General features: G+C 45.4%; 51 protein-coding genes, 1 tRNA gene, 2 pseudogenes and 1 CRISPR repeat array (1 of these 55 cut by a window edge). Of the genes and pseudogenes, 31 read left to right on the top strand and 23 right to left on the bottom strand.

The window, feature by feature from the left end:
* Both H6H02_RS16405 and H6H02_RS16400 read left to right on the top strand, forming a co-directional pair.
* Positions 1–103: pseudogene (locus H6H02_RS16405) on the top strand (IS5/IS1182 family transposase); the annotation flags it as partial.
* Positions 104–198: 95 nt separating this feature from the next.
* Positions 199–895 (top strand): annotated as a pseudogene (locus H6H02_RS16400) (IS1 family transposase).
* A 29-nt stretch (positions 896–924) separates the two neighbouring features.
* On the opposite strand, the gene H6H02_RS16395 reads toward H6H02_RS16400, so the two are convergent.
* From H6H02_RS16395 to H6H02_RS16385, 3 genes are read right to left on the bottom strand one after another with little or no spacing between them, the layout of a single operon-like run.
* Positions 925–1,524 carry a hypothetical protein gene (locus H6H02_RS16395; RefSeq protein WP_190819612.1) on the bottom strand — a complete coding sequence of 200 codons (600 nt, stop codon included), beginning with the start codon at positions 1,522–1,524 and terminating at the stop codon, positions 925–927.
* Positions 1,515–2,348, bottom strand: coding sequence for a DUF692 domain-containing protein (locus tag H6H02_RS16390; RefSeq protein WP_190819610.1), 834 nt, complete (start codon positions 2,346–2,348; stop codon positions 1,515–1,517). Before H6H02_RS16390 ends, H6H02_RS16395 begins: the two co-directional genes overlap by 10 nt.
* 6 nt (positions 2,349–2,354) lie before the next feature.
* Entirely contained in the window at positions 2,355–3,275 is a 921-nt protein-coding gene (locus H6H02_RS16385) for a TIGR04222 domain-containing membrane protein (protein WP_190819608.1), read from the bottom strand.
* Positions 3,276–3,322: 47 nt separating this feature from the next.
* On the opposite strand from H6H02_RS16385, the gene H6H02_RS16380 reads away from it, so the two are divergent.
* Positions 3,323–3,541, top strand: a complete 219-nt coding sequence (locus tag H6H02_RS16380; protein ID WP_190819606.1) for a hypothetical protein — start codon at positions 3,323–3,325, stop codon at positions 3,539–3,541.
* Here the strand turns inward: H6H02_RS16380 and H6H02_RS16375 are convergent.
* A complete protein-coding gene (locus H6H02_RS16375; protein ID WP_190819604.1) occupies positions 3,538–4,326 on the bottom strand; it encodes an ion transporter in 789 nt (262 codons plus the stop codon). The two genes, H6H02_RS16380 and H6H02_RS16375, sit on opposite strands and share 4 nt — an antisense overlap.
* Before the next feature lie 178 nt (positions 4,327–4,504).
* Positions 4,505–5,530 carry a sodium:calcium antiporter gene (locus H6H02_RS16370; protein ID WP_190819640.1) on the bottom strand — a complete coding sequence of 342 codons (1,026 nt, stop codon included), beginning with the start codon at positions 5,528–5,530 and terminating at the stop codon, positions 4,505–4,507.
* 498 nt (positions 5,531–6,028) lie between these two features.
* Between H6H02_RS16370 and H6H02_RS16365 the strand changes: the two genes are divergently transcribed.
* Positions 6,029–6,523 (top strand): DUF427 domain-containing protein, encoded by a 495-nt coding sequence (locus H6H02_RS16365; protein WP_190819602.1) that lies wholly within the window; start codon positions 6,029–6,031, stop codon positions 6,521–6,523.
* Positions 6,524–6,581: 58 nt separating this feature from the next.
* Here H6H02_RS16365 and H6H02_RS16360 read toward each other — a convergent pair whose 3' ends face one another.
* Positions 6,582–6,878: a hypothetical protein gene (locus H6H02_RS16360; RefSeq protein ID WP_190819601.1), complete on the bottom strand. Its 297-nt coding sequence runs from the start codon at positions 6,876–6,878 to the stop codon at positions 6,582–6,584.
* A gap of 274 nt (positions 6,879–7,152) precedes the next feature.
* Between H6H02_RS16360 and dapB the strand changes: the two genes are divergently transcribed.
* Both dapB and H6H02_RS16350 read left to right on the top strand, forming a co-directional pair.
* Positions 7,153–7,983, top strand: a complete 831-nt coding sequence (gene dapB / locus H6H02_RS16355) for a 4-hydroxy-tetrahydrodipicolinate reductase (RefSeq protein ID WP_190819599.1) — start codon at positions 7,153–7,155, stop codon at positions 7,981–7,983.
* Between the two features lie 83 nt (positions 7,984–8,066).
* A complete protein-coding gene (locus tag H6H02_RS16350; RefSeq protein WP_190819597.1) occupies positions 8,067–8,771 on the top strand; it encodes a phosphate ABC transporter permease in 705 nt (234 codons plus the stop codon).
* Positions 8,772–8,818: 47 nt separating this feature from the next.
* Here H6H02_RS16350 and H6H02_RS16345 read toward each other — a convergent pair whose 3' ends face one another.
* The 7 genes from H6H02_RS16345 to H6H02_RS16315 form a co-directional block, all read right to left on the bottom strand.
* Complete coding sequence (locus tag H6H02_RS16345) at positions 8,819–9,448, bottom strand: precorrin-8X methylmutase (protein WP_190819595.1); 630 nt, start codon at positions 9,446–9,448, stop codon at positions 8,819–8,821.
* Between the two features lie 318 nt (positions 9,449–9,766).
* On the bottom strand, positions 9,767–10,570 hold the full coding sequence (locus H6H02_RS16340) for a TPM domain-containing protein (protein WP_190819593.1): 804 nt from the start codon (positions 10,568–10,570) through the stop codon (positions 9,767–9,769).
* 275 nt (positions 10,571–10,845) lie between these two features.
* Positions 10,846–11,493 (bottom strand): rhomboid family intramembrane serine protease, encoded by a 648-nt coding sequence (locus H6H02_RS16335; protein ID WP_190819592.1) that lies wholly within the window; start codon positions 11,491–11,493, stop codon positions 10,846–10,848.
* Between the two features lie 26 nt (positions 11,494–11,519).
* The gene (locus H6H02_RS16330; protein ID WP_190819590.1) at positions 11,520–12,038 is read right to left on the bottom strand and encodes a DUF948 domain-containing protein; all 519 of its coding nucleotides are present in this window, start codon (positions 12,036–12,038) and stop codon (positions 11,520–11,522) included.
* Positions 12,035–12,403, bottom strand: a complete 369-nt coding sequence (locus H6H02_RS16325) for a YtxH domain-containing protein (protein WP_190819587.1) — start codon at positions 12,401–12,403, stop codon at positions 12,035–12,037. The genes H6H02_RS16330 and H6H02_RS16325 overlap by 4 nt, the downstream gene beginning before the upstream one ends.
* 130 nt (positions 12,404–12,533) lie before the next feature.
* Positions 12,534–12,869, bottom strand: a complete 336-nt coding sequence (locus H6H02_RS16320) for a hypothetical protein (RefSeq protein WP_190429730.1) — start codon at positions 12,867–12,869, stop codon at positions 12,534–12,536.
* A 305-nt stretch (positions 12,870–13,174) separates the two neighbouring features.
* Entirely contained in the window at positions 13,175–14,443 is a 1,269-nt protein-coding gene (locus H6H02_RS16315; protein ID WP_190819585.1) for an HhoA/HhoB/HtrA family serine endopeptidase, read from the bottom strand.
* A 375-nt stretch (positions 14,444–14,818) separates the two neighbouring features.
* Between H6H02_RS16315 and H6H02_RS16310 the strand changes: the two genes are divergently transcribed.
* The 3 genes from H6H02_RS16310 (at position 14,819) to H6H02_RS16300 (ending at position 18,799) form a co-directional block, all read left to right on the top strand.
* Positions 14,819–15,280 (top strand): DUF2127 domain-containing protein, encoded by a 462-nt coding sequence (locus tag H6H02_RS16310; RefSeq protein WP_347342623.1) that lies wholly within the window; start codon positions 14,819–14,821, stop codon positions 15,278–15,280.
* Between the two features lie 219 nt (positions 15,281–15,499).
* Positions 15,500–16,225, top strand: a complete 726-nt coding sequence (locus tag H6H02_RS16305) for a hypothetical protein (protein ID WP_190819582.1) — start codon at positions 15,500–15,502, stop codon at positions 16,223–16,225.
* A 375-nt stretch (positions 16,226–16,600) separates the two neighbouring features.
* Positions 16,601–18,799, top strand: coding sequence for a fused MFS/spermidine synthase (locus tag H6H02_RS16300; RefSeq protein WP_242040742.1), 2,199 nt, complete (start codon positions 16,601–16,603; stop codon positions 18,797–18,799).
* Positions 18,800–18,830: 31 nt separating this feature from the next.
* On the opposite strand, the gene H6H02_RS16295 is transcribed toward H6H02_RS16300, so the two are convergent.
* From H6H02_RS16295 to acpP, 4 genes are all read right to left on the bottom strand, one after another.
* Positions 18,831–19,091, bottom strand: a complete 261-nt coding sequence (locus H6H02_RS16295; protein WP_190819578.1) for a hypothetical protein — start codon at positions 19,089–19,091, stop codon at positions 18,831–18,833.
* A gap of 562 nt (positions 19,092–19,653) precedes the next feature.
* The gene (tkt, locus tag H6H02_RS16290) at positions 19,654–21,666 is read right to left on the bottom strand and encodes a transketolase (protein ID WP_190819576.1); all 2,013 of its coding nucleotides are present in this window, start codon (positions 21,664–21,666) and stop codon (positions 19,654–19,656) included.
* A 288-nt stretch (positions 21,667–21,954) separates the two neighbouring features.
* Positions 21,955–23,208, bottom strand: coding sequence for a beta-ketoacyl-ACP synthase II (gene fabF, locus H6H02_RS16285; RefSeq protein ID WP_190819573.1), 1,254 nt, complete (start codon positions 23,206–23,208; stop codon positions 21,955–21,957).
* Between the two features lie 205 nt (positions 23,209–23,413).
* Positions 23,414–23,665, bottom strand: coding sequence for an acyl carrier protein (gene acpP / locus H6H02_RS16280; RefSeq protein ID WP_190819571.1), 252 nt, complete (start codon positions 23,663–23,665; stop codon positions 23,414–23,416).
* Between the two features lie 351 nt (positions 23,666–24,016).
* Here acpP and H6H02_RS16275 point away from each other — a divergent pair, with 351 nt between their 5' ends.
* The 5 genes from H6H02_RS16275 to H6H02_RS16255 all read left to right on the top strand — a co-directional run bounded on the left by H6H02_RS16275 (position 24,017) and on the right by H6H02_RS16255 (position 28,635).
* The gene (locus tag H6H02_RS16275) at positions 24,017–24,922 is read left to right on the top strand and encodes a CoB--CoM heterodisulfide reductase iron-sulfur subunit B family protein (RefSeq protein WP_190819569.1); all 906 of its coding nucleotides are present in this window, start codon (positions 24,017–24,019) and stop codon (positions 24,920–24,922) included.
* 238 nt (positions 24,923–25,160) lie between these two features.
* Positions 25,161–25,646: a hypothetical protein gene (locus H6H02_RS16270; RefSeq protein ID WP_190819567.1), complete on the top strand. Its 486-nt coding sequence runs from the start codon at positions 25,161–25,163 to the stop codon at positions 25,644–25,646.
* Between the two features lie 578 nt (positions 25,647–26,224).
* Positions 26,225–26,932: a response regulator transcription factor gene (locus H6H02_RS16265; protein ID WP_190819565.1), complete on the top strand. Its 708-nt coding sequence runs from the start codon at positions 26,225–26,227 to the stop codon at positions 26,930–26,932.
* Position 26,933: 1 nt separating this feature from the next.
* Positions 26,934–28,031, top strand: coding sequence for a HAMP domain-containing sensor histidine kinase (locus H6H02_RS16260; protein ID WP_190819563.1), 1,098 nt, complete (start codon positions 26,934–26,936; stop codon positions 28,029–28,031).
* Positions 28,032–28,434: 403 nt separating this feature from the next.
* Positions 28,435–28,635, top strand: coding sequence for a hypothetical protein (locus tag H6H02_RS16255; RefSeq protein WP_190819561.1), 201 nt, complete (start codon positions 28,435–28,437; stop codon positions 28,633–28,635).
* Between the two features lie 184 nt (positions 28,636–28,819).
* Here H6H02_RS16255 and H6H02_RS16250 read toward each other — a convergent pair whose 3' ends face one another.
* A complete protein-coding gene (locus tag H6H02_RS16250) occupies positions 28,820–29,689 on the bottom strand; it encodes a WYL domain-containing protein (protein ID WP_190819560.1) in 870 nt (289 codons plus the stop codon).
* A 96-nt stretch (positions 29,690–29,785) separates the two neighbouring features.
* Here H6H02_RS16250 and cas3 point away from each other — a divergent pair, with 96 nt between their 5' ends.
* The 11 genes from cas3 (at position 29,786) to cas2 (ending at position 41,605) form a co-directional block, all read left to right on the top strand.
* A complete protein-coding gene (gene cas3 / locus H6H02_RS16245; RefSeq protein ID WP_190819637.1) occupies positions 29,786–31,969 on the top strand; it encodes a type I-D CRISPR-associated helicase Cas3' in 2,184 nt (727 codons plus the stop codon).
* Between the two features lie 298 nt (positions 31,970–32,267).
* Positions 32,268–32,624, top strand: coding sequence for a hypothetical protein (locus H6H02_RS16240; RefSeq protein WP_190819558.1), 357 nt, complete (start codon positions 32,268–32,270; stop codon positions 32,622–32,624).
* 56 nt (positions 32,625–32,680) lie between these two features.
* Complete coding sequence (locus H6H02_RS16235; RefSeq protein ID WP_190819556.1) at positions 32,681–32,932, top strand: DUF433 domain-containing protein; 252 nt, start codon at positions 32,681–32,683, stop codon at positions 32,930–32,932.
* Positions 32,929–33,285 (top strand): DUF5615 family PIN-like protein, encoded by a 357-nt coding sequence (locus tag H6H02_RS16230; protein WP_190819554.1) that lies wholly within the window; start codon positions 32,929–32,931, stop codon positions 33,283–33,285. The genes H6H02_RS16235 and H6H02_RS16230 overlap by 4 nt, the downstream gene beginning before the upstream one ends.
* A complete protein-coding gene (gene cas10d / locus H6H02_RS16225; protein WP_242040740.1) occupies positions 33,275–36,673 on the top strand; it encodes a type I-D CRISPR-associated protein Cas10d/Csc3 in 3,399 nt (1,132 codons plus the stop codon). The genes H6H02_RS16230 and cas10d overlap by 11 nt, the downstream gene beginning before the upstream one ends.
* A gap of 62 nt (positions 36,674–36,735) precedes the next feature.
* Positions 36,736–37,776: a type I-D CRISPR-associated protein Cas7/Csc2 gene (gene cas7d, locus H6H02_RS16220; protein WP_190819552.1), complete on the top strand. Its 1,041-nt coding sequence runs from the start codon at positions 36,736–36,738 to the stop codon at positions 37,774–37,776.
* A 5-nt stretch (positions 37,777–37,781) separates the two neighbouring features.
* Positions 37,782–38,486 (top strand): type I-D CRISPR-associated protein Cas5/Csc1, encoded by a 705-nt coding sequence (cas5d, locus tag H6H02_RS16215; RefSeq protein WP_190819549.1) that lies wholly within the window; start codon positions 37,782–37,784, stop codon positions 38,484–38,486.
* Between the two features lie 42 nt (positions 38,487–38,528).
* Positions 38,529–39,398 carry a CRISPR-associated endoribonuclease Cas6 gene (cas6, locus tag H6H02_RS16210; protein ID WP_190819547.1) on the top strand — a complete coding sequence of 290 codons (870 nt, stop codon included), beginning with the start codon at positions 38,529–38,531 and terminating at the stop codon, positions 39,396–39,398.
* Positions 39,399–39,556: 158 nt separating this feature from the next.
* The gene (gene cas4, locus H6H02_RS16205) at positions 39,557–40,150 is read left to right on the top strand and encodes a CRISPR-associated protein Cas4 (protein WP_190819545.1); all 594 of its coding nucleotides are present in this window, start codon (positions 39,557–39,559) and stop codon (positions 40,148–40,150) included.
* Between the two features lie 138 nt (positions 40,151–40,288).
* Positions 40,289–41,293, top strand: a complete 1,005-nt coding sequence (cas1d, locus tag H6H02_RS16200) for a type I-D CRISPR-associated endonuclease Cas1d (RefSeq protein ID WP_190819543.1) — start codon at positions 40,289–40,291, stop codon at positions 41,291–41,293.
* Positions 41,294–41,317: 24 nt separating this feature from the next.
* Positions 41,318–41,605, top strand: coding sequence for a CRISPR-associated endonuclease Cas2 (cas2, locus tag H6H02_RS16195; protein ID WP_190819541.1), 288 nt, complete (start codon positions 41,318–41,320; stop codon positions 41,603–41,605).
* 236 nt (positions 41,606–41,841) lie between these two features.
* Positions 41,842–47,170: a CRISPR direct-repeat array (repeat unit 37 nt; unit sequence GTTCCAATTAATCTAAATCCCTATCAGGGATTGAAAC).
* A 107-nt stretch (positions 47,171–47,277) separates the two neighbouring features.
* Here the strand turns inward: cas2 and H6H02_RS16190 are convergent.
* A tRNA-Phe gene (locus H6H02_RS16190) sits at positions 47,278–47,350 on the bottom strand.
* Between the two features lie 208 nt (positions 47,351–47,558).
* On the opposite strand from H6H02_RS16190, the gene H6H02_RS16185 reads away from it, so the two are divergent.
* Positions 47,559–47,723 (top strand): metallothionein, encoded by a 165-nt coding sequence (locus H6H02_RS16185; protein WP_190819530.1) that lies wholly within the window; start codon positions 47,559–47,561, stop codon positions 47,721–47,723.
* A 107-nt stretch (positions 47,724–47,830) separates the two neighbouring features.
* Here H6H02_RS16185 and H6H02_RS16180 read toward each other — a convergent pair whose 3' ends face one another.
* Positions 47,831–48,709: a metal ABC transporter permease gene (locus tag H6H02_RS16180; protein WP_190819528.1), complete on the bottom strand. Its 879-nt coding sequence runs from the start codon at positions 48,707–48,709 to the stop codon at positions 47,831–47,833.
* A 59-nt stretch (positions 48,710–48,768) separates the two neighbouring features.
* On the opposite strand from H6H02_RS16180, the gene H6H02_RS16175 reads away from it, so the two are divergent.
* The gene (locus H6H02_RS16175) at positions 48,769–49,179 is read left to right on the top strand and encodes a metalloregulator ArsR/SmtB family transcription factor (protein ID WP_190819526.1); all 411 of its coding nucleotides are present in this window, start codon (positions 48,769–48,771) and stop codon (positions 49,177–49,179) included.
* A gap of 46 nt (positions 49,180–49,225) precedes the next feature.
* Here the strand turns inward: H6H02_RS16175 and H6H02_RS16170 are convergent, their stop codons facing one another.
* Both H6H02_RS16170 and H6H02_RS16165 read right to left on the bottom strand, forming a co-directional pair.
* Positions 49,226–50,032, bottom strand: a complete 807-nt coding sequence (locus H6H02_RS16170) for an ATP-binding cassette domain-containing protein (RefSeq protein ID WP_190819524.1) — start codon at positions 50,030–50,032, stop codon at positions 49,226–49,228.
* A 2-nt stretch (positions 50,033–50,034) separates the two neighbouring features.
* Positions 50,035–51,084 (bottom strand): zinc ABC transporter substrate-binding protein, encoded by a 1,050-nt coding sequence (locus tag H6H02_RS16165; RefSeq protein WP_347342622.1) that lies wholly within the window; start codon positions 51,082–51,084, stop codon positions 50,035–50,037.
* A gap of 334 nt (positions 51,085–51,418) precedes the next feature.
* On the opposite strand from H6H02_RS16165, the gene H6H02_RS16160 reads away from it, so the two are divergent.
* Positions 51,419–53,428, top strand: a complete 2,010-nt coding sequence (locus tag H6H02_RS16160; protein WP_190819521.1) for an iron uptake porin — start codon at positions 51,419–51,421, stop codon at positions 53,426–53,428.
* A gap of 372 nt (positions 53,429–53,800) precedes the next feature.
* On the opposite strand, the gene H6H02_RS16155 is transcribed toward H6H02_RS16160, so the two are convergent.
* A complete protein-coding gene (locus H6H02_RS16155) occupies positions 53,801–55,621 on the bottom strand; it encodes an NFACT RNA binding domain-containing protein (protein WP_190819519.1) in 1,821 nt (606 codons plus the stop codon).
* A 411-nt stretch (positions 55,622–56,032) separates the two neighbouring features.
* On the opposite strand from H6H02_RS16155, the gene H6H02_RS16150 reads away from it, so the two are divergent.
* The 3 genes from H6H02_RS16150 to H6H02_RS16140 all read left to right on the top strand — a co-directional run.
* On the top strand, positions 56,033–56,299 hold the full coding sequence (locus H6H02_RS16150) for a DUF370 domain-containing protein (protein WP_190819516.1): 267 nt from the start codon (positions 56,033–56,035) through the stop codon (positions 56,297–56,299).
* 49 nt (positions 56,300–56,348) lie between these two features.
* Entirely contained in the window at positions 56,349–56,912 is a 564-nt protein-coding gene (gene gmk, locus H6H02_RS16145; RefSeq protein ID WP_190819514.1) for a guanylate kinase, read from the top strand.
* 255 nt (positions 56,913–57,167) lie between these two features.
* On the top strand, positions 57,168–57,555 hold the 5' portion of the coding sequence (locus H6H02_RS16140; protein WP_190819512.1) for an SH3 domain-containing protein. Its footprint extends 308 nt past the window's final position; the window shows 388 of its 696 coding nt (coding positions 1–388); its start codon is at positions 57,168–57,170; the stop codon falls past the right edge of the window.

Raw genomic sequence — 57,555 nt, 5'->3', positions numbered from 1 at the left:
GATTTTATCCAGTCGTTATCGCAATAGAAGGAAGCGATTTGGACTGCGTCAACTGATTGCAGGTATCTATAACTATGAACTGAGATTAGCTAACAAATTTTAATTCCGCAAGAGGTCTATTGAGCAAGTTTTCGTGAGAGACATCGTAAAAAAAGGGCGTTGCTGAAGGGGTAATGTTTAATTGGGTAAAATAGAGGGATGAAATGTCCTCAATGTCACTCAACCCAAACAGCTAAAAACGGGCATCGTCGAGGTAGACAATGCTACAAGTGCAAGCAGTGTGGTCGTCAGTTCCTTGAATTCTACCGCCCTTGGCGTTACTCAGGCGAGGTCAAGCAGTTGTGCATCAAGATGTATCTCTCTTGTCTTGGGTCTGCGCGGCATCGAACGAGTTACCGAGATTCACCACACCACGGTTATGCACGCTCATTCGAGCGATCGGGACATCAACTGGAAGATGCTCCAGAGGCGGACGAAATCCCCAAAGTCACTGACCTAGATGAACTGCTTTCCTTTTGTTGGCAGCAAACGCCAAAAATTCTGGCTGTGGACAGCCGTTAATCACAAGCAACCTGGGATCTTGGCATGGGTCATCGGTGATCTCCGTGCAGAAACGTTCAAGCCATTATGGCTAATTGTTAAAAGCTGGCAATGCTTCTTTTATGTCACTGATGGCTGGAAAGTTTACCCAATGTTCACCCTCGCAGGGCGATCAGATTGTGAGCAAAACCTATATGACTCGGGTGGAGGGAGAAAACACCCGCCTTCGGCACTACTTGGCTCGGTTGCACCGCAAGACCTTGTGCTACCCATGCGTCAGCCCTTGATGTTGAAATGTTCACTCCGTTTACTGCTTCACTACTTGAAATATCGGACAGTTCCTCTTCCCGCTTGAATCATTACTGTTTCAGCAACGCCATCGACCTATTGCCAATTAGGCAACGAAATCACAATATGTCGCAATTGCGATCGCGCAGATAGACGAAACCAGAAAACAATTGTAGGCTGCAACAACAATAACGGCTCGACTTCCTGTTGAGTCATTCGCGCCAGCTTGTCAATAGCATAACGAAATCGGCACATTGTCAAGCGGAAAGTCGGTTCTGCGGCTAAAAGCCATGATTTTTCGTAGCGGGCTAAGTCCACCACCCAAGGCGGCTCGATCTCTTTTAACTGAGCATTATTTTCGATGAAAGTAGCGAAAGCGATCGCATCTTCTAAATGTTTTTTAATTCCTCCCGGTACATGGGTTTCCGCGTATCGCCAAAACAACTCGGCAAAGCTTTTACCTAAAACACGCTGCGTCAAAGGTAGCAATTCGCGGACTTCGCCTAGCCGCTTGCGCTTCAGCGAACTAGCGAAGAGATTAACCTGTTGAGCAGACAATTTAGCGAGATGCTGTGATTCGTCGGAACTCAGCCCGAACTCCTCACCAACGGCTTGCGGATTGGCAAAGAAACGCTCTCTTAAGAGAGTATTGGTATAAAGCTTGGCTAAAATTTGCTGCGTTTGTGCTAATCCCATTTTCCATGACGCCTGCCAATCTTGCGTGCCCCTTCTAGTTCGGCAGAAAGTTCTGCAAAAGGAGGCAAATTTTCATCCCGTTCTAAAACAATTCCTTTGACTGGAATTCGGGCGACAACTTCTTCCATAAGTGTCCATACTTCCGGATGGGTTGAGTGGGAATGACTGTCAATGAGGACGCCGTTATGCCAATGTCCGCCGACAAAATGTAGCTGGACGACTCGCTCTAGGGGCAATTGCGCCAAAAAAGCATAGATGTCATAGTTGTGGTTAACTGCATTGATATATAAATTCGTCACATCCAGCAGTAACCCACAATCTGAACGCTCTACTACTTCTGCGAGAAACTGAGCTTCAGTCATTTCCGCACCTGGGACTGTTAATAGATAAGAAATATTCTCCAAAATCAGCGGCACATCAATGTAGCGACGTACTTGAGCAATGTTGCGGCAAAGCACTTCTACCGCTTCGTGTGTATAAGGCAGGGGCGACAGATGCCCGATATCGACTCCGCCTGCTTTCGTAAAGCAGATGTGTTCGCTCCACCAAGGCGGATTCAGTCGTTTAATGAGTTCTGCCAGTTTGCGTAAGTAATCTGCGTCTAAACCTTCTGCACTCCCTAGCGACAGATTAATCGCGTGGGGAATTAACGGGAAATGGTCAGCCAGCAATTCTAACTCTTGCTGCTTGTAGGGCGGCACATCTAGGTAGTGTTCGGCAACAATTTCCAGAAAGTCAACCGCTTGCCGATGCAAAAACAAGTCACTGCGGAACGGTTCCCGAAAACCCAGTCCGACGCCTAATGTTGGTAAATGAGAAACCATTCCTGACTATCCTCCTCCACACCCACCACATCCGCCACCGCAACTACTACCGCAACTACTACCGCAACTACTACCGCAGGAACTACCATCGGAACTACCGCAGGAACTACTGGACGACCGTTTTAGAAGAAATGCGTCTTGATAAGAGTAGTAGGGAGTTCCAGCAAGCGCCTCTACGCCAAAAACTGCTACCAGCAAGTTGTAGTTGAGTTCATCAGGAATACTCGTTGTTGCCTTCTGCTTTAGCTGAGCGAAGGTTCCTTGAAGTCGTCTCAGATATCTTTGCCCGCGATCGCTCAAGCGTGGCGGCTGGCTCATCAACCAAAGCAGCATGATGATTGAGAAGACGCCCATGATAATGAGAAAACCCACGTTATGGCGTCCTTTTGCTAAGGCTACCAGAAGCTTATAGCTACCTAAGCTAAAGATGATCGTAGCTCCGATTAAGCCAATATTTATATTCCAGGCTTGCCACTCGTCTGCATACAGCAGTTGTTCATTTTGCAGATGCTGTTCGTAAACTGTATATTTCTGGGTCAAGCTAGCGGGTAATGACCAAGAGAATTTCATTTCGCTTGCTTTTCGCGAAGAAGAGAACCAATCAAACACTTCGCGTTCTATCGGCTCCAATTGACTCAAGTCCGGATGTTCTGACGCTTGCTTAAGGTACTGTCCGTTAACTTGTAAGTAACCGCGCTGGATTAAGTCAAAGACTACTAGCTTCGTTAGTTCAGATTCTCCGCCGCGCAAGAAAGCAATTGCGTAAGGGTCGGGTTCGGTAGGAATTAACGGCAGAGGTTGGTTCGTGCTTGGATCTTGCACGTTCCGCAAACATACTAGCAACGTTGTCACGATAACACAGGCGTAAAACAATAGAAAATGCGGCCCATACATATCCCCAATTGGGTTGTGCAGCAACATATCCATTGCCAATCCTCCTTGTTTTAGTGATGGCTCAAAAGCAGCGACATTGAGTGTTTCAATGGTTGCAGCCTTGTTTTAAAAGATTTGGCGATCGCCTAACACTTGACTTCGCTAAGTTAACAGATAAAAATCTCACCCGCCACCGTAGCTATCATCCTGATTCTTCACAGCCATATCTTCTACTGCTATTCGGCTTACCTTTTTTGGGATGCAGTCCCGTAGCTTCTAAGGAATGGGTAAAACGCGCGATCGCTTTCCCGCACTACTAGCTATCCGCTAATTTTTCCAACTTAGTTCCGCAAATTTTGCAAAACCGAGCATCTGTATCATGGGATGATAAACTGCAAGTCGGACAAAGGGTTTCTACCTGATTAGCTGTTTTAACCAATCGCTTGATCAAGTCGCCCAATTGCCAAGGAATCAGAGCAATTCCGGTCAAAATCATTAAGACGGTCATAAAGCGACCTCCTTGTGAAATCGGTGTCACATCGCCAAATCCAACTGTTGTCATTGTGACGATAGAGAAATAAACGGCATCCAAAAAAGTAGCAAATACTTTAGGATTTACTGGATGCTCAACTTGATAAATTAAACCTGAATAAACAAATATAATTGCAAATAAAGTAAATAATATCCTAGCTGAAATCTCTCCATCTTCATTAATGGTGAGACCAAACAATCTTTTTCCTTCTATAAAGCGAAGAAATCTTAAAATTCTAAACCATCGAAATACTCGGATAAAGCTGATGTCTACCACTCCCAATAAAAATGGCAATATTGCAACTAAATCTATAATTGAATAAATGCTTATCAAATATTTAATTTTATTGTCAGCACACCATAAACGAAGCAAATATTCCCAAGCAAAAAGCAGTAAAATTGAAAAGTCGATAGTATTAAGATTAATTCGGACATAATCGGGAAGTGGATAGGTTTCAATCACGAAAATTGCTGAAGACAGCAAAATCATTCCTGTGATTACAAAATTGAATATTTTTCCGGTTGGTGTTTCAATGTCTTCTAAGTAAAAAGCAATTTTTTGTCGCAGAAACATAAAGGCACGAAACTAAAAGTGTCAGATTGACATGAAATGTGAGGAATTTGGGTAATCGGTAATTGGTGAAATTCTTTAAAGAGAGACCCGATAAATCACGTCGAGATTTTGAATTATGTTCTTAATAACTCAAAACTCTGATTACTCCTTTAGCCGACTAAACCTCACTTGTTGTTGCTCAACCTCCAAAAAACAGCAGCGAAAACCCACTTAAGTATAGGAGCAGAATCAGAAAACTCTCGAAGCTAATATTTCCAATTCCATGTGTTTCCCGCCGCAACAAGCCCAAAACTAGAATGACGGTCATCAGGATCGTCAACGCGATCGCAAAAATCTGAGGCTGTGCCAAAGCATGATAAATCGAACCCTGGCGATAAGCAAAGTCAGAGAACGCTACCAGCATCACATCAAAGCTATTCCCCCCAATAACGCCACTAACCGCAAGTGTCAGCGCCCCTCGTCGCACCGCCGCGATGGTTGTTACCAGTTCCGGTAGGGCAGTTGAAAAAGCGGTAAAAATCCCTCCTACCATCGTTTCGGAAAGCCCGCTGTGCATAGAGATGGAGATTCCAGCTTCTGCCACAAAATAACCGGCACCAGCAAGCAGCGCCGCCAGCAAAGCGAACCTTAACCACAACACGGTCAATCTGGTACCATCGGACTTCTCTGCATCTGGTTCGTCAACTTGCGTTTCCGCAGTACGCCGAGGCCACCACATGGGTGTAGTTTGAGCCTCAGCCGCCAAACGCAAGCCGAAGATATAAGCAGCTGGGATGAGGAACGAGGCGGGATGAATCCCAAAAATACTGATATCTGGCCCAGACATTGCCATCAGAGGAATTGCCAATAACGCGACCAGGAGTGTTGCCTGCATCAGATTTGGCATGGAGGCAGCTGCGTGTGTCAGGTTGGCTTTCCCATAGGCAAGATCGGCAATACTGAGAAATGCTGTTTGGGCGGCAATCCCTCCCAAAGCACTACTGATGGCAAGTTCGGCGTGACCTCCAGCAGCGGCGGTGACAGAGGTAACAATCCCGGCTAAAGAGGTACTACCACCGAGAAATAAGGCACCCATCAGTGCTTCCCCAAGACCCGTTTCATCCGCTAAGCGATCTGCTGTGCTTGCCATCATCGTTCCCACAACGGCAATGACCGCAGCGGCGATTAAAAAAACACTAATACTCAGGGTTAAGGATTCAAACACATCCACCCACTACAGTTCGGTTAATTTTTTCAAGGCAAATTTAATGCCCCAATCAGAGGTTTTTAAGGGAAAAATTTCTCCTTTGCCTTTTTTTAAAGGAGGGAAAATCGCTCATAGCAAGGTTTTCCCGTGGGTTGCGGGATTTCCCCATCCGGTTAAGCAGATCGTATTTTGTTTCGGGATATGTCCTCTAGGATTTGGTTTTTTTGGGTATTTAACCCGAACTGTATTGGTATATCCACTGCTTTCATCTGCTATTTCCTGTCAAAGTAAGCACCCTGAGAATGGCTCCCTCAACTTTATTATTCCTTGCACAGCTTGTCTGGTGCCTGTACTAGAAGTCAGATTCAGCAAAAATTTCTCGTGGAGCGATCGCTCTTTTTGTATGCTCCTATACACGGCTTCTCGCGTTTCTTACCGCTAGCTACAACAATCCGCGAAGCGACAGCGCGGCACATCTAAAATAGCGAGTGTGATTTTACAACAGAAGAAGCCAGCATGAAACGCGATCGCATTGCACCCGGCCCCGGTCAAGAGTCAGTATGGGATTACCCTCGTCCTCCGCGTCTTGAGGAATCATCCAAGCACATCCAGATTGTCTTCAACGGCGTCACAATTGTCGATACTCAGCGGGCAAAGCGCGTACTGGAAACCAGTCACCCACCTGTCTACTACATTCCTCCCCTAGATATCAAAATGGAATACCTGGTGCGAACCATTCAGGAATCGTTTTGCGAATGGAAGGGAGGCGCTTTCTACTACACAGTCGTTGTTGGTGACAAGCAGGCACCGAATGCTGCTTGGGGTTATCCCAATCCCACACCAAGCTTCGCCAGTATCAAGGACTATCTCGCTTTCTATCCCCAGATAATGGATGTTTGTTCGGTCGATGGAGAACAAGTGCAGCCGCAACCTGGAGGTTTCTACGGCGGCTGGATCACTAGCGATATAGTTGGCCCATTCAAGGGTGAGCCAGGAACTTGGGGCTGGTAGTGTTTGCCAGGGGTGTACTCTACAGCAGATGTACACCCCTACTCCGCCTAAAACTTATTTAAGAAAATCCGGTCAATCCTTGGCATTGCCGTCTCTTCCACCATCGTTCTGGCGTGCGTTCCGGGTCTTCATCTTCAAAATAAATTGGGACGCAACGCTCCGTAACTGGGAAGTTTTGATTTTCAACCGTGGAAGGCTCTGCTGACCCGTTTCTGTCGAGGTTAAACAAGAGTGGCGAGTCGAGAGAGACAGCGTCAGTCTTATCTTGTTTGTTCTCTATTTTTTCAGTCGGGGCATCGGCTTTACTGCCCAAATTTCTTAGATGGTAGGTAGGCAACTTGTTAGGGAATGGCATTGTTTTATAACCGCTGAATAAACTAAATTTGAAGCTTTTGAACAGAAAGATGTTCTACCTTGGAGTATAACTTATTGAAAATTACTCTCAATAAGTTTTGTGACTTAAAGCTAGAGAAAGCCGCTGCTATATCCCTAGTCGTTCTAGCGAGCAGTGTTTGAGACAGAAAGAGAAATTACAAAGAAGATATTCTGTGAGCGATCGCGCAATTCAGTTATCGTGGGAAGCCCTTCTTGGTCTAGAATGCGCTTGTCGAGAAGGGTATTCTTAAATCATGGTAAATCAACAGTATCCGATTCCCGTTGTCGTCAACGGTGCGGCTGGAAAAATGGGTCGCGAAGTCGTCAAAGCCGTTGCTCAAGCAGATGATATGACTTTGCTGGGGGCAATCGATCGCACTTTGGAATACCAGGGTCAAGACGTTGGAGAAGTGGCGGGTTGCGAACCCCTGGAAGTTCCCATTGTCAGTGACTTACAAGGGATGCTGGTGCTAGCAACCCAGGAAAAACAACAGGGCGTCATGGTGGATTTTACTCATCCTGACTCAGTTTATGAAAATGTGCGGACTGCGATCGCTTACGGCATCCGGCCTGTCGTTGGCACAACCGGACTTAGCCCACAGCAAATCCAAGAGCTTGCTGAATTTGCCGACAAAGCCAGCACGGGTGCCCTGATTATCCCTAACTTTTCCATTGGCATGGTGTTACTACAGCAGGCAGCTGTCCAGGCGTCCCAATACTTTGACCATGTGGAAATTATCGAGTTACACCACAACCAGAAAGCCGACGCCCCTAGCGGTACCGCCCTTCAAACTGCCCAGATGTTAGGCGAACTGGGTAAAACCTACAATCCACCGACCGTGAAAGAAACCGAAAAACTACCTGGTGCCAGAGGTAGCCAAGCCGATGAGGGGATTCGCATCCATAGCGTTCGCTTACCCGGTCTTATCGCTCACCAAGAAGTAATGTTTGGGGCACCGGGTCAAATTTATACCCTGCGCCACGATACTTCAGATAGGTCTTGCTATATGCCTGGTGTTCTTCTCGCCATCCGCAAAGTTCTCCAGCTCAAATCCCTAGTCTATGGGTTAGAAAAGATACTATAAATGGCTAATCCCGAATCGAAGGAGCGAAGGATTGCTCTTAAATCATTAGCTGTCCTTCAATTAGCAATTCGCTTTTGAACAATATGTTAGTCCCATTAACGCGCAAGAAATTTGAAGACTTGATTCCCCAGATTGCCACTGGTCCGCAGTATGCGTACTGCTGGGGCAAATTCCCAGACTTTTTAAAGCGATTGCTAATTTCTGTAGTAGCTGTGGTGGTAGTTTTACTCGTCGGCAAGTTTTTGCTGGGCGAGGATTTGAGCGCGATCACCTTTTTTCTGGGAATTATTACGGGTCTTTACTGGTTGTGGGCACCCGTTTATTGGGCGAGTCTGCGGAATGCTTCTTATCGCCGCTACGCCTACAGTGGATTCTGGCGGGGTGAAGTCGTGGATATCTTTGTTTCTGAAGAGTTGATTGGCGAAGAGCAAACCGTCAACAATCGCGGACAGCTGGTAATTGTTGAAAACCGAGAGCGTCGGTTGAACATCGAAGTTGGGGATGAAACCGGATTTACAACCCAGATGCAAGTACCCCTGCGCCGCATCCATAAAGCAGTTAAACCCGGTCAAGTTGCTGAGATGGTCGTGCTGTCCAATCAGAAAGACCTGGGTCGGATTGCCAAGGTGACAGACATTTATATTCCCAGTCAGAATCTCTGGGTGAGTGACTATCCTTATCTGCGGCGGGACTTTTTTGAGGATGTCAGCCGTCAGTTAGGAGACACTGACGATGTTTCCTATCCTGAAGACCGTACTCCTAAGCGTAGGCGATCGCGTCGTCCTTGACTTGAGAACCGGCTAATGGCTAATGGTTAACTTCCCGCCTCCCTGCCTTAGCCGACACCATTCGTATCCTGTCCATAAGCTTGCCATGCCAAGTCCACTAAACCATTGACAATCGCCGATGCCACCACCGCACTACCCTTACGTCCATCAATTCGGATGTGAGAAACTAGGGAATCGTTCAGTCGTTCTTTGGCGACATCCACATCCACAAATCCCGAAGGCGTGCCAATCACCAATGCCGGTCGAATTTCTTCTGCCTCAATTAGCTCGACTAGGGCAATGAGAGCCGTCTGAGCTTGACCTACAACAAAGATTCCTTCTGGATAGCGTCTGGCGAGGGTTTCAATTCCCCAAGCAGCGCGGCTTTTATCTTTTTGGGGTCGCGTCAGGGCTTCCATACTGCAATACACCGGATTCGCAAAAGTATTTTGGATCGTGGGGCTAATCCCGACTTGCACCATTGGTACATCTACCACAATGGTGCTACGAGCTGCCAAAGCAGCTGCGCCAGCTTGGAGTGCCCTCTCAGAAAAGCGAATTAAAGACCGATATTCAAAGTCAGCGGTTGCGTAAATGACTCGACGCACAATCTCAAATTCCGCTGGTGAGAAGATGTGGTCGCCAATTTCTCGGTCAATGATTGCCAAACTTTGGGCATCCGTTACGTGCCATTCCATAGCGATTCGCTTTCAGCTTTTAGCTATCAGCTTACCAGCTAGAAGTCCGAAATGATTTGTGAAAATAAAAAGAGTGTTATTAAACCACTAAAGAAAAAAATAAGAGAAATAAGAGAAAAAGATTTAATAAAATTTTCTGCTTCTTTTATGCAGGTATGTTTGCAGTTTGTAAAAAATACCTGACAAATTAAATAGGATTGCAATCTCCGCTTTTTCCAGGCTAGAGGTTTGAGGCTAGAGGTGCGAGGGGATACCTCTTGCCTCTTGCCCTGATTCTCAGACAAAGCCTGGAAATGCTCTAGCTACTGACGGATTTTTTCAAGTTTCCGGAGCAGAAGACTGGATGATCATCGGTGACAGGTAAGCAACTAAAGCACCGATCAAAAAACCGGCGAAGTTGCGAAACACGGGCAACCACTCCGAGGTACGAGTGACAACGGGACCGAGACCAAAAGCAATAAATAAAATTCCCCACAAGGGAGAGAATATTAAAGCCCACTGCCATGCAAAAATTTGTCCTTCTTTGCGGGGTACAGCGGCAAAGCCACAGATAATTCCGCCCACAATGGAGGTAATTAGGGTGAGAATCCACTGTTCTTTGGGCAGTCCGGGTACAACCCGGCAACCGCTCTGACGCAGACAGGTTTGAATGGTTTCTAATGATTGAATGATGGCTTGGTCTTCGCCATTTTCGCGCACGAAGTACAGATTTCCGAAGCGCGTTTGCAACTCAATCCAAAAGGTACGGGGCATGAGTTTATAAGCGTCATCGCCTACATTAAAGTTGAGAATATTGCCGCCGCGTTGGTCGGCAACCACTAACACGCTTTTATTATCCAAGCTCCAATAATCTTTCAAGGCAAGACCGGGGGTGCGGTCGTATTGAGTTAATACCCGCAGCTTCCAACCCGTTTCTGCTTCAAAACTCTCTATGTTTTTGACCAATGCCTCTTCCTGAATATTTGTCAAGGCTTTGGCTAAGTCAATGATTGGGGTAGGAGTCTCCGGCAGTAAGTCGGGATTGTTATAGGCGTGAGCACCGGGAGCGATCGCCCAAATGGACAAAGCCAGGAAAAATGCGACGAGGGATGCCACAATTCGTTGTTTAGAAAGATGCTTCATTGGCAGTTCGGTTTCTTTAAAAGCGAATGGGTTAGGTAAACTAATATTTCTTTACACTTGTTTACCATATTTTAATACAAGGAGTCTCTAGGGGCATCCATTCAGGAGGACTGAGGATTGACGACTGAGGGGAGAGGGCTGAGGACTCAGGACTGGGGGAGAGGAGAATGGGGAGAGGGAAGATGTAAAAGAGGGGTGACTCCAATGCCAGCTTTGGTATGGCATAGAATCACCCCTGACTCTTGTGCTGCTCTGTGCGATGTCTACAGCACTAACTAAGTTTTCCGAAACCGGGTGGGGTCAAGCCGCATCAAACCCATAATCAGCGCTACTCCTACAACAGCGCCTCCTATGTGAGCAAAATGGTCTACCCCGTCTTGAATCCCAGTTTGTTGAAATTCAAAGAACACTCGCTCAATCACAAACTGACCCAGAATCAGCACTTCTAAGACTTTGCGCCAATTCCAGCTCAACTTAATCAACACGCTGACGGCGAATAAGCCAAAGACGGCTCCTGAAGCCCCCAAAGAATAGATTGGCCCATGCTGGAAAAGCCAACTCATCAGACTAGCGCCCAGTCCGCAGATGATGTAGGAAGCGATAACCCCGAAGGTTCCTTCCTCTTCCTCAACTAGGCGACCAAAGATATAAAGAAAAAATAGATTTCCCGACAAGTGCGCCCAGCTGGCGTGACAAAACATCGCCGTGAAGAACTGATACAAGGCTGGGTTGGCATGATTAAGATATAAACCTTGAAGATTAAGGCTGAGAATATGGTCAGCAATAAAGATAACTAGGTTGATCAAAATCAGGGCAAAAACACCGTTGTATTGAGTGTTTCGTCTGCGGTTTGATGAACGATCCTCTAGTAGCAAGTCAGTTGCAGAATCGGTCGGTTCTGAGTTTCCCTGATTCTTTCTCATAGCTGGTATTCTCAACGGCATCTGTATTAATAATCTTCTGAGTCTGACGGCTCCCACTCCTCATAATTTTTATGAGAAGTAGAGGTATTTTCAGTGTCTTGATAAGAATCACCGTATCCACGAGGCTCAAAACCATTTCTTTGCCCTGGTGGCAAACGATCGATTGACCTGCGCCCTCCGGTGGGACGCTTGAAGGTTTTCCAAGCTGCCTTGACACCTGCAAAGACGCTGCGGGTGCCAACTTGCACGTTTTGAGCCTGCTTCTTAGCACCGCTAATGCTTTGATCGACTTGTTTAACGACTTGACTGGCGCTCTTGACGCCTTCATTGACATCATCGGTCAAGTCACTAATTTCCAAACCCGTCAGGCGAATTGATTCTAGTGTGGGGGGCATTTCTCGGTTCAGCGTATCTGCTAACTTTTCCACGCTGCGAGCCGCCCGCGCTAATTCCTGTACCGCTGGCAGCAGCGATACTAAGACGGCAGCTAAGCTAACCGCCACCAGTAAAACCGAAAATCCTAACCAAAATAAGGGTTCAGTCACTCTTGCGATCGCCTATCGTCTGTGGTTACAAGGGGGCGTGCATCAGCCTGGGCTTCTTCATCCGTGATTTGTTTGAGTGCTTCTTGTTCGCGTGCAGATGCTTCAACTCCAGCAGCGATCGCCTGTTTTAATCTCAAAAGCGTTTCATCCCAGTTTCGCAGTGCTGATTCTGAGAGGCGGTCAGCTTGCAGTTGCACGCTGGTCGATAGGTCTTCAGCTAATTCTGGTAGAGCATCGGCAGATTTTTTTAACAGCCGCCGCGTGTCTCGACCTGTACGAGGGGCAACCAATAATCCGGTAATGGTTCCAAGAGCGCTGCCCAGCAGCAGACCACCAATAAATGATCCAGCACGGTTGTTTGACATTTTCTAATCTCTATGTCTTAATTCCAATTTTAGGCAGTTTTCCTTAATCCGTCGTCGGTACAGGCAGCAATACGAGTACCTTTGGAAAAAGAAAATCGCCCTTATCTTAACAGCAGGGGTTTGGGTAGTTTCAACTTCTGCGCCAGAAGCGCTGCGTTATTCCTATTGACTTTGGCTTATTCCGCAGCCAGAGTTTTTGTCCTAAACCGAATAGTGCCAAAATTTTTTGCACCCGTTGTAGTTGAGGATCGAGTTGCTGATATCGCTCTGTGAGCAAATTAGCCCCAAGCTGACCTTTAGAAAGAATCTTGGGGGCACCCCGTAGCACGTTATAAGTATTCCGTTCGGCTGCGAGTACAATCTTTGTAATTTTTGCCAGACGCGATCGCAGTTTTCGGATTTTCCAGGCAACATACAACAGCATCAGCGAGAGCAGCACATTGAAAACCACAACAATTGTCACCATCTCTCATCCTGAAAGCACCCAGCCTCTCTAGTTTGCCTCATCTACCGCTTTTTGAGCGTTCATTTTCTGCTTCATCGACTCCTCAGTCACCGTGCTAGCAGGTAGCGCTTAGGGTTGGATAATTTTCTGAGTTGAGGAGACTTTAAAGATAGTGGATTTATTAATCTCCCATTCCCGACCTAGGGGGGTGTTTGTACCATGCTCTTACGGAATCTGATAATACATACAAGATACAAAAAGGATGGGTAAAATACCCATCCTCAGAAACCTTGTCTTACTGACTGATTAAGAAAGCTATTAACAGACTACTCGCTCTGAACCGGGAGAGCCGCAGTGGTTACAGGTAGGTTAATCGTTTGTCCATTCCGAAGCACCTCCATCTGTAAACTACTGCCCACCTGGCTCTTTTCTACTTGCTGTTGTATTGTGTCTGTGTCTGTGACCGATTGACCGTTGATTTTTTGGATAACATCTCCCGTGCGTAACCCTGCATTAGCAGCGGGGGAGTTTCGCATGACTCTGACGACAAGGATGCCGCGATCCGCATCGATATTCACGCGACTGTTGGAATCTTCATTGATTTGCTGTTTGACTTCAGGCGTGAGTTTCACCATCTGGATGCCCAGATAAGGATGTTGCACATTGCCAGTCGTCGCTAGCTGATTGCCAATACGTTGAGCAGTATTGATGGGAATCGCAAAGCCTAATCCTTGGGCACCCCGGATAATCGCTGTATTCATCCCAACCACTTCACCTTTGGCGTTCAGTAGTGGCCCACCTGAGTTACCCGGATTAATCGCAGCATCTGTTTGGATAAAGTTTACCCGCTTATCGGGAACGCCGACTTGAGAGCTAGAGCGTCCGGTGGCACTAATAATCCCTGTTGTGACGGTATTATCTAGACCCAAGGGGTTGCCGATTGCGATCGCCCATTCTCCAGGTCTCAGCCCATCTGAATCGCCTATCTGAACCGTCGGGAGATTATCCGCCTGAATCTTAACGATGGCGACATCTGTTACCGGGTCTGTACCCATCACCTTACCTGTAAAGGTGCGCCCATCTTTGAGAATGACGTTTACAGTGTCGGCACCAGCGACCACATGAGCATTGGTGAGAATTTGACCATCCTTATTAATAATAAAGCCCGATCCCGTACCTCGTTCGACTCGCTCTTGCGGACCAGTCGGCAACTCAGCGCCAAAGAAGCGGCGGAAGAACGGGTCATTAAAGGCGTCAGGGACTTGTTGTGTCACCGTGCGGGAAGAATTAATCCGCACCACAGCTGGTCCCACTCTTTCCACAACTTCTGTAACAAAGTTAGTGTCTGTGCTAGGCGGTAGTTGTGCCTGAGCAACCGCAACTCCTGGGGTTAGAGACACTTTAGAAGTAGACTCCTTGGAGGACATCAGGGTATTTGACCCCAGATAGCTGCCTGATAAGGTGACACCAGCTCCCAGCAGCACCAGCGATAGATAGGTGGCTGCCTTTTGCCAGGGTTTGGGTGCCGAAGCGTCAAATCCTTTCTGGTTGGGTTGCCTGGAATTATAATCGCTATCTTGCTGTTTGCTTTTCATTGTTGACACCTGCGACAAGGAAGTTAAAATTCTGTACGCTTGGCTCTGGTGAAGGCAGTTCTGTTATCCGCTGGTTCACCAGGTGCGTCCGCGTGAAAACGCTATGTAAATTTGCCCGTATAGATGCTTTGTTTAACATCTCTACATCTCTTAATCTAGACATCTCATGTGACGTGCTTATGACGTTGATGTTGCACTCTAATGAAAATTCTTAGGGCTGGAGAGGGGATATCTACTTTTAGGAATACCTCTCAAAGGAGCAGCTTTCCCCCACACGCCCGCATACGATCCAACGTAAGCGAGTGCCTAATTGTTCGGGCGTCCCTGAAGCGACTGACTCATTCACCAAAATCACGGGTAATTCATGTGAAAAATATTACTAAGCGCCCACTGGGTTTAGTGGCAATCGTTATTTACAAAATCTTCAGTGCTTTACTGCTTATGGTGATTGCGATCGCTTTAGGATTAACAGTCAAAGAACATCAGCTTTTGGTTGATTTTTCAGAATCTTGTGCTTTAGAAGGTAAATTAGACATTATTAAATGGACTTTGGATAAAATTTTGAATTTAAACCCTAAAACTTTGCAGTTTACCAGCATAGCTGTTGGACTCTATGCGATTTTAACGGCAATTGAGGGAATCGGTCTGTGGTATCAAAAGGGTTGGGCAAAAATATTAGTTTTGGTACTGGTAGGGATTAGCATCCCACCAGAAATTTTTGAGCTATTCCACAGAATATCGCCACTAAAGCTAGCGGTTTTTCTGGTGAATTTAGCTGTCTTTTGGTATTTGTTGCCTCCTTCAATCTCTACCCCCGACGATGAGCGATCGCAGTAAAAATTGAAACCCGGCTTGAGCAGACAGCGATCGCTAACTTTAAAATCTAGAATTGGATGTTTTTGATTGAAATTTACTTGACTCAATTTAGCTAAATCCTGTTCTGACAGCTTTAGAAAGCCGTTACATGGTAGCAAGCCTTTTTAGACCCTACTCAGAAATTGGACTGTTATGATGGACTGACTATGTAGCAGTTTGTATTGGCCCATTTCTCTCTCTATGAACCGTTTAAAAGCTGAAGTCGTCCCTAAAACAAAAATTCAAGAGTACCTAATCCGGTTGATGTATGACTTATATACCCAGTATTACGATGGCAGCAGTTGGGAAATTTTTCAACAGGATTTGAGTAACAAAAATTATGTAATCCTGCTGTGGAATGGAGAGGAAAAACTTCAGGGTTTCTCCACCCTAGCAATTCTTTCATTTGAATTTGGGGGAAAGCCGCAACGCGCTATTTTCTCCGGCGATACGATTATCCATCATCAATATTGGGGAGAACAAACTCTGCCATTGGCGTGGTGTCGTCTGGCTGGGAAAATTAAAGGTGAAGCAATGGAGCAACCTTTATATTGGTTTTTAATTGTTAAGGGATACCGGACGTATCGTTACTTGTCGGTATTTGCCCAACGTTTTTATCCGACTTGGCGATATCCAACGCCAGCAAATTATCAGGCGTTGATGGATTACCTGGCTCAGACAAAATTTGGAGATGACTACGATCCTGCGAGTGGGTTAATTCGCTTTCCCGCGTCGCTGGGGCATTTGCGAGGAAGCTGGGCAGAGATTAAAGAAGGATTTCAGCATAAACCGGATGTACGCTACTTTTTAGAACGGAATCCGGAATATTACAAAGGGCATGAATTGGTATGCTTGATGGAGTTGAGCGAGGAGAATATGAGATCGCACGCTCAACGTGGCTTCCTAGAAGGCTTAAGAGATGCATGAAGTGAGGGATGAAGGGATAGAGCGCGATCGCTAGTTGAACCGACGTGCCAAGAGGATGTCTGCATCAGTTACGAGCTGGTACAAAATCACAAAGAACTGGCTGATTTAACCTTTGAGGAAAGTGGTAAATCATGCAAAATGGAAGCTAAATCCGACATCAGTACCTATTAAAAAAGCTCGGTTAAAATTGAAGGAATTACTAAAAAGAAAACCAGGCATTTTTATTGATTAGCGACAAAAACTGAATTTAATTGCAGAAGATTGGAAATATAATTAATTAAGTCTCAGCTATCTACCAAAGGAGCATCGCTTTTGATTATTCTTTTCTCGTTTACCCTTTTTGTTAGTGCTTTCCTCCTTTTCTGGGTACAATTGATGGTTGCTAAGATGATTCTGCCTTTATTAGGCGGATCTCCATCAGTATGGAACACTTGCTTATTCTTTTTCCAGGCGATTTTATTACTAGGTTATGGCTATTCTCACATCACAACGAGTTGGTTTAGGGTTCGCCGCCAAGCCGTTATTCACAGTATTTTTCTGCTATTGCCAATAGCATTCTTACCCATTACTCCCGCGCAGAATTGGATTCCTCCTCATGATGCCAATCCTATCCCGTGGCTGTTAGTTTTGCTGCTTTTCTGTGTCGGATTTCCCTTTTTCATGGTTGCTACCAGTGCGCCTTTAGTGCAAAAGTGGTTTGCTGACACAGGACACCCAGCGAGTTCCGATCCTTATTTCCTCTATACTGCGAGTAACCTAGGCAGTATGTTAGGAGTTCTCAGCTACCCCATCTTAATTGAACCAAATTTTTCGCTGACACACCAAAGTTGGTTATGGACAATCGGTTACGGATTATTGGTTTTGCTAACTTTAGGATGTGCAGTATGCGTATGGCGATCGCCTGAAAATTTCAACAGTCTACAAGCGGGTAAAGCTGGGTTTATTCAAAATGCTGCTGGGGACACCAATGTAGGCAATAAATCCGCGCTTACAGAAGAAACTCCCACGATTCGACAGCAAGCAAAATGGGTATTACTATCATTTTTACCCTCTAGTTTACTTCTAGGAGTTACCACTTATCTAACGACAGACATTGCAGCAATTCCACTTTTGTGGGCAATTCCCTTAGCGATTTATCTATTAACATTTATTTTAACTTTTGCCCGTAAACCACCTTTGCCGCATAAAGCTTTAGTTGCGATTTTACCTTTATGGTTGGCTGTACTAATAATTTTATTTTTGATTCAGGTGATGCAGCCAATATGGATATTATTCCCCTTACATTTGGCGGGTTTTTTTGTAGCGGCTTGTGTTTTTCATGGAGAATTGGCTCGATGTCGTCCCAGTACACAGTATCTAACTAATTTTTATTTGTTGATTTCTGTCGGCGGTGTCCTCGGCGGATTATTTAATGCGATCGCAGCTCCGCTTTTATTTCAATCTGTCCTGGAGTATCCTCTAATGATGGTAATTTGTCTCCTCCTCATGCAAACGTCCAAGGAGGCAGATAATCCCCTATCTAACCTACAGCGACGTTTAACTTTTCCCATCAGCTTAGGTCTTTTAATCGGCACTTTACTGGTTGGTTTTAATGGCAAGAATTATACGAATAACCTGATAGGAGACTTTATCTGTTTTAGCATTCTAGCCAGCATTTTTTACGCCTTTGAGCTACATCCAATTCGGTTTGGTTTAGGCTTATTTTTGATTGTTTTAATTAGTCAGTTCTCGATAGGAACTATCGGTGGTATTCTCGATACCGAGCGCAGCTTTTTTGGCGTTTATCGGGTTTTAGATGATAGGCGTGGCAGTTATCATAGTCTTCTGCATGGAACAATCCTGCATGGGAAACAAAGTCTCGACCCAAAACGGCGCAGTGAACCTTTAACTTATTTTCATCCTACTGGTCCAATTGGGCAATTATTTAGCTCTTTGAATCAAACAAAATCTCCAACGAATGTTGCCGTGTTAGGGTTGGGAATTGGGACGCTGGCTGCGTACTCAGAACTGGAGCAACAATGGACTTTTTATGAAATCGATCCGACTATTGAAAGGTTGGCTCGTGATACTCGTTATTTCACCTTTTTACAAGATTCAAAAGCCCCATTATCCGTAGTTTTAGGGGATGCTCGGTTGCGATTTACTGAAGTTCCAGATAGTCGCTATGACTTGATTTTCATGGATGCTTTTAGTTCGGATTCAGTCCCCATCCACCTAATAACGAAGGAAGCCATTCAGCTTTACTTGAGTAAGTTAGCTAAAGAAGGGTTAATTGTCATTAACATTTCTAATCGATTCCTGAATCTTGAGCCGGTTTTGGGTGCTTTAGCTCAGGATTTAGGATTGTCTACGCTGAGGCAGAGAGAAGCAGATATTTCTGAATCTGAGCGGGAAATGGGGAAATCTCCTTCTCATTGGGTGCTATTTGCTCGGAATCAAAAAGATTTGGGCAATCTCGTCAGTGATTCGCGCTGGCAACCCATCCCGGAAACAAAATCAGCGCCTCTGTGGACAGATGATTTTTCTAATATCTTCCGAGTATTACGTGCCTTTGCAGCTAGAAAAGCCGGGTAAATGACAGATGCGATCGCACCCCCTCTACAGTTTACTGTAGCTGCCGTAATACTTTGATTTGTGAGGTGTTGAGCGTGGATGAGTTGACAAAAGCGTCGAGATAAGGAGGCTGATTTAAATAAATTGATTGAGGCGGTGTCTCGGTAGCCATTCTCTTGGCTTTTTCTTTAATTGATTTGAGTACCAAACGAACTACCCATGAAGAGAGTTGCGGATTGTCATCTATTTCGGTCATCAGAGCATCTAGATCGTTAACAATCGCCATCATTGGGTAATTAATGTCTTTTTGCATGACTTTGATACTTTATTTGCAAAATTTGCTCGATTTACGCCTAAATCGCTCAGATTGAGCGAATCGCGTGTTCTCGTTGCGGTACTTACTTAAAATAAAAAACTTTCGCGTAGCCCACAATCGTTGTTGTGTCACTCTCTTAGGCGACTGTCTACCCTAATGCTGTTTGCTTGTTGTTTTTTAGCCGATGTGGTTGGCTAGCCCTTGCTGTATCAGCACTTGTGCCTTGGAGAAGAACTAGCGATCGCGCTTTGAAGTCCGAATAACTACCGCCTCTGCCAGTAGACAATTCTTTAACCGGCACACACAATCAAATTGAAATTTTTTTTCCTAAAGTAGAGGAGAGGAATCAATCGGAGTGAGAAAGCCATGTCAAATCCGCCTGATTCGCCGCCATTAAGCGCAACCCTACCCTGATAGAGCCTACGGCTCCAGCTTTCCTTGCCAAGAGCAAGTAGGGCTTAGGGTAAGGTTATGGTATTGCCCACCCCTACTTAACTCAGATGTGAATAAAAAAAGGGGGACTTTTCAGCCCACCCTCCAAGAGACTATTTTCTAGGTATTAGCCCAGCAGAGCTTTCGCCTTTGCTACTACGTTATCAACATTGAAGCCGAACTTCTCTAGAGCAACTGGCCCTGGAGCAGAAACGCCAAAGCGGTCAATGCTAATCATCGCGCCTTCATTTCCGAGGTAACGGCACCAGCCGAAACTAGAAGCGGCTTCTACAGCTAGGCGCTTAGTGACAGCCTTGGGCAATACAGATTCCCGATAAGCTTCATCCTGCTCGTCGAACAGCTCCCAGCTGGGCAGGGAAACGACACGGACTTTCTTGCCTTCGCCGCGCAACTGGTCTGCTGCCTTGGCGCAAAGTTGCAGTTCGCTTCCGTTGCCAATCAAGATAATTTCAGGCGTACCATCGCTATCGGAAAGGATGTAACCACCCTTAGTGGTGCCTTCAATCGAAGTGCCAGCCAAGTTGGGCTGTGCTAAACGAGACAGTGCCAGAAGGGTCGGGCGATGTTGGTTAGCCGCCTCAATCGCCACTTTATAACAACCAGAGGTTTCGTTTCCATCCGCAGGACGCATTACCGTTAGCTGGGGAATAGCCCGCAGGGAGGCAATCGTTTCCACAGGTTGGTGAGTGGGGCCATCTTCACCCAACTGGATTGAGTCGTGGGTCATTACCCAGATCACGCCCGCATGCGAGAGAGCTGAGAGGCGAATCGCTGCTCGCATATAGTCAGCAAAGACTAAGAAGGTTGCCCCATAGGGAATCAAACCTGTGCCGTGCAGGGCAATGCCATTACAAATCGCTCCCATACCGTGTTCGCGGACACCAAAGCGCAGGTTGCGATTTTCGTAGTGACCTTTGAGGAAGTCGCCAGAACTCTTGATTAAGGTCATGCAGGAACCAGCCAAGTCAGCTGAACCGCCTAGGAGTTCGGGTAAAATTCCAGCTAGGGAATTTAAGCATTTGCCAGAGTGATTGCGGGTAGCGTCTGCTTTGTCTTCTGGAGTGTAGGTAGGGAGAACTTTGTCCCAACCTTCTGGCAGTTTGTTGCTGATCAGCCGTTCTAATTCAGCAGCTTCCTCTTCATATTTGGCTTTGTAATTTTCCCAGTTTTTGTTCCACTCTTCCTCATACTTAGCGCCGCGCTCGATTGCCTTGCGCCAATGGTTGAGGGCATCTTCTGGAATGTCAAAAGGCTCGTATTCCCAACCCAGATGCTCGCGAGTCGCTTTGACTTCGTCGCCACCCAAAGCGGCACCGTGGACACCGTGGGTGTTGGCTTTATTGGGGGAACCGTAACCAATCGTAGTGGCGACTTTAATTAAGGAAGGCTTATCAGTAACAGCTTTAGCAGCTTCAATTGCTTTGTGAATTGCCTCTAGGTCGGTGTTGCCGTCTTCTACGGTTTGGACGTGCCAGCCGTAGGCTTCATAGCGCTTGCCGACATCTTCGGTGAACGATAAATCGGTATGACCGTCGATGGTAATTTTGTTGTCATCGTACAGGGCAATCAGTTTGCCCAGTCCCAGGTGTCCAGCTAGGGAACAAGCTTCGGCAGAGACGCCTTCTTGGTTGCAACCATCACCCAAAATCACATAAGTGTAGTGGTCTACGATCGTATGATCGGGCTTGTTAAATTTAGCTGCTAGGTGAGCTTCAGCCATTGCTAAGCCCACAGCGTTAGAAATTCCTTGACCGAGAGGGCCTGTGGTGACTTCTACCCCTCGAGTCATGAAGTTTTCCGGGTGCCCAGGAGTTTTTGATTCCCACTGCCGGAACTGTTTGAGGTCTTCAATCGTTAGATCTTCGTAACCAGTTAAATACAGTAAGGCGTACTGTAACATTGAGCCGTGACCGGCAGAGAGGACGAAGCGATCGCGATTGAACCATTTGGGATTTTTTGGGTTATACCGCATAAAGCGATCCCAAAGCACAAATGCCATTGGAGCCGCGCCCATTGGTAGCCCTGGATGCCCTGATTTTGCTTTCTCTACGGCGTCAATCGCCAGAAAGCGGACGGAGTTAATACAAAGTTCTTCGAGTGATTGGGTTGCAACGGCCATAATCTCTTCTACTTAACGACGGTTTAGCACGCTAATTGGCTGAGCGGGAAGTTGAATGCTCTGGATCGCCCTAAGCACCCATTAACCGATCATCCCATTAGCCGGATGGATGGGCAAGTCGTGGGCAGTCTTAAGGGATCGCCATTGCCATCGAAATGGGTGGTCTTGCTTACCCCATCTCGATTCGGAATAGGAGATCCCGTACTTTGTGAGAAACAGGATAAATTATAAAGGGTGAAGGCTTAAATATTTTCTCCTTCACCCGACCCGCTGATATTTTTATCGCTCCTATCTGTACTTTTTAAATGCGAGTGTCACGTTGTGACCGCCAAACCCGAAAGAGTTTGACAACGCCACCTCAACTGTTTGAGAGCGACTTTTGTTGGGTACATAATCCAGGTCGCATCCGGGATCGGGGTTTTCTAGGTTGATGGTGGGAGGAATCTGGTCGTGGGCGATCGCCATCACCGTAGCAACTGCTTCAATCCCGCCAGAACCTCCTAGGAGGTGCCCCGTCATCGATTTGGTGGAGCTAATCGCCACTTTGTAGGCAACACTCTCACCTAAAGCTTTTTTGATCGCTGCTGTCTCAGTCACATCGTTGGCTGGTGTGCTGGTTCCATGAGCATTGACGTAGCTAACTCGATCGGGAGCTAATCCTGCATCTTTCAAAGCTAGCTGCATGGCTCTGCTAGCTCCTTCACCACCTGGAACGGGTGCAGTCATATGGTAGGCATCGCAAGTCATGCCGTAACCGACAATTTCCGCATAAATCCGAGCGCCACGGCTCAAGGCGTGTTCCAGTTCTTCCAAAACTAAAATGCCAGCGCCTTCGCCCATGACAAAGCCATCGCGATCGCGATCGAAAGGACGACAAGCATGAGCCGGGTCATCGTTGCGCGTCGAAAGTGCCCGTGCTGAAGAAAATCCAGCCAACGATAAAGGTGTCACGGCGGCTTCGCTACCGCCACAAATCATCGCTTGGGCATATCCCCCTTCAATCAGGCGAAAGGCATCTCCCACCGCATTAGAGCCAGAGGCACATGCTGTCACTGGGCAAGAGTTTGGCCCTTTGGCACCCGTGTGAATTGCCGTTAAACCCGCTGCCATGTTGGCAATCATCATGGGAATCATAAACGGGCTACAGCGGTCGGGACCACGACTCAAGTAGATTTCTTGTTGGTCTTCCAACACTTTAAGACCGCCCACCCCGCTGCCAATAATGACGCCTACTTGTTCTGCGTTCAGCTCATTAATGACAAATTGAGAGTCTGCGATCGCCTGCTTGCTCGCAGCTACCGCAAATTGAGCAAAGCGATCCATCCGCTTTGCTTCCTTACGCTCCAGGTATTGGTGGGGGTCAAATCCCTTGACTTCACCAGCGATGCGACAATCATGCCGGGAAGGATCGAACAATGTAATCGGGCCAATGCCATTTGTGCCGCTCAACAACCCTGACCAATAATCTGTCAAAGTGTTGCCTATCGGTGTAATCGCGCCGAGACCTGTTACAACAACGCGCTTCCGTTCAAAATTTGTCATTATGCCAGTAATAGATGGGTTTTGCACCCAAAACGCAAAACAGTAATAGGACCGAGGAAAGAAGAGTCAGAACTAAGTATCTATTTTTATTTTCAACTTAGGACTTCCCTGTGGGCGAGTTTTGCACTGAGTTTTAATTAGTTTTAATTAACGCGCCCGAAGAAAATTCTTCTTTACCCGCCCCTACAGCATTCAGCACGATTATTTATGCCGAAGCCGCCACTTTGCCAGTGATGTAGTCCACAACGGCTTGAACGGTGGCAATTTGCTCAGCTGCCTCGTCTGGAATTTCGATATCAAACTCTTCTTCCAATGCCATCACGAGTTCAACCGTATCGAGGGAATCCGCTCCCAGATCGTTAGCAAAGTTAGCTTGTGGCGTGACTTCGTCGGGAGCAACCTCCAGTTGTTCCGCCACAATCTTCTTGACTCTTGCAAAAATTTCCTCTTGGCTCATATTGATCCTCTACCCATTCCCTCAAGCTATGTTCTTAGGGTTATACGGTTCTAAGCATTTCTTCATCTTATCTGAAAGAGGGGACAACAAAAGCGATAGATAGTCGCTTCTCTAAGTGGCACTGTTCTATCGAAACTTAAACGAATGTCACCAGTTGCCCCCAGTATGGGATGGACGAGCGATGATAGGGGTAAAGGGAGTGCTGAGAACTGTTAGCGTAGAGGCGTGACAGCGCGGACTGAGTGAAAAAAGTAATTTTTTGGCTCCTCCTAGTTCCTGACATTTCTCTGCTCAGTCCTCAGTCCTGAAATTCTCAGTCCTTCTGAAGTGCCTGTGGTCTTTCATCAAAATATGGCATCCCCGACTCTTAAATATGCTTACTTTCCCGGCTGCGTTGCTCAAGGGGCTTGCCGGGAGCTTTACCAGTCTACAGCAGCCCTCACCAAAGCCCTGGGCATCGAACTGATTGAGCTAAAAAAAGCTGCTTGTTGTGGTTCTGGTACCTACAAAGAAGACTCTCAACTCCTAGAAGATACAATCAACGCCCGCAATATTGCTCTAGCAGAAGAACTGAATCTGCCGTTGTTAACCCATTGCAGTACCTGCCAGGGCGTCATTGGTCATGTAGATGAGCGTTTGAAGGACTCCCAACAATCAAACCCGGCTTATATAGAGCAGGTGAATGGCTTACTGAAGAAAGAAGGCTGTTCTCCTTATCAAGGCAGTACAGAAGTCAAACATCTGCTTTGGGCATTAGTCGCCGATTATGGACTAGAGGAGTTGCAAAATCGAGTTAGCCGCAAACTAGCTGGATTGAAGTGTGCGGCATTTTATGGCTGCTATTTGCTCCGCGCCCAAACTCATATCCCCTATGACGACCCTCTCCAACCCGAATCGATGGAAAATGTGTTTCGGGCAGTAGGGGCGACGCCAGTTTACTACCGAGGACGCACCCAGTGTTGCGGATGGCCTCTTTCCAGCTATGCGACTACGCAATCTTTCAAGATGGCGGGGTCGCATATTCAAGAAGCTCTCGATGCGGGTGCCGATTGTATGGTGACGCCTTGTCCCCTGTGCCATCTAAATCTTGACTCCCGTCAACCGGAGGTTGAAAAAACAATCGGGCATAAGTTGGGTTTGCCAGTGCTGCATTTACCACAGTTAATTTCTCTGGCGTTAGGAATTAGCCCAGAGCAGCTCGGTTTGGATAGACACATTGTCTCAACTCATCCGGTGTTGGAAAAATTGGGCTTTTAGCGGGTAGGGTGGGCTACTTTACCCCTAGCATCGGTGTCTTCTAAGTTTTCGGTGTCGTCTAAGTTTATAGAAAATTCACCACTTTGATTGTTTCCTAGGAACTGTCTTGAGGGCTTGGCAGCGCAAGGCAGTTTCTACAAAATCTGACAATTTGAAGTGACATGACAAAGGCTTTCAGGTTAAAAGAATGTTAGCGTCGGCATAAGTTTATAATTCCGATTAGGGATTGAAATAAGCGATGGATTTTGAACCAGAAGTTACTGCAACCTCAATGCCCGAAGCAGCTGAATTTGCTGAACCACCAGAGCGAAGCGCCTTCGGAGCTGCAACGGTAACGCCTTTGGAGTTTCTGCGAGACACCGAAGGGTTGCTGCGACGCAAAACCTTAGCAACTCTGTCGCCGGTTTTGCCGCCGCCAGTGGCAATCAGTTTGCAAGATGCCTCCGAGGTTGCTGATGAATCTCTCAACCAACTGGCAGAGATTGACTTGGATGAAATCAGCGATGAGGAATTAAAACCAGCTCGTATTCTAATTGGTTTGACTTTTTCTGGATTTGGGGCGCTTTTTCTGGTTTTGTTGCTGCTTTATTTGTATCTCTTGCATCCAGAACTTAGCCCTGTTGAGCAGGTACGGGAATATTGGTATCAGTATATTTGGTTTGTCTGTTTGGGTGTTGCCGGAATGATGATGCTAGGTCGAGAGGCAATGCGTCCAAAAGATTAAAAATCAAATTTTTCAATTCTTAATTTTTAATTGTCAGGGTTCTGAAAGTAATCATTGTGGCTAAACCAAATATCCAAAAATTAACCGCTGTAGCTAAACCAAATATTCGCTGTAGCTAAACCAAATATTCAAGTTATCTAAGTGGCTTAGACCAATATTAAAAGCTTCTCAACTACCGGAAGCCTTTTCTTCGATTGCCCAAGGCTGTTGCTGTGTAAACGTTCGGTAGCGCGTTTTTACCATTTGCACGATAGCGGTTCTAAATCTAGCGAGGTACAAAATGACAGGCTAAAATGCTTGCTGAGTAGGAGTTCGGTGTACTTCACACAAGTAAAAAAATGCAATAACTCAGAGCCTATCAAAGTCCCCAATCTACCATTAGAACCATCGAACTATTGAGAATCCCGGAAGGGACTGGTTTAAATTACTTAACTTAGAATTGAGTAAGCCAAGGTTTCATGGTTTATTATCACTGAATCCAATCTTTATAAAATTATTTGCCGTTTCTGCACCAATGGGATGAATTTAAAATGACATAGAAAGAATTTTTTATTATTTTTATATGTTTCTTGAAAAATATGGATATTTTGCTTGTTGAGGATGAACCAGAAATTGCCAAACTCATCCAAATGACTTTAGAAAAAGAGGGGTTTTCCTGTCATCTGAGTCGCGATGGTCTGAGAGCTTTACAAGTTTTTCAGGAGCAACAACCAGATTTAATCATTCTCGATTTGATGTTACCGGGTTTGGATGGGCTGGAAGTGTGTGCCAGAATACGACAGAAACCGGGAGCGAAAGATCCCTATATTTTGATGCTGACGGCTAGAGGTGAAGAAATTGACCGGGTAATTGGTCTTTCTACGGGTGCGGATGATTACCTTGTCAAGCCGTTTAGCCCTAGAGAGCTGGTTGCGAGAGTTCGAGCGTTACTGCGGCGTAGCCTGCGTCAGGGCGGACAACATCAGGTTTATCGCACTCAACATTTCATGGTTGATGTAGAGCAGCACTCTGCTTCTCGTCAACTGAGTCCCCATCCGTGGGAAGCACTCGATTTGACTACGTTAGAATTTAATCTCTTGAGTACGTTTATCAGTCATCCTAGTCGCGTCTGGAACCGAACGCAGCTCATTGAGAAACTTTGGGGGAACGATTTTTTTGGTGATGAACGGGTGGTGGATACTCATGTGGCTCGGTTACGGAAAAAAATTGAACCGGACCCAGCTAATCCCACCTTTATTAAGACAGTGGTTGGTGTGGGCTATAAGTTTGAAGATTCACCTCTATAAAATGCCCCGGAATAAAATGGGACTGCGATCGCGCTTGTTTCTTTCCCATCTCCTAGTGATGATGGTAGGAGTGGGTAGTCTACTCGTTATCAGCAAACTGTCTTCTCCCCGCTTTTTTATCGTTCAGCTTGAGCAAATCGAAGTCAGCGGCATACAGGTACGCTATGCTCGCAGGCAGCTGGTAAGAGGGTTTGAAACAGCTTGGAGTCGCAGCACTTTCTTGTCATTTATCGCGGGTGCTACAGCTGCTGGTGGCTTGAGTTACTGGGTATCTCGCCGAATTACCCAGCCTTTGACCCAGATGGAACAAATTACCCGCAAGTTTGCTGCTGGGCACTTGGATGAGCGACTACCGAAGAGCGAAATTCCAGAACTCAACCGCCTGGGTGCTAGTTTTAACCGCATGGCGTCTAGTCTTGAAGGGGTGGAACAGCGGCGGCGTGAACTGATTAGCGACCTAACCCATGAACTCCGAACGCCCTTGACGGTGATTCGTGGATACCTGGAGGAGATGGCTGATAGCCGGATAGAACCATCGCCAGAAGTTTACCAACGGTTGGTTCTGGAAACAACCCGGCTAGAGCGGTTAGTTAACGATTTGCAGGAACTCTCTAAAGCAGAGGCGGGGTATTTACCAATTAATCTCCAGCCGGTCAATCTACGACCTTTATTAGAGTCTTTGTTAGAAAAATTTTCTGACCAAGTGCTGGAAGATGGGCCGGTACTGCGATTAGACTGTCCGCCCCAGTTGCCTCTGGTATTAGCTGATATTGACCGTGTGGAGCAGGTGCTGGTCAATTTGTTGGGAAATGCACTGCTATATACCAGTACTGGTTCGATTACGGTCAAAGCCTGGAGTGAACCAAAACGCCTCTGGATTGCTGTAGTGGATACGGGTCAAGGAATTGCACCAAAAGATTTACCTCATATTTTCGAGCGATTTTGGCGGGCTGAGCAGTCTCGAAGCCAAAATTCTAGAGGAACTGGCATCGGTTTAGCGATTTCCTCCCGGTTGCTTGAACTGCAAGGCGGTCAAATTGAAGTAGAAAGCGAACTGGGAGAAGGTAGTACGTTTCGTTTTTTCTTGCCTTTAGCTTGATGGTTGTACTTAAGCTAATGACTGTACGGGGCTTTTGTTGGAGCGCTCAACTTTTATAGATTTCCTAGCTAACATACCGTTCCTTGTTGCGCTTCCCACTTCCTACGGTTGGAGGGCAAGTGTGTAATGTCGAAATTTTATGTAAATGGCAAAGGAAGGCTTGATAAATAATATAGGGACATGGCAAAGCGGAAGTTAACTTTAGCAATAACGTTGATGGTTTGTTATTAGCTCCTTGAATTATAAATTTTCGAGATAACTTGCTCCTATTGTTGACATAACAGGCTACGGTCTGAGAATGGGAGAAAATTCTTTAACGTTAAGTTTTGTTAAGCAATAGAAATTCCCGATCTCTGGCACGGGAATGCTCAATAGAGAGAGATAAAGGACTCCGGATAAACTTATGATCTGTATAGAAGTGATTTACCTGTTGATAGCGGCTACTTTGTTTACCCTCTGGCTAGAATTGTTTAAGCGCGATCGCAGCTGGAATACAGAGGAAAGATTTTCATCTTTTATCACTTTGACGGTCGCAACAGTTTTCTGGCCTCTGGTTCTTCCCATCGCTTACATAGAAGTCTTGAAAACTAAACAGAAATTATAATATTGAGCTGTCGTAAGAAGCGCGAGTGAAGTTTGCCTAAACCTACTTGCGCGGGTTTCCAAAGTTCGCGTAAATTAATCGCGCCTGCCAAAACCACTTGTTTTTGGCAGGCGCGACTCGTAAATATTAGAGTTCAGCCAACTCTAACCAAAAGGCGCTACCTTCACGAGCTCTTGGAGAGCCACTAATCCCGGATTTCCAGATTGTACTGCTGGCAGAGGGCTTTTATTTTATCTGTTAAGCGCGATCGCACGCTCTCTGGCGATATCACTACACAGTCTGGCGCATACTGCATAACTTCTCGAATAAACCAGAAGGTACTCGATACCCGCCGAACAACGCGCCGCACTCTTTGCCTGTCTGCTAACCAATCATTAAAAGTATCTTCAGGTTTAACTTGATAAGCAAAAGCCAAGCCACTCATTAAATACATTTCTACTTCTATTTCATCCAAGTTAGAACGCCAGTGACCTTCAACAGGCACAACACCAGCAGCTTCGGGAATGCGATCTAAACGCAAACTCCAGTTGTGTGATAGCTCTGGTATATCCAAGTTTCCCTCTGTCTCCTCACACCAACAATCGAGATATTCTCGTTTTTCGTGAGGGGCTACTTCAGCATGGCGAACCGTGAAGTGCCACAAGCGATCTGCTGCATCTTGGTAAGAAAGCTGGAAAGGTTGGTGGCGCAAGATATAGCGATCGATTTCTAACCGCCAAGGTGGGGGTAGGTTTTCTAAAAAACGTTCGATTTCTCGTCGCAGGGGTAACGATAGTTCGCTGCGTTCCAAAAGTATGTTGGCAATAATTTGGGCTTGCTCGATCTGTCCGAGGTCGCTCAGAGCTTTGATAGAACGCTGTAGCGCTTTGATGCGAGCTTCCGACCAATTGTGATTCGGAGCGATTTGGAGGTGGCGACGGGCGATCGCTAATACCAGCTTAGAGATGTTAGGGCGTTCTCCCCACATCATGCCGAGTTCACTAGCGATCGCTTCTAACTCGGCTTTGTCGTGTTCTGAAATTGACAGGGTTATAGACTGACCTTTTCGAGTCATTTTATACGGACACTTTTATACGGATAAGTCTTGTCAACCTCTATTTTGAATGCCAATATGGGAATCAACAACAAGTCACGGACACAAAGTAAGTATATGTCCGATTACCAGATCACTCTCAAGCCTGTTTACTCCTGTCCCGCCTCAGAGACACCAAAAGACGTGAAGCTACCCGATGGTTGGGCATCACTTTCCTGGCATCAAGTCGCAACGTTGGAGGCAATACGCGACCCGGATATCGACGTTATCTTTAATACTGCCATGACGGGCGACGGAAAAAGTTTGGCAGCTTATTTAGTGACATTGCTGACATATTTTTGTGCGATCGGGCTGTATCCAACTAATGAACTTGCTCGTGACCAAGAAACACAAAATCAGGATTATAGTGAACAATTTAAGCCTGATATTAAGCCGCGTGTAGTCCGGCTCAGTGGACAAGAGTTAGAGATATATGCTGAAAATGAGGGCTTAAAAAAAGCAGCAGCGATCGAGTCTCGTTCTGGTAACTCAGAAATTCTCTTAAGCAATCCTGATATTTTTCACTACTTGCATCAAGGTGCATATTTAACTCGTGATGATAGTCCTGACAAGCTGTGGAACCGGATTGACAAGGATTTTGATCTATTTATTTTTGATGAGTTTCATGTTTTCCAGGCTCCGCAAATTGCCAGCGTGATTAACACAATGCTGTTAATCAAGAATACCAATCGCTACAAAAAGTTTCTATTCCTCTCAGCGACTCCGAATAAACAACTGATAGAGCGACTAAAGTTAGCTGGATTTCGGTGCAAGGAGATTAACCCAATTGAGGAGAATAAATATCAGTTTCCAGATACAGAGGCCCAGTGTCACCAGTTACAAGAAGAAGGATGGCGACAGGTATCACGAGAAATTTCTCTTCAGTTTATCTCTTTGGAATCCAGCAATAAGGCTTCTGAAACTTGGTTGAAAGATAACAGTAATCTCATTCTGACTCACTTTCAGCAGCATCCAGGTAGCAAAGGGGCAATCATTCTCAACTCGATTGCTGCGGTGAAGCGTCTTACATCGTTCTTTCGGGAACTGTTGCAGCCTTATGGTTTGGTGGTTGGGGAGAATACGGGATTATCTGGGAAGCAGGAAAAAGAGCGATCGCTACAAGCTGACTTAGTTCTCGGCACTAGCACGATTGATGTCGGCGTTGATTTCAAGATTAATTTCCTAATTTTTGAATCAGCTGATGCAGGTAGCTTCATTCAGCGCTTAGGAAGATTAGGGCGACATGACGGCTATAAACGGAATGGACAGAAGATTACTTTTGAAACTTTCACAGCATACGCACTCGTACCCAATTTTATAGTGGAAAAGCTGTTTCTAGGTGACTCTCCACCTTTAGAGGCAACTAGCATTTATGACCGTTCCTTTTTTCACAACCAAATTCGTGAAAACTACCGCAGGATTAATGATTTTGAAGGCTATTACTCTCGCTGGGGTGCCGTGCAGTCGGTGATGCTTTGCCGGAAGTTGGGACATAAGACGATCGTGCAGCAGTATAAGGACAGTCAAAAGGCATTTAAAACAGCTTGTGAACAAGTGTTTAAAACAAGTTTGGGTAGGGTTGCGGGTAACATGAAACAATGGGCAACTGAATGGCAGGAGTTATCAGGTAAAGATAAAGGAAATCCTATTGCAGAGGATGCTTCTAGTTTTCGAGGCTCTAGTCCTCTTCAGTGTGGGATTTACGATCTAACAGAACCGAATGAGGTAGATAGATTTAAAACCTACGATTTACCAGGAATTTTAAGCAATCTGGAAATTGAGGTGATGACAGAAGCAGAGTTTATGCGATCGCTTCTTCAAACCGCTGAACGGCTGGGAGAACCTATTCCCAAAGGTCCATTTGCACACTGTCTCGCCTTTATGAAGTTAAAGGCTTATCGGGAGGAACGGCTGAACTGGCGATTTACCTATTCAGGCAAGTTGGACGCGATCGCAGATGCTTGGAAGGTTCAGGTTTTGATTGGTATTGAGGTTTGGCAACCCGACAACTATTGGATTAGTGAGATTAACAAGCGGCTGAGGAAGCAAGCTTTAGTCAGTTATGTGCTGCGTCGTCCGGTTGCGGAGGTGCGATCAAGGCTTAGACTCCCCATGCACTTTGCAATTTACCCAATCAGCGATCAGTACAGTTTTCACGATGCAACTGCACCTTATTCTATTGCCTTCAGTCAGTCAGCTTTACTGCTAGATACGCTTGCTTACTCGTTCAAAAGTAAAGGAGATGAAATATGGATTGCTTAGGGTTTCAATCCCTGATAGGGATTTGGCTCAAACTGAAAAGTGGAGGCAGAGTAGAAGACAACGCAGGCTTACAGTCAACTTTTTCAATCCCTGATAGGGATTTATGGAACTTCTGTAGAGAGTTGGCTGGTTGCTCTTGCCTCCGCCTACATTATACTAGAGGGGGCTTTGCCAGAATTGCAACATCTCTATTCAATCAGTAGAAATAGCGCAAGCAAGAGAAGAGAGATTGGAGACGTTAGTTGATCTGTAAAGCCTGGAGTATGTCTTCTAATCTGTATTCCAATCCAAGCTAGCCATGAAAAAGCTAACTCAACTGCCCAGCCAGAATGCCGACCTGTACCTGATCCGCCATGTACTAAGCCAACTCAGCCATTTAGTTGACGCACTTGAAGCAGAGCGGCGACAGAATGCCCTCCAAGATGAACGACTCTCTAACCACGACAGTCGGCTCAGTGAGTTGGAGGAGAAGCATAAAGAAATTATGCAAATGCTTCACAATCAGCAAACTCAAAGTCAGAGTCAGCAGATTCAACTTGAGGAGTGTCAGGAGTCAGCCGACTTTGCGGTAAGGGGAATTCGTCACCTTACACACCTGGTTGGTGAAAAAGAGGCTCTAGAGGAGCGAGTAGCTTTTTATTGTCCAGCTGACTAAGCTACCTCTTGCAGTTTATAGACCATTTGAATCTACTTTTACTACAGAGGTCAACAATGAATGAGCAAAAACTAATAGAGAGAATTACAGTCAACCCCAAAATCTTTGGAGGTAAGCCGATTATTCGGGGTCGTCGGTTGGCAGTTGAGCATATTTTAGGAATGCTGGCGGCGGGTGATACCGTCGAGACTCTGCTGGAGGGTTATCCCTGGTTAGAACGGGAAGATGTGCAAGCTTGTTTAGTCTATGCGCGTCGGTTAGTCAGCCACGAGCGAATTGAACTTTTACCTGTGGAGTCTCAGGGGTGAAGGTACTTCTAGATACTTGCGTATGGGGTGGGGTGCGAACCGAGTTAGCAACTGCTGGTTATGACGTGGTGTGGACTGGAGATTGGTCTGAAGATCCAGGCGATGAGGAGATTTTGGCAACAGCCTACAGCGAAGGTCGGATTTTGGTAACTCTCGATAAGGATTTTGGAGAGTTGGCAATTGTGCGGGGAACTTCTCACTGTGGCATTTTGCGCTTGGTTAATCTCAGTGCCAGACAGCAAGCAACTGTTTGTCTGCGGGTGCTTGAACTTTACGGCAATGAATTGACATCTGGCGCAATTGTAACTGCCGAATTAGGCAGGGTGAGAATTCGACCACCGGATGAAGCTTAATCAAGGTATTAACATGGTTCCTAGAGAAAAAGCTGAACAATTAAATCTATTTGATTTAAACTCTGAGCAATCTGATAGTCCAGAAGATGATTGGTTGCAGGATGATGACCTAGATTCGGAATTTGAACTTAGCGATCGCACTATTGAACCTCAAGCGCGTGAGTTACTGACACTCAAGCTACTGCGAGAAGCAATTCAGACTCAGAATCCTGGCGATCGCGTCATGAGTGACTTTGCAGAGTATGTCTTACCACACCTGCTACGAGTGGCAATCGGCGTTACAGCAAAAGGTGGTAAGTTTTTTGATGAACTCGATCGCAAAAATGAAGCGGAAGGAAAAAATAGAGTTCGACGAGACAATGCAGGCGATCAATCGCTCAATACCCATTTACTCAATGGACTATTTCCAGCGAATTTAATTGAGCAACGGTTGGAAAAACTTAATACCACTGTGCAGCGAGTGGTGCGAGAACTAGAACGCCGGATGTTAATTGCTGGGTTTATTCTGCATGACTTTGAGAAATTCCCGGATGCTCCTGCTGATTGTCGCAAGCTACCGCTAGAACAGCATCGTCAAATTATTGATGAAAAAGTTCGTCAGCTAGGTTTGGGTCGCTTCATCAATCCTGATGATCCAGAAGCTTATCGAGAGTATCTGGATGATTTGCTCTGTATCGCTTATAACGCTCAACGGCGTTGGGATACGAACTGGAACTTTTCGGAGTTTGGACTAAATCCAGTATTACGCGATCGCACCCTTCGCGCTCTCTCCGACTTAACCTGTTTAGCTGATTCCCTAGCTTCAATTATCAAACATCCCCAAGATGCTGAAAATACAAGGCTAAATGAGTTAATCCATAGCCTAAGTGATGGACAACTAAAATTTACTTACCACAGTATTGCAGAGAACCGAGGCGTACTCACAAATGTAGTGAATAACGCTTTGATGGAAGCGCACATTAGCCTTAATACGGAGGATTGCACCTACTATGAACCACTGCTATATCTGCCAACTGGTGTAATCTATTTAGCTCGGCGGGATGCGCCCCCTGTTCCAGTTGAGGATGTACCAAAACGGGTGGTAACGAAGATTAAAGAACTGTGTGCAAGTCAGCTACGGAGTCGGCAAACAGGTTTTAGCAGAGATGGCAAAGGAATGAAATATGCAGAATATTACAACTTGTTTTTTGACGATACAGGTTTAATGCAAGTCGCCCTGAGTGCCACACTGAGGATTCTAAATCCCATTAAAAGTTCTGTTGCCAAAAGCCGCAGTGATAACCTCATCAAATTTCAGCAGCAGAATGTTTTGTCGGCTGATTATAGTTTCAAGTTTGATGACGACATTCGGATTGACCAGATTGCTGAATTTGGAGATTTAATTAGTCGCAAAATTTGGGAAGAACGGGTTAATCTAATTGAAGTTGAGCGGAAGAAAGATAAAAAACTCCCAGAATTACCTCATCTAGATATTGTCGAGGAAATTGCTAAGTTTTGGAACCTCTCAGAGTATTTACCTCCAATCCGCGAAATTCAGCGGATTAATGAAAGCCTGAAAGAACACAAACTAAAGGGCAATACTGGCGGCGTTCCTTATGAATGGTACTACTTAGCAGCAAAGTATTTAAAGACCCATCCTGGTTTAACTCCAGAGGATGTGCGTCAGATTTGTGAGGAAGCGATCGCTCACATTTCCCAACTCATTAAACCCATTGTTTCACAGTACCAGTTACCTGATGGTTGGGATGATTTGCGGCTTTGGGTGACGCGAGTTGTCATGCTACCCGGAAAATCCACATCTACCAAAGCATCTGCTGAAGTATTCCTACAGGAATTGTCAGGCTATCAGTTAGCTAAAAAACAGGGGAGAGGACGACAGCTAATCTGCTCGATTTCTCATTCTCCCTATACCGTAACTGAGCAGATGGAGTCAGCGGTTTTATTTACACCCCAGGTTTATACCAATAAACAAATGTTGGGTGGTTCTAACGCTAAACGCAATATTTCTAGTATTGCAGGTTTAGAGATGATGCTGAGGCAAATTCTGATGAACCAGACGCAGGCGGTGGGTAAGCGATTTGAGGATGGGAAATATCGCTATCTTTATTTCTACCCCACTTATTACTTCACGCCAGAGACAAACAAGTTTCTACAAAAGGCATACAACGGTATTGCTCAAACTCGTTTTGATACTAGCATTCGCAATCACTTTATCAGTAAAGATTTGCAAGCGAATTTAGAACGCGATCGCTACCAAAGTGTAGATGCTTTCCTAATAAATGAAAATATCGAACCAGGGAAAGACCGAACCTTCAAACTTTCTTACCCAGAAGACCAGCCGCTAACATTCTACTTCATGGCGCTGCCCCCTGGTCGAGATGGCACCGATACGGAATCTTGGGTAATGCCTAGCTGGTTAGCCTTTGCTTTCCCGATGATTCTGGATGTCAAAACGGTAGTTTCAGAGTCGCCAATTCCGCCATTTAATGATGGTGCGGAGTTTGAAGAAAGCGTATTTCTCGATAGTGCGCCACAGGCGTTTAGAGTGCTGATGAAACGCGATCGCTTCCGTCTTGACTACATTCTTGAAGGCTGGACGGAAGACGGGAAGGAATATTCCGCACCCCTTAATGTTCTAACAGCCGCCTATGCTATTCACCTTGATGTTAATGCTAGACAGGGAAAATCTGGTTATGACTCCAACTGGGGACGTTTTACAGAACTTGCAAAAGATTTTGAAACCAGTCCACTCTATGTATTTAGCTACTTAAATCGTTGGGTGCGTAACCAAAATGTTGAAACAGCACGAATTGAGAAAGTCAAGCTTTATGCCTATCACTTTTATCCCTGCTTTGACCCTTACGCTAAATATAATCCTAATTCGGAGGAATTGACTGTGGGAGAAGAATCAAGTTTAAATCATCCCAAAAAGCTGACGGAATTATATCGCAAATTTTACAGAGCTAATAAGCGATATAATCCCAAGGCAAATGCAGTATTAAAGCCTATTGACATTTCTGCAAAAACTATTCTTGAAGCTGATTTAAGTTTTCAAGGTGGAGTGATGGTTGATATGGTGGCGGCTGAAGTTTCTAAGTTGATGGATCGTGTTCATGCTTCTACAGCAGAGGGGCGCTGGATATTTAAGAAGCGGGAAGAAGAACGAGAGGCAATTTTGGATTTTGCTCGATACTTTGTTGAGGAGGTATTTGAGAAATCTTTTGCAGGCGATCGCGCTCGTCTTGCAGGTAGACAAATTAACTTAATTCGAGATACTTGTGAGTTTCTATATCGTCTAGAAGATGACAAAGAAAATCGCGACAGAATTCAGCAAGCTGCTGATGACGAAAGCAATGATGTAGCTGCGGGTTTAGCAGATAACCTTTGACTGTAACCGATAAATTTTGCAACCCGCGTCCTTGTAGTCAACCTTCATGTAGGAAATTAATCATGTTTTTTCTAAAAACCGTTGATTCTAAGTTCTTCCACACTGAAATTCCCTACAAACCAATGGGAAAATATGCTCATTTCCTAACTGTACGTATCACTGAATCTTATCCTCTATTTCAAACTGATGGAGAATTGAACAAGGCACGAGTGAGGGCGGGAATTAAAGCAGAAAACCAAGCACCCATCAGTCGCCTCACAATGTTTAAGCGTAAGCAATCTACGCCAGAACGTTTAGTGGGACGAGAGTTATTACGAAACTATGGATTGATGACAGCTGAGGATTGCGAATATAACGTTAAGTTTGCGATGGATAATCCTGATTGTATTATTTACGGATTTGCAATCGGTGACTCTGGTTCTGAAAAGTCAAAAGTAGTAGTTGATACAGCATTTTCAATAACCGCTTTTGATGAATCTCACGAAACTTTTACCCTGAATGCTCCTTTTGAGAACGGTACGATGGCTTCTAAGGGCGAAGCTGGTTCTAAACCAGGAGAGGTGACTAGCCGCATCAATCAACAAGATCACATCAAGCCCCAGGTTTTCTTCCCCAGTATTGTGACTTTAAAAGACCCAACTGAAGCTGGTTTCTTGTACGTTCTCAACAACATTCTGAGAACTCGACACTATGGCGCTCAAACTACCCGTACAGGTAGAGTTCGCAATCAATTAATCGGTGTGGTATTTGCGGATGGCGAAATTATCAGTAACTTGCTGTGGACTCAAGCAATTTACGACAAACTGCAAGCCGATAATAAAATTAACTCCCGCGATCCACTGAATGAAGATGATGTGATTGCTGCTGCTAAAAGTGCAATTGAAACGTTAATTTCTGAGGAGTTTATTGTGCATACTGATTTTATTGGCAATCAGTTTACTGCTCTCTTAAATGAGGTGAAAGCTCTAACAGGGAGCGAAGAGGGCATGAAGCAGATTTTGCAGAAAGCTGATGATGAAGCTAAAGTTTACGCTAAGAAGCATATTAAGCAGAAGCCTGAAGGTGATAAAGCCAAGGCAGGGAAAGCTGCTAAGGCGGGGTAATAGCAATGGCAATTATTCAACGTTGTCAAATTGAATTACACGATAGCCTTTACTTTGCAACTCGCGAAATTGGGCGACTTTATGAAACAGAGGCAGTAATTCACAATTACGCGCTTTGTTATGCGCTGGGGTTGGTGGATAGTGAAGTCTACTCCACCACAGTTTCTAAAGAACATTCCTATCGCTACTTTTGTCCAGAACAAGTGCCGAAATATGAGGAGCATTTAACGCCGCTCAATCAACAGGGAATTTATGTAACGCCAGCGCGATCGCTATCTCATTCTTCTACTCTCAACACTTGGAAGTACGCGAATAACAACTACCATGTTGAGATGGAAAAAACTCAGAAGAATATTCCCAGTTTTGGCAGAGCAAAAGAAATTGCGCCAGAAAGTAAATTTGAGTTTTTCATGATTTCCAAAAAAACACTTAAACTGGCGAAATGGATTCGCCTGGGTAAGTGGATGAGTAAGGCGGAAGTGAAAATTGTAGAAACTCAGGAGGTAAATAGCTCATCCGCAGAAAAAGAATTCATCTTCCCCTATCTCCTCAATCCTTTAGATGTGATGTTTTCCCATCGAGTAATTAGCTACGACGTAGTTAATATGCCCCCAGTTAGCCTAATTCAAAATATCAGAATTCGGGGGCAATACTACAAATTTGGTCAGCTAGAAATTCCAGCCTGTATGCAGTATCGCTTCAGGAGTTGAGTTAGAAATCAAACTGCATGAAATCCTTTTATAGAGATAGAGATGCCCCACAGTTTAGTTTTAAATCTACTTCCCCAGGCACCAATTCCGGCCCAATTTTTGACAGGAAGGCATTTACACGCTCTGTTTCTCACACTTGTCAGTTCTGTAGACCAGGAATTAGGAAACTCTCTCCATCAATCCGGTGCTGACAAAGCCTTCACTCTTAGTCCCTTGCAAAGTAGCCGACAAATTAAACGGGTTGGACTGCAAGACTCTACTTTGCAATGGGAACACAAAATGGCAATCCCAGAGGGTACGACTTGTTGGTGGCGCATCTCCCTACTGGACGACACTTTATTTAGCAAACTTACCCAGTTGTGGCTGAATCTTAATCCTCAGCATCCTTGGCATCTGGGTTCAGCGGATTTACATATCACCAGCATTCTCGGCACTCCCCAATCTACTCAGCCTTGGGCAAATGCTAGCAGCTACGCTCAATTATACGAACAGGCATCGGATAGCGATCGCATAATTACCTTCAGCTTTGCCACCCCCACCGCTTTCCGCCAAGGACAGTACGATACCGCCCTCCCTACCAGAGAGAGTGTGTTTAATAGCCTCCTGAATCGGTGGAACAAATACAGCGGCATTGAGTTGTCCCACTTTTCAATAGAATCAATCTTTCCCAGTTTTTTCAACATCCACACCGAAATTGTGGCGGACTCTCGCAGTAAATTTATTGGGTTGACGGGAGAAATCAGCTATCGCATTCTGGGGGATGTTTCACCCGAAGTAATCAAGAACATCAACACCTTGGCTGATTTCGCTCTCTACAGCGGTGTGGGACGTAAGACACCAATGGGTATGGGTATGATGCGGCGACGACTGCATATTTCAACCCCTAGCAAGAATTATAATTACGCCCTATAACCCCTCTTTTTTTGAATAAAAAAACTAATTCCCTAACCTCTTTCCCTTGTATGGAAAGGGAGTAACTCTTTGGCTGTTTCCTTGTAGGAGGGTGGTTGAGGAAAGGTTTACTTCCCAAAGAAATCCCAACAAAGGCGACGAATATAATCGCAAAATCTATGAACGATACTGACTACATTCCCATCGCTGCCCTAAATCAATATGCTTATTGCCCCCACAGGTGCTGGCGGATGTTTTGTGCCGGTGAATTTGCAGACAATAGCTACACAATTGAAGGCACGGATTTACATCAGAGAGTGCATACCGTTGGAGAAGGACATCGAGAAGAAACTTGGCAAGTTCGGGCGATCTGGTTGAAATCAGAAAAATGCAAATTGATTGGGAAATCAGACTTAATTGAATCTGCCAATGGAGAACTGTATCCAGTCGAATACAAGCGGGGACATACAGGCGAGTGGGATAACGATGAATTGCAAGTTTGCGCCCAAGCCTTATGTCTGGAAGAGATGACAGGACAAACGATTACTACTGGCTATATCTACTACGCGCATTCGCACCAACGCACAAAAGTTGAAATAACTGCGGAATTACGAGAAAGTGCGATCGCTACTATTGAATCTGTCCAAAATTTGCTGGCTACGGGACTGATGCCAAAAGCAGTTTACAGTCCACGCTGTAAAGGATGCAGCCTTTACTCCCAATGTTTGCCTCAAGCGGTTGACAAAGTCGGGCGTTATCAAGAAGCAAATTAACTAAGTTTCAATTGGAGATCCCCCAACCCCCTTTTGAAGAGAAACAAGAGAAACTGCGTTTTTTCTCTGAGTCTCATTTTTGAAAAGGGCTAGGAAAATTGTCAGATTGGATGACTATTCACGATTTAAGGAGGACAAATGGGAACAGTTTATGTGACACAAGATGAAGCCTTTATTGGGAAAACAGATGAACGTCTATGCGTCAAAGCGGGGAAGCAAACTATTTTAGATGTACCGCTGATTAAAGTGGATGGCATCGTGGTTTTGGGGCGTGCTAGTGTCTCCCCTGCTGTTGTTATGGAACTGCTTTCTCGGCACATCCCTCTATCTTTTTTAACGAGTAGTGGACGCTATTTAGGTAGATTGGAGCCAGAAATGACCAAAAACATCTTTGTAAGAAAAGCCCAGTGGAAAGCGGCTGGCGAGACGGAACAGGCGGTGCATCTAGTGCGGGGATTTGTACGCGGTAAATTGAAAAACTACCGAATTAACCTGTTGCGTCGAGAACGGGAATGTTCTCAACTTGATTTGCAATCAAATATTACTCGATTAGAGAAAGCAATCGCTCCCATTGATAAAACTCTCAGAATCGATTCTCTGCGAGGCTTAGAAGGTGCAGGAAGTGCTGCTTATTTTGGTTGCTTTGACCATTTGCTAAAAGGCTCAGAATTTAAGTTTAAAGCCAGAAATCGCCGCCCTCCAACTGACCCGGTTAATGCAATTCTTAGCTTTGGCTACTCTTTGCTACGCCACGATATTCAGAGTGCAACGAACATCGTAGGATTTGACCCTTATCTAGGCTACCTGCACGTTGAGCGTTATGGTCGCCCTTCCCTAGCTTTAGATTTGATGGAAGAGTTTCGTCCTTTGGTGGTGGATGCCATTGTGCTATCGGCACTGAATAAGCGATCGCTCACAAAAGATGATTTTACTGAGGAACCCCTCTCTAAGGCTGTATCTCTGACCAAGGAAGGGCTGCATAAATTTTTGCGGTTGTACGAACAAAAGAAACAAACTAAATTCACACATCCAGTCATGAAAAAGCAATGCACTTATCAGGAATCTTTTGAAATCCAAGCGCGACTGCTGGCGAAGTATCTGATGGGCGAAATCGAAAAATATCCGCCTTTAGTTCTGAAGTAACCGCTTCTCAATCCTGCCTGCACTATGTATATTGTTGTCAGTTACGATATTCCAGAAGACAAGCGGCGCACTAAAATCCACTCCATTCTCAAATCTTATGGGCAGTGGATGCAGTTAAGCGTATTTGAGTGTGAGCTGACAGATACCCAGTATGCTAAATTGCGATCGCGCTTGAGCAAGCTGATTAAACCCGATACTGATAGCATCCGCTTTTACTTTCTCTGTGGCTGTTGCCAAAGAAAAATAGAACGGATTGGCGGAGAACAGCCACGAGATGAAACTATCTTTTTTGCCGAATGCGCGGATGGGTAGGTGTTCAGCTAAAACGGGGAGCAGAAACTGGCTGAAGCACACCGCGTACAAGCATTTGACCTTTGTGGTGAACAATTCATCTTCCGCGCAACTTGTTTTTCGCTTTACTACCAAGCGTTCCAGCGAAAAAGTGTTTTCGCCTCTTGCTCACCCCACAGCCTCAAATGATATGATTATCTCAATTCACGCAACAGTACCTCGAAAACTAAATACAGCAAGCTTTTTCGGCTCCCGCCGTTCCAATTAATCTAAATCCCTATCAGGGATTGAAACACAAAACTGTGTACGCAAGTTTGAAACTGTTTAGAAGTTCCAATTAATCTAAATCCCTATCAGGGATTGAAACCCTTTACTAACAATTAACTATTATGGTTCAGCAACGTTCCAATTAATCTAAATCCCTATCAGGGATTGAAACACAGAGCATTGGTTGAGCGAGTGGAACCGGATAAAAAGTTCCAATTAATCTAAATCCCTATCAGGGATTGAAACATAGAGAGGATATCTACATACAATCCCTATGAGTGTTCCAATTAATCTAAATCCCTATCAGGGATTGAAACAAAGCTAAATTCAATCGTCAAGGCTACACAGTGACGTTCCAATTAATCTAAATCCCTATCAGGGATTGAAACGATTTCCATTCGACCTTATCTATCCGATTAATCCAGTTCCAATTAATCTAAATCCCTATCAGGGATTGAAACATGCCCAGGACACGCTACTCGGAGGGAATAGCCAAGTTCCAATTAATCTAAATCCCTATCAGGGATTGAAACAGAACGAGACTCCTTCAAAAGATGGGTGAAAGTAGTTCCAATTAATCTAAATCCCTATCAGGGATTGAAACATAATTGGCAGGCTTGACCATATGATAATAAGTCTGTTCCAATTAATCTAAATCCCTATCAGGGATTGAAACAGATTTGGCTGACTCACTAAATCTATCGTTTACAGGGTTCCAATTAATCTAAATCCCTATCAGGGATTGAAACTGGTAAGACCATTCGCGCCGTCAGCTTTGCCGAGAGGTTCCAATTAATCTAAATCCCTATCAGGGATTGAAACATAAACCGCCGTGACTTCTAGCGCTTTTATCCACGTTCCAATTAATCTAAATCCCTATCAGGGATTGAAACGTTGATAAAATGCTTAAAGCTTCTCCATCTAGCGTTCCAATTAATCTAAATCCCTATCAGGGATTGAAACACTTGATTAAAGTATCGATGACTCTAGATGTAACTGTTCCAATTAATCTAAATCCCTATCAGGGATTGAAACAAAAGTTGACTGAAGTTTATACTCAACTCCCCAATTTATAGTTCCAATTAATCTAAATCCCTATCAGGGATTGAAACACAGCCACGATCCGAGTAGGTTTTGGGATCTCGAGTTCCAATTAATCTAAATCCCTATCAGGGATTGAAACTCACCTGGCTGATAAACTCGACCAGGCTTATAAATAGTTCCAATTAATCTAAATCCCTATCAGGGATTGAAACTGATTAAAAGTAGCGGCAGCAGGAAAACCCGAAAAGTTCCAATTAATCTAAATCCCTATCAGGGATTGAAACAAGACATCATACAACCGTCAAGGATTTACAGTTAATCAGGTTCCAATTAATCTAAATCCCTATCAGGGATTGAAACACTAGCTAATAGAGGGAATTAAGTTAACTATTCAGGTTCCAATTAATCTAAATCCCTATCAGGGATTGAAACTTATCGGGGATGCAAGCTCTGTGCAATGCCCATCTGGTTCCAATTAATCTAAATCCCTATCAGGGATTGAAACATGTCGCACTGACCGCAAAATCTGCTTTTAGCGAGTTCCAATTAATCTAAATCCCTATCAGGGATTGAAACCACCTCGTCCAACGCCAACGAGTACGGGTCAAACGGTTCCAATTAATCTAAATCCCTATCAGGGATTGAAACGGCATTGGGGACAGGGTTGGCTATCTACGCATCAAAGGTTCCAATTAATCTAAATCCCTATCAGGGATTGAAACCCTTCATCGGTTGTTTGAGCCGGTGGATTGCTTTGTTCCAATTAATCTAAATCCCTATCAGGGATTGAAACGAAATGTCCAGATTGCAAAAGCAATAATTACAGGAGTTCCAATTAATCTAAATCCCTATCAGGGATTGAAACCATCCACCCTTGAGGATTCGCCAAAGCACCAAGCAAGTTCCAATTAATCTAAATCCCTATCAGGGATTGAAACTACTTGCTGCTCCTTTTGTGAGTACCCCGGTAATGGCGTTCCAATTAATCTAAATCCCTATCAGGGATTGAAACTTCTGTCCATTTAATAATGTCGCTGGCGTAAAGCGTTCCAATTAATCTAAATCCCTATCAGGGATTGAAACGTTACAAATCCCAGTGGATGCGTTATCTGGGAGCGCAAAAGTTCCAATTAATCTAAATCCCTATCAGGGATTGAAACCAATCATTGGACGCAACAAAGCACGCACCGGGGTCAGTTCCAATTAATCTAAATCCCTATCAGGGATTGAAACTTCCCGATCCAGCTGAGAGGGAAGCGCGACGGCAAGCAGGTTCCAATTAATCTAAATCCCTATCAGGGATTGAAACATCACAATTTTTACAATTGCCGGGTAAAATTCTCCGTTCCAATTAATCTAAATCCCTATCAGGGATTGAAACATCGTTGTTTATTCCGTCTCTTGCACTTGAGCCGAGTTCCAATTAATCTAAATCCCTATCAGGGATTGAAACATATAAAAATTGCGCCGACCGAACTAACCAACGAGTTCCAATTAATCTAAATCCCTATCAGGGATTGAAACGTTCAGGAGTACAACCCAGCTCGTGAATAAGCCGGTTCCAATTAATCTAAATCCCTATCAGGGATTGAAACCTTTAACAAGTTCTGCCTTTTCTTGAGGCGATAAGTTCCAATTAATCTAAATCCCTATCAGGGATTGAAACATTGATTGGCACCAGGCGCGACCTTGAAGGCATCAGTTCCAATTAATCTAAATCCCTATCAGGGATTGAAACTTTTCTTTCCATACGCTCGGAGGAATAATAGACATGTTCCAATTAATCTAAATCCCTATCAGGGATTGAAACTAGTGTTAAAGAAGCTCAAACCAAGCTGCAAGAAGGTTCCAATTAATCTAAATCCCTATCAGGGATTGAAACGTAAGTTTTCTAATCGGGTAAAGCGAGATAATAAGTTCCAATTAATCTAAATCCCTATCAGGGATTGAAACTTTGCTGAACGTATAAGAACCGCCAAAGTCCTCAGTTCCAATTAATCTAAATCCCTATCAGGGATTGAAACTGGGTTGCCCATAACGCTAGCGGAGGATTAACGAGTGTTCCAATTAATCTAAATCCCTATCAGGGATTGAAACTTCTCTCGAAACCTTAAAGGCGTGGCGCTGGGCGGGTTCCAATTAATCTAAATCCCTATCAGGGATTGAAACTTATCGGCAACATATTCTCCCAGCGCCCCAAGGTCAGAAGTTCCAATTAATCTAAATCCCTATCAGGGATTGAAACTTGCACTCGGTGGGTAACACCGGTTTAAAATGCCAATCCCGTTCCAATTAATCTAAATCCCTATCAGGGATTGAAACGGTTTTCGAGATACCCTAACTCTACTTGACCTGAGGTTCCAATTAATCTAAATCCCTATCAGGGATTGAAACATGAGTCAAGCCCTGAAATGCCCCAGTTGCGGGGGTTCCAATTAATCTAAATCCCTATCAGGGATTGAAACAGCAAAGAGCTACCTCGACCAGATTCTCAAATGTGAGGTTCCAATTAATCTAAATCCCTATCAGGGATTGAAACGCATCGCTAGGAACGTTGCCTGCTTGATGTTCAGGTTCCAATTAATCTAAATCCCTATCAGGGATTGAAACATGACTCCCGTTGATTCTCAATCCTTCCACTACTACACTGGTTCCAATTAATCTAAATCCCTATCAGGGATTGAAACTTAATTGGATTCTTCTGAAGTTTTGGATCTCCAAGTTCCAATTAATCTAAATCCCTATCAGGGATTGAAACTGGATGCTACTGTTGATGTTCTTGGTGAGACTGAAAGTTCCAATTAATCTAAATCCCTATCAGGGATTGAAACGGGCTAGCCGTTCTGAACGATTGAATTGGTATCAAGTTCCAATTAATCTAAATCCCTATCAGGGATTGAAACTTAGTACAGACTCCATCCCAGGTATCAACCCAGTGGTTCCAATTAATCTAAATCCCTATCAGGGATTGAAACGCGTTCGCGTCTCAATCCCTGGAAAGAAGCTGGCTAGTTCCAATTAATCTAAATCCCTATCAGGGATTGAAACAGCGAATCCTGAATCTGAATTGATACGAGTTAGAGTTCCAATTAATCTAAATCCCTATCAGGGATTGAAACGGGTCGTTGGGGTTCGCTCCCCCCGCTTCCGCTCAAGTTCCAATTAATCTAAATCCCTATCAGGGATTGAAACACTTTTAAAATGATTAAAGCTTTTCGGTAAAAAAGTTCCAATTAATCTAAATCCCTATCAGGGATTGAAACATGTCTCCCGTTGATGCTCAAGCTTTTCATTACTAGTTCCAATTAATCTAAATCCCTATCAGGGATTGAAACCGGTTGCGGTGTCCCGGTCGGGCTGCGGCTGCGGTTGTTCCAATTAATCTAAATCCCTATCAGGGATTGAAACAATCACCACCGGCTGATGGGTGGGTGGGTGGGCTTGTTCCAATTAATCTAAATCCCTATCAGGGATTGAAACACTTGTTGCCGAACTTCCAGCAATCGCGCTCCCAAGTTCCAATTAATCTAAATCCCTATCAGGGATTGAAACATACCGATTCCCTGGACAGTAATTTCAACCAGGGTTCCAATTAATCTAAATCCCTATCAGGGATTGAAACAGATAAATCCTTGAATCATTTTGTTGGGGAGGTCGGTTCCAATTAATCTAAATCCCTATCAGGGATTGAAACGCCAAGTCAAAATGCTGTAGTAAAAAAATGCATCAGTTCCAATTAATCTAAATCCCTATCAGGGATTGAAACTTATTCTTGGTTGCTTCTGAATCCTCGCTCTTATCGAGTTCCAATTAATCTAAATCCCTACCAGGGATTGAAACAAAAAAATAAATAGCGGGGCTGGAAAAAGTTACCAGGTTCCAATTAATCTAAATCCCTACCAGGGATTGAAACATCGAAGCGCCTATCTTGTTCTTTGAATAAATCATGTGTTCCAATTAATCTAAATCCCTACCAGGGATTGAAACCACTTTCTGACCCACTTTCTGACCCACCGTTTTGTTCCAATTAATCTAAATCCCTACCAGGGATTGAAACGACCTATCTTTGACTTGTCGTACTGATGGTCAATGTTCCAATTAATCTAAATCCCTATCAGGGATTGAAACACCTTCTCCCAACCAGCGGGGAGTGAAGGATCAGGGTTGTTCCAATTAATCTAAATCCCTATCAGGGATTGAAGCGAGAACAGGACAAAACCAAGTCAGCAGAAAAGCGGGTTGCCATGAATCTAAATCCCTTAATTTATGGCTATATAGCTATCTATTATTAATCAGGATTCATATAGACTCTACTAGAATCTCGATAAGAATTTAGCAATAATAATCAGCTAAAATATGTGCTGAATCTATGTTTTAGAAAATGCCAGGACGGAGATTTGAACTCCGGACACGAGGATTTTCAGTCCTCTGCTCTACCAACTGAGCTATCCCGGCGCACTTTTTTTGGTGCTTTATTAAATTAACAAAGTTAGAAGGTGTTGACAAGCCCCTAGTGGCAGATTGGTTAATATTTTTAGTTTTTGCCAGAGATTCCGGTTGCAGCAAGGGCGATCGCTATCTTTATGACGATTCCTGAAAAGGACAGATATCTGAATATCTGTTCAGATGTTATAGTAAATGAAGAGTTGACTAGGACAAAGCAATGACTACCGTAACTTCGATGAAATGTGCCTGTGAATCCTGCTTATGCGTTGTTTCCATCAGCGAAGCGGTGGAAAAAAGTGGTAAATACTACTGCGGCGAAGCTTGTGCCAATGGTCACGAATCTGGACAAGGCTGCTCCCATCACGGCTGCAACTGCGGCTAAATGAAGGTTGAAAGTTTACAGGGGTTGAAGGTTTACAGCCGTTGAAAGTTCTCATAAACCGGCTAACCTTCAACCAGCTAATCTGCAACCCGCTAACCTTCCTTACCTCAGCTAGCTTGCAGATTCAGCTTTGCCCAGCCGAGAACGGCTAGAAACAGCAAAAACTGGACGAGAACAATACTAGGGCCAGAAGCAAAGTTGAAAAGACCGGATACAATCATTCCAGCAACGCTGCTCATCGCTCCCAAGAAAACCGAGAGCCAGAGAAAGTAGATAAATTGGTGACTCAGCAACTTGGCAGTAGAAGCGGGAATCACTAGAAAGGCATTTACGAGTAAAATCCCCACAGCTTTGATAGAAACGGCAACTGCCAGGGACAGCAGTACAACAAATAAGTAGCGATAAAGCTGGACTGGAACACCCTGAACCTTTGCCACATCAGGGTTCAGGGTCAACAATATTTGCTCTCGCAGCGTTGACAGTAAAAATATACCGCTGCCCACAAGCAATAGGAAAACCAGCACCAAGTCGGTGTTATTAATTGCGAGAATATCGCCAAATAAAGCGCCTAAGAGGTTGCCCCGATAGCCCTGGATGAAGCTGCTGAGAATGACGCCAATTGCCAAGGCACCGGATAGCACAATGCTGAGGATGTTGTCGCTGGCGAGATTGGTTTGGTCAATCAGGTAGAGAACCGCTAAACCAAAAATTACCGTAAAGGGTAGTAGCATCCAGGTGGGATTTAGCTGCAACAAGACTCCCATCACTAGCCCGACTAAGGCTGCGTGACCAACGGCGTGGCTGAAAAAAGACAACTGGCGCAAAGTCACAAAACTGCCAAGAAAGCCGCCGAGAAGTCCCATCAAGACGCCACCTGCGATCGCTCGTTGCATGAAGGGAAACTGCAACAAGGTGATTAAATTAGCGCTATCTGCGATCGCTAGCCAGTGAACATGAAATGAGATCGACCAATCTAGGAGAGTCATGAGCTTTCCATCCACATCAGCGAATCAGTTACGATAAGAGTATCTAGCTATTTTGAGAAATGTCAGTGCAACTTTCATCTGATGAAGCTGTAAACAGCGACTTTCAGAAGACAGAAAATCTAAATTGTAATCCGCCACACCCGGTTGACATCGATAACGCTCACCAATTACAAACTCAGATTCTCAGCATCGAGAAGTCCCAGCGCATGGCAGAGTTCTTTAGTCTCTTAGGAGACGCCAATCGCCTGCGGATTTTATCAGTTTTGGCACTTGAAGAACTGTGTGTGTGTGACTTAGCAGCAGCGCTAGAAATGAGCGAATCAGCGGTTTCCCATCAGCTGAGAGCCTTACGCGCCCTGCGATTGGTCAGCTACCGCAAGCGTGGGCGCAAGGTCTTCTATAGCCTTCAAGATAATCACGTTTTAGACCTCTATCGCTCGGTTGCAGAACATTTGGATGAAGCAAATTAAAAATTTTTTGCCTTTTTAATTTTGCACTTTTAATTTTTTAATTTTTTTAGTGGTGATGATGATAGCGACTGAAACTTGGGCCATAAGTCGCTAGCAAGTTTTGGGGAGAAAGGGCAATTTCTGGGGTGCCAGTGCAGACTACCGTTTGATTGAGGCAGAGAACGCGATCGCAGTGGCGACTTACCATGTCGATATCGTGGGAAACTTGCAACACCGTCCAATTTTCCTCACGTTTGAGTTCATTCAGCAAAGCATAAAAATCTGCTGCACCCTGCACATCAATACCAGCAAACGCTTCATCCAGCACCAGAAGTTGACGGGGCATCACCAGACAATAAGCCAGCAAAACTCGCTTGAGTTGACCGCCACTCAAGGTACCGATAGATTGACGGCGCAGGTGATAAGCGTCTACCCGTTTCAAGGCAGAAGCGATCGCATCTGATTTCTTTTCATCTTCCCGCCAGAATGACAAAAAGTTTTGAGGCTTGAGTTTTCCTGACTCCTGATTTTTCTTCGCCCATCCCAACCCCACCAATTCGGCGACAGAAATTGGAAAACTCCGGTCAAAGATAAAATTTTGCGGCATATAGCCTAACCAGTGACACCAACGACCCAAACGTTCAACTGGACGGTCAAAAATTTCTACTTTTCCAGCACTTCGCGGAATTAATCCCAGAATTGCTTGCACCAGCGTACTTTTACCGGCACCATTCGGGCCAACTACTGCTGTATTAGTTCCGGGTAGCAAATCAAAAGAGACATCCCGAAGCGCCAGATAGCTTCCTAAATATACAGTTAAGCCGTCAACTTTCAGAATTGGAGATGGGTAATTAGGGGCGTCAGAGTTTCTCACGTCTACTTGCAAGCAGCTTCCAGGGTTTGCAGATTTTGCTTCATCGCGGTGAAATAATGCTCCGGAGTCAGGGGGCCGTTTTCCAGAGGATCGATGGTTCTCAGGGTTAATTTCAAGTCGGTGGAGAGACTTTCAAGCAATTTATTGTCAGTTCCTGGTTCCCCCAGCAGCGCTTTAACATTGTACTTTTTCACTGCTCCGACCGCCTTTTGGATATCAGTAGGGGAGAGGTTATCTTCGGGAATCTGAACCACTGCAACTTGCTGAAGCTGGTAGCGCTGAGCAATGTAAGGATAAGCGTCGTGGAAGGTGACATAAGTACAACCGCGATAGGGTTGCAGACGCTGCTGAAATTCTTTGTCTAGCGCTTCCAGTTGCTGAATGTAGGCGGTGGCGTTTGCTTGATAAGTCGCTTTGTTCTCAGGATTGGCTGCAATTAAACCATCCCGAATATTCTCCACTTGCTGTTTGGCTCGGACTGGATCGAGCCAAACGTGAGGATTTCCTTCTGCGTGGTCGTGTTCTTCTGCCTTTTTACCGGCTTCTCCCTCGTGGTTATGATCTTCATGGCTGGCATTTTGACCAGCGTTCGCCACGGGTGAGGCGTCTTCTAAGACTTTCATGCCTTTAGTGCTATCAATTTCTTTGAGCTGGGCGTTTCCAGAATTTTTTATGGTTTCTTGAAGAAATTCTTCCAATCCCAAGCCGTTTTTTACCAGCACATCTGCTTGGGCGATCGCTTGCACGTTTGCGGGTGTCGCTTGATACTCATGCACTTCCGAGCCGGGTGGCACCAAAACTTCTACCTGCGCTTTGTCACCCGCAACTGCCTTAGTAAACCAATACATCGGCAAAAAAGTTGCGACCACCCGTGGAGAGTTCGGATTCTGCGCCCCTACTGGCGACTGCGGCGAAGCACTCTGCTGTGGCGATGGGACAGAAGTATTTGATGAGCTACACCCAGCAGCAGCGAACACTGGCAGCAGTAATAGGGGTAGGACAAATTTACTCGGATGATGTCGGATTTGATGCCGGATTCTAGGGGGCGTCACGGTTTATCTCCTGGTAGACGGTGGAAGTGTCAATCTCTTTTTTTGAGAATGAGTCTTATTTTAAAGATATGATAATAATTCTCATTTTAGTATGATGTTGCTGCCGATAGTTAAGTTTTGACTGGTAAATGCCATGAGGGGGGATTGTAAAAGTTGGAGAAATCTTGTCTCTTAAGTGTTTAAAAGCAAAACTTCTCAGCAGCAACGGATGCTTTTCATTGGAAAAGGGCAGTTTATAATCAAAATTCAGCAGAATTGTCAATAAATTGTCTTCGGCAAACTGTAGAGCAGTCAGTCGCAGCTGAGAATCTTGAAAGGGTGTGAGGAGTGAGAAATGAACTTTAAAAGTCTGTGGAATGCGCTGCTAGTAAGCCCAGCCGTGTTCGGTGCAATGCTGGTAATGGATGCTGGGGCATTCGCAACTGAAACTCCAGCGGTGATGGAAGTGGAGAACACAATCGAGGAAGCGATCGCTCCCACTCTCCCGCTTGATGAGGGCAAACAAGAATCTCAGATATCGCATCAAAAAAATGAAGAATTGGTATCAAACACGGTAGCCGTTGAAGCTGCGCCGATTACCAATTCCGAGATGAAGTTGAAAGAGACATCTGTTGTCGAGATAGAAACACCAGCATCAGTGGTGATGACGCCAAATCAGTCAACAGTGACAGATTTAGCCCAAATCCCAGCTACCACCCCGACATCAGTGACGACTGATGCCGAGGTTTTAGAACAAATCGATGTTTATACCAATCCAGAGGGCGCAGATAGTTCTCTGGAACAAGTCACAAATGTTTCCCAACTGCAAGACGTAGAACCGACCGATTGGGCGTATGAAGCGCTGCGATCGCTTGTAGAACGTTACGGTTGTATTGCAGGATATCCCGATGGCACCTTTCGCGGCAATCGGGCACTCAGTCGGTATGAATTTGCTGCGGGGTTGAATGCTTGTCTGCAACAAATCGAGAAATTGATTGCCGCCAGTTCGGCAGATTTCGTCACCAAAGCGGATTTAGCTACATTACAGCGATTGATTGATGAATTTGGCGTAGAACTGGCGACATTGCGGACACGGGTCGATAATTTAGAAGGTCGCACCGCTTTTCTGGAAAGCCATCAATTTTCCACTACCACCAAACTACAGGGAGAAGCGATCTTTGCGCTGGCAGGGATTTTCAACGGCGAAGATGCTAATGGCGATGACATCGACAATGTAACGATTTTTGGTCATCGTACCCGTCTGAATTTTGAAACTAGCTTCACCGGGAAAGATGTGCTGAGAACGCGATTGCAAGCGGAAGGGCTAGGTTCTCTTACCGAACGCACCCTGACACCAGAAGGCAACCTGTTTTTCTCAGGTGCGACTGATAATGATCTTTTCGTCGATGCATTTCTGTACGCTTTCCCCCTCGGTGAGAGAACAGAAGTCGTACTTGCGGCAAATGCAGGTGCGGCGGATGACTTTACCGATACCGTCAACTTCCTCGACGGTGACGGTACGACTGGGGCACTATCCACGTTTGGAACACGCCCCCCGATTTATTACCTAGCAGAAGGTGCTGGACTTGGACTAAGGCAGCAGTTGGGCGATCGCTTTGAACTTAGCTTAGGCTATTTAGCGGGTGATGCCGCCAACCCCGGAGAAGATGGTGGTTTGTTCAATGGGCCTTACGGTGCTTTGGCACAGCTACTGATCAAGCCAAGCGATCGCTTGAAGTTGGGTTTAACCTACGTTCATTCCTACAACAACAATGACACCGGCACGGGTAGCAATCTCGCGAATTTCCAGGGCGGACTTGCCCGCTTCTTTGATACCGATATTGACGGTAGTTCAGTCGGCGGGGGTTTAACGAACTTAGGGTTCAGCACCAATCTCCCCGTGAGCAGCAATTCTTACGGTGTGGAGTTATCCTGGCAACTGAGCGATCGCTTTGTTTTGGGTGGCTGGGTTGGCTACACCAACACGCGCAACCTCTCTACTTTAGGAGGACTCATTGATCGTGGCAAAGTTGACATCTGGAACTGGGCTGTCACCCTAGCCTTCCCAGATTTGGGTAAACAAGGCAACTTGGCTGGCATTGTCGTTGGCATGGAGCCGAAAGTCACTAACTCAACCATCGATATTAATCCGGGCGCAATCGGCGCATTAACCGCAGCAGGCATCCCCATCCCGCCAGTGGGAGAAGATAACGATACTTCATTGCACATTGAAGCGTTCTATCAGTATCAATTGACGGACAATATCGCCATCACGCCTGGGGTTATCTGGCTCACCGCTCCCGACCACAATAATCGTAACGATGATATTGTGATCGGCACTATCCGCACCACATTTACATTCTAGTGAAGCGCCATTAGTCATTAGTCATGCGTGATTGGCAGAACGCCACGCCGCGCTTTGCTTGCGGGGTCGCGTTCCTCTTAATTGGGGATACTCCCAGATTCAGTCCTAAAGGATTCTTATAGGCGAGATGCCTGACTTAGATCGGGCATCTGAAAGGGAGGGCTTGCAATATGACTAATGACTACTCACCACTGAAAAAAAACCAGCTGATGTGACAGCTGGTTGAACAAAATCTTTATTTTTGTTGTCGTTAATCCGAGGAAATCCAGAGCTGCGCGTTCCCAACCGCCAGCCGTAAGATTTCTTTAATATTTACTGTAACAGGAAATACACATTTTTAGTAAGAAATATTTACATTTTTTTGTAAAATTCCTACCTTAGATAGTTGATCGCTGCGGGAGGACTCCCCCAAATAATGCGCTCCTGCTTATAAATAGCGATCCCCGGTTTGGCACCCTTGGGTTTGTAGACGTGTTTGGGTTCCGTGTAGACAACTGGCACGCGATCGCTTTGTCTGGCGCGGCTGTAATAGGAAATTAAATCGGCAGCAAATTGCAAATCGGCTTCTTCCGGGACAGAACCGGGCGCAACCCTGAGCAACCCATGACTTCCAGGAATCTCCTGGGTGTGAAACCAGAGGTCGTAATCCCCAGCCATCCGAAAGGTTAGCTGGTCGTTCTGGCGGTTATTGCGCCCAATTAATAACTCAAAGCCGCTAGGCGTCTGGTAACGATAAGGGTGGCTTCCCTCCTCATCCCTACGGCTGCGATTGTCCGGATCTTGTAGATACTGCTGCTGTATCAGCTCATCGCGGATTTCTAAGAGTGTTTGTAAATCTTCTGGATCATCGTAAGAATCCAGCTGTGTCAGGGTTGCTTCTACTTGCTCCAAGTAGTCTATTTCCGCTTGCACCTCTTTCAGTAACGGTTCAACGGCTGAGCGAGCGCGTTTCAGCTTTTGATTTCGCTTGTAGAGGGATTGGGCATTTTGGACGGCATTTTTTTCAGGGTCGAGGGGAATGGTGACGGGTTTGCCGGTATCAAAATCATTGAGGTCAATTGACTTCATCCCTGGTTCCCAGTTTTGAAGGTAAGCCATCAGCAAATCTGCCTGTTGCCGATGTTGGTCTGCTTGATCGGATTGCTGCAAGCGTTCCGTAAAGGTAGACGCCTTCAGCCTTAATTTTTCCAGAACGTTGTTGAGTTTCTGGCTCAACTGATGATGAATCTGGTTAAATTCTTGTTGATTGAGTCGATCGGTGTAGTAGCGGTTGAGTAATTCTTGGACTGATTCAGCAGGCTTAACGATGCCCCAGCCCAAGACGTTGTATCCTTCGGGTGTCCAGCCGGGATGAAAAACTGCCCCAGTCTCCCCCTGAGCCTGGAGTGTCGTAGGCGAGGGGATAGAAGACTGGGAGGATTGGCTTTTCAGAATTGCTTGCAGCCATTCTTGCCATCGGAGAAATAAAGCGTCCCAGTCAGATTGTTTGAGGGTATCGGTGGATTGCTCTGGATCTAGACCAGCGGCTTGTACTATTGAGACAACCAGCGCTGGACTCAAACCCCGGTAATTTTTCAGTATCTGACGCCGCAGTGCTGCGGGAATTAAACTCAGCCGTTCTTGCCAGCGTTCTTGGGATTCGTTTAAAGTCGGGATAGTTGCAGTGAGGGCGGGTGGAGATTCGTATGGCTGTCCGGTCAGGATGGTACGGACGCTAGATTGTTGGGCGTTGACTTGATGGGCGGCGGTAACAATAAGGTTGTCTGCACCTGTAAGGATGACGTTGCTGTATTTGCCCATGATTTCAACGTACAGGTGCCAGATAGCCGGATCTCCAGGACGTCTGGCAAATTGTAAATCGATCACTCGTTCCCAAGGTGCGATCGCTGAAGGTGTATTTGCGTCAGCGCTACTTGCTTCTATCGCCACCAAAGCAAAGCCACCCAACTGATGTCGTAACTGATCGCTGAAGGTAAATGTATCTGGCGTGCGGGGAGGTGGATCGCCAATGCAAACACGCGCAGCTTGCGGATGCCAAGAAACTGTAAGCCAACTCCGCCGCTTCAGGGTTCGCAGGGCGATGGAAATTGTAAAGCGATCGCGCTGATAAACTTGTTCCAGCCGCGCCGGTATCCACTCAGCACGCAGTTCAGAACAAGCGGCAGTTAAGGTAGTAAAGTCAACGAGTTGCACGCGCGATCGGTATTTTTTGTAAAGATTTCGAGGAGTAGTCTCTTTCTATCCTCTCAGTTTGAGGTTACTTCCGGCAAAAAAATGCACAAAGCTATTTTAAAGGAGGCTTGTGCGTTAATGAGTATCACCCGTTTCTGTTTAGAGAGATTGGCTTAGGCAGATTGGCGACGGCGATGAGTTTTTAAGCCGAGTGCGATCGCGTTCAAAGTTTCTGCGGTTGAGGTTTAAGGTGCCTGCAAAGCTTACCTCTGTCTTTCGGCATAGATAATAGGGGTAAAAGGGAAAAAAAAGCAGCGATCCCTTAAAAACGCGAGTTTTTGTGGATTTTAGGCTTGTAAGTCAAAAATTTTGTAGATAACATGGGAACTAGACTTAAATAAGCTTTTTAGGCGGTTATGCCGCTAGTTTTTTATGGACATTCAGTTAATCAATATCGGTTTTGGTAACATCGTGTCTGCAAACCGAGTGGTTGCCATTGTCAGTCCAGAATCTGCGCCCATTAAACGGATTATCACCGATGCTAGAGATAGAGGACAGTTGATTGATGCGACTTATGGGCGTCGCACTCGCGCGGTGATTATTACCGATTCAAGCCACATCATTCTCTCCGCCATTCAGCCTGAAACCGTTGCCCATCGCTTTGTGATTGGCAAAGACGCGAATGCCAGCAACAATTAAGGCAATCGGCTAAAGCAATAAAATAGGCATTTTCACGGGTGACAGGAGCATGAAAACTGGCAGACTGATTGTTTTGACTGGGCCGAGTGGCGTGGGCAAAGGTACATTGCTGCGATCGCTCTTGCAGCGTCATCCGGAACTGTATTTTTCTGTATCCGCGACGACTCGCGCCCCTCGTCTCGGTGAAATTGAGGGCAAACACTATTATTTTGTCAGCCGCAACCAGTTTGACCAAATGGTGAAAGCCGGTGAATTGCTGGAGTGGGCTGAGTTTGCTGGTAACTGTTACGGAACCCTGCGAGGACAAGTGGAGGAGCAAATCCAGCAGGGTCAGTGGGTGATATTAGAAATTGAACTAGAAGGGGCGCGGCAGATCAGACAAAATTTCCCAAGCGCTCTACAGATTTTTATCCTACCGCCTTCCGTTAGCGAACTAGAGAATCGAATCCGAGGACGCGGGCAAGATTCAGAGGTCGCGATCGCGCGACGGCTTAACCGTGCCGAAGCCGAAATTGCTGCGGCGAGTGAATTCGATATTCAAATCATGAACGACGATCTGGAAAAAGCCCTGAATCGTATCGAAGCCGCTATCTTCACACCGGCAAGCTGTTGAATTTTTTCTCGCTTTAAATCACAAAGGCGATCGCTTTCAGTTGTAAAGGCGATCGCCTTTTTCTATAGCCGGAAAGTTGGAATAAAGATAAAAATTAGACTCAAAAGGTTCCTAACTGACTTCTAAATCTACCTTTAGATGGATATGTAATTCTCGATTCTAGGCAAGTCCGAAAAATCAGTTTGCAGCACTGTGTTTAATAACATGCGGAAGGAAAACGACCTTCACAGACTGACTTAAAGGAAAAGAACTGCTATGCGCCTTGGATCTCTTAAAGTAATTGGTGGATGTGCCACAACGGTTACGCTACTAGCCCTTGCAGTAGGTTTGTCCGTCCCTAAAAATTTAGCTGAACCTTCTCAAGATGGTAACAAATTTGCTCCTAGAACTGTCGCACCAGAACAGGCGGGAGGGGTTACTGAAGCTCAAACAGCCCGCGAAGCGATCAAAGCTAGAGTTGGTACGGCAAATGCTCTCGGTGCAGGTATCGCTGGCACAGCGACGGATGATGGTCGGGTTTATAACGTCCTGAGTACCGTAAACATTCGCTCTTGTCCCAGTACCAGCTGCCGTATCCTCCGCGTTGCTAAACCAGGAGCTGATGTTCTCAACGATCCTAGCGGAGGCACTCAGCAAGGCAATG

Source organism: Coleofasciculus sp. FACHB-1120, from assembly GCF_014698845.1.
Lineage (GTDB): Bacteria > Cyanobacteriota > Cyanobacteriia > Cyanobacteriales > FACHB-T130 > FACHB-T130.
This window is presented reverse-complemented; position numbering and strand designations above follow the sequence as displayed.

Bases quoted from the DNA above. Each gene is read 5' to 3' on its own strand.
- H6H02_RS16395 (WP_190819612.1), bottom strand. From the start codon at position 1,524: ATGGGATTAGCACAAACGCAGCAAATTTTAGCCAAGCTTTATACCAAT.
- H6H02_RS16390 (WP_190819610.1), bottom strand. From the start codon at position 2,348: ATGGTTTCTCATTTACCAACATTAGGCGTCGGACTGGGTTTTCGGGAA.
- H6H02_RS16385 (WP_190819608.1), bottom strand. From the start codon at position 3,275: ATGGATATGTTGCTGCACAACCCAATTGGGGATATGTATGGGCCGCAT.
- H6H02_RS16375 (WP_190819604.1), bottom strand. From the start codon at position 4,326: ATGTTTCTGCGACAAAAAATTGCTTTTTACTTAGAAGACATTGAAACA.
- H6H02_RS16365 (WP_190819602.1), top strand. From the start codon at position 6,029: ATGAAACGCGATCGCATTGCACCCGGCCCCGGTCAAGAGTCAGTATGG.
- H6H02_RS16360 (WP_190819601.1), bottom strand. From the start codon at position 6,878: ATGCCATTCCCTAACAAGTTGCCTACCTACCATCTAAGAAATTTGGGC.
- dapB (WP_190819599.1), top strand. From the start codon at position 7,153: ATGGTAAATCAACAGTATCCGATTCCCGTTGTCGTCAACGGTGCGGCT.
- H6H02_RS16350 (WP_190819597.1), top strand. From the start codon at position 8,067: ATGTTAGTCCCATTAACGCGCAAGAAATTTGAAGACTTGATTCCCCAG.
- H6H02_RS16345 (WP_190819595.1), bottom strand. From the start codon at position 9,448: ATGGAATGGCACGTAACGGATGCCCAAAGTTTGGCAATCATTGACCGA.
- H6H02_RS16340 (WP_190819593.1), bottom strand. From the start codon at position 10,570: ATGAAGCATCTTTCTAAACAACGAATTGTGGCATCCCTCGTCGCATTT.
- H6H02_RS16335 (WP_190819592.1), bottom strand. From the start codon at position 11,493: ATGAGAAAGAATCAGGGAAACTCAGAACCGACCGATTCTGCAACTGAC.
- H6H02_RS16325 (WP_190819587.1), bottom strand. From the start codon at position 12,403: ATGTCAAACAACCGTGCTGGATCATTTATTGGTGGTCTGCTGCTGGGC.
- H6H02_RS16320 (WP_190429730.1), bottom strand. From the start codon at position 12,869: ATGGTGACAATTGTTGTGGTTTTCAATGTGCTGCTCTCGCTGATGCTG.
- H6H02_RS16315 (WP_190819585.1), bottom strand. From the start codon at position 14,443: ATGAAAAGCAAACAGCAAGATAGCGATTATAATTCCAGGCAACCCAAC.
- H6H02_RS16305 (WP_190819582.1), top strand. From the start codon at position 15,500: ATGAACCGTTTAAAAGCTGAAGTCGTCCCTAAAACAAAAATTCAAGAG.
- H6H02_RS16300 (WP_242040742.1), top strand. From the start codon at position 16,601: ATGGTTGCTAAGATGATTCTGCCTTTATTAGGCGGATCTCCATCAGTA.
- H6H02_RS16295 (WP_190819578.1), bottom strand. From the start codon at position 19,091: ATGCAAAAAGACATTAATTACCCAATGATGGCGATTGTTAACGATCTA.
- tkt (WP_190819576.1), bottom strand. From the start codon at position 21,666: ATGGCCGTTGCAACCCAATCACTCGAAGAACTTTGTATTAACTCCGTC.
- fabF (WP_190819573.1), bottom strand. From the start codon at position 23,208: ATGACAAATTTTGAACGGAAGCGCGTTGTTGTAACAGGTCTCGGCGCG.
- acpP (WP_190819571.1), bottom strand. From the start codon at position 23,665: ATGAGCCAAGAGGAAATTTTTGCAAGAGTCAAGAAGATTGTGGCGGAA.
- H6H02_RS16275 (WP_190819569.1), top strand. From the start codon at position 24,017: ATGGCATCCCCGACTCTTAAATATGCTTACTTTCCCGGCTGCGTTGCT.
- H6H02_RS16270 (WP_190819567.1), top strand. From the start codon at position 25,161: ATGGATTTTGAACCAGAAGTTACTGCAACCTCAATGCCCGAAGCAGCT.
- H6H02_RS16265 (WP_190819565.1), top strand. From the start codon at position 26,225: ATGGATATTTTGCTTGTTGAGGATGAACCAGAAATTGCCAAACTCATC.
- H6H02_RS16260 (WP_190819563.1), top strand. From the start codon at position 26,934: ATGCCCCGGAATAAAATGGGACTGCGATCGCGCTTGTTTCTTTCCCAT.
- H6H02_RS16255 (WP_190819561.1), top strand. From the start codon at position 28,435: ATGATCTGTATAGAAGTGATTTACCTGTTGATAGCGGCTACTTTGTTT.
- H6H02_RS16250 (WP_190819560.1), bottom strand. From the start codon at position 29,689: ATGACTCGAAAAGGTCAGTCTATAACCCTGTCAATTTCAGAACACGAC.
- cas3 (WP_190819637.1), top strand. From the start codon at position 29,786: ATGTCCGATTACCAGATCACTCTCAAGCCTGTTTACTCCTGTCCCGCC.
- H6H02_RS16240 (WP_190819558.1), top strand. From the start codon at position 32,268: ATGAAAAAGCTAACTCAACTGCCCAGCCAGAATGCCGACCTGTACCTG.
- H6H02_RS16235 (WP_190819556.1), top strand. From the start codon at position 32,681: ATGAATGAGCAAAAACTAATAGAGAGAATTACAGTCAACCCCAAAATC.
- cas10d (WP_242040740.1), top strand. From the start codon at position 33,275: ATGAAGCTTAATCAAGGTATTAACATGGTTCCTAGAGAAAAAGCTGAA.
- cas7d (WP_190819552.1), top strand. From the start codon at position 36,736: ATGTTTTTTCTAAAAACCGTTGATTCTAAGTTCTTCCACACTGAAATT.
- cas5d (WP_190819549.1), top strand. From the start codon at position 37,782: ATGGCAATTATTCAACGTTGTCAAATTGAATTACACGATAGCCTTTAC.
- cas6 (WP_190819547.1), top strand. From the start codon at position 38,529: ATGCCCCACAGTTTAGTTTTAAATCTACTTCCCCAGGCACCAATTCCG.
- cas4 (WP_190819545.1), top strand. From the start codon at position 39,557: ATGAACGATACTGACTACATTCCCATCGCTGCCCTAAATCAATATGCT.
- cas1d (WP_190819543.1), top strand. From the start codon at position 40,289: ATGGGAACAGTTTATGTGACACAAGATGAAGCCTTTATTGGGAAAACA.
- cas2 (WP_190819541.1), top strand. From the start codon at position 41,318: ATGTATATTGTTGTCAGTTACGATATTCCAGAAGACAAGCGGCGCACT.
- H6H02_RS16185 (WP_190819530.1), top strand. From the start codon at position 47,559: ATGACTACCGTAACTTCGATGAAATGTGCCTGTGAATCCTGCTTATGC.
- H6H02_RS16180 (WP_190819528.1), bottom strand. From the start codon at position 48,709: ATGACTCTCCTAGATTGGTCGATCTCATTTCATGTTCACTGGCTAGCG.
- H6H02_RS16175 (WP_190819526.1), top strand. From the start codon at position 48,769: ATGTCAGTGCAACTTTCATCTGATGAAGCTGTAAACAGCGACTTTCAG.
- H6H02_RS16160 (WP_190819521.1), top strand. From the start codon at position 51,419: ATGAACTTTAAAAGTCTGTGGAATGCGCTGCTAGTAAGCCCAGCCGTG.
- H6H02_RS16150 (WP_190819516.1), top strand. From the start codon at position 56,033: ATGGACATTCAGTTAATCAATATCGGTTTTGGTAACATCGTGTCTGCA.
- gmk (WP_190819514.1), top strand. From the start codon at position 56,349: ATGAAAACTGGCAGACTGATTGTTTTGACTGGGCCGAGTGGCGTGGGC.